Annotated in this window: 53 protein-coding genes and 2 pseudogenes (2 of these 55 only partly in view); 36 read left to right on the top strand and 19 right to left on the bottom strand. The window is 70.2% G+C overall.

Annotated features, from left to right (window positions below):
- The 16 genes and pseudogenes from AMY39116_RS0318005 to AMY39116_RS43125 form a co-directional block, all read left to right on the top strand.
- Positions 1–848, top strand: the 3' portion of a protein-coding gene (locus AMY39116_RS0318005; RefSeq protein WP_235716162.1) for a cytochrome P450. The gene continues 358 nt to the left of window position 1, outside the view; only the last 848 of its 1206 coding nucleotides appear in the window; its start codon lies beyond the left edge, outside the window; its stop codon occupies positions 846–848.
- The gene (locus AMY39116_RS0318010) at positions 848–1792 is read left to right on the top strand and encodes an MBL fold metallo-hydrolase (RefSeq protein WP_020419030.1); all 945 of its coding nucleotides are present in this window, start codon (positions 848–850) and stop codon (positions 1790–1792) included. The genes AMY39116_RS0318005 and AMY39116_RS0318010 overlap by 1 nt, the downstream gene beginning before the upstream one ends.
- A complete protein-coding gene (locus AMY39116_RS0318015; RefSeq protein ID WP_020419031.1) occupies positions 1789–2772 on the top strand; it encodes a fumarylacetoacetate hydrolase family protein in 984 nt (327 codons plus the stop codon). The genes AMY39116_RS0318010 and AMY39116_RS0318015 overlap by 4 nt, the downstream gene beginning before the upstream one ends.
- Complete coding sequence (locus tag AMY39116_RS0318020) at positions 2748–4709, top strand: acetoacetate--CoA ligase (RefSeq protein ID WP_020419032.1); 1962 nt, start codon at positions 2748–2750, stop codon at positions 4707–4709. Before AMY39116_RS0318015 ends, AMY39116_RS0318020 begins: the two co-directional genes overlap by 25 nt.
- An 8-nt stretch (positions 4710–4717) precedes the next feature.
- The gene (locus AMY39116_RS0318025) at positions 4718–5674 is read left to right on the top strand and encodes a PDR/VanB family oxidoreductase (RefSeq protein ID WP_020419033.1); all 957 of its coding nucleotides are present in this window, start codon (positions 4718–4720) and stop codon (positions 5672–5674) included.
- A 333-nt stretch (positions 5675–6007) separates the two neighbouring features.
- Positions 6008–7690, top strand: a complete 1683-nt coding sequence (locus AMY39116_RS0318030) for a sigma-54-dependent Fis family transcriptional regulator (protein ID WP_020419034.1) — start codon at positions 6008–6010, stop codon at positions 7688–7690.
- A gap of 117 nt (positions 7691–7807) precedes the next feature.
- The gene (locus AMY39116_RS0318035) at positions 7808–9307 is read left to right on the top strand and encodes an aldehyde dehydrogenase family protein (RefSeq protein ID WP_027936029.1); all 1500 of its coding nucleotides are present in this window, start codon (positions 7808–7810) and stop codon (positions 9305–9307) included.
- A 44-nt stretch (positions 9308–9351) separates the two neighbouring features.
- Positions 9352–10464: pseudogene (locus tag AMY39116_RS43120) on the top strand (NDMA-dependent alcohol dehydrogenase).
- Positions 10465–10601: 137 nt separating this feature from the next.
- A complete protein-coding gene (locus AMY39116_RS0318045) occupies positions 10602–12215 on the top strand; it encodes a thiamine pyrophosphate-binding protein (protein WP_020419037.1) in 1614 nt (537 codons plus the stop codon).
- A 12-nt stretch (positions 12216–12227) separates the two neighbouring features.
- Positions 12228–13022, top strand: a complete 795-nt coding sequence (locus tag AMY39116_RS0318050) for a crotonase/enoyl-CoA hydratase family protein (RefSeq protein ID WP_020419038.1) — start codon at positions 12228–12230, stop codon at positions 13020–13022.
- Positions 13023–13051: 29 nt separating this feature from the next.
- Complete coding sequence (locus AMY39116_RS0318055; RefSeq protein ID WP_020419039.1) at positions 13052–14263, top strand: CaiB/BaiF CoA-transferase family protein; 1212 nt, start codon at positions 13052–13054, stop codon at positions 14261–14263.
- Positions 14260–15393: an acyl-CoA dehydrogenase family protein gene (locus AMY39116_RS0318060; RefSeq protein WP_020419040.1), complete on the top strand. Its 1134-nt coding sequence runs from the start codon at positions 14260–14262 to the stop codon at positions 15391–15393. The genes AMY39116_RS0318055 and AMY39116_RS0318060 overlap by 4 nt, the downstream gene beginning before the upstream one ends.
- Positions 15390–16355 (top strand): acyl-CoA dehydrogenase family protein, encoded by a 966-nt coding sequence (locus AMY39116_RS0318065; protein WP_020419041.1) that lies wholly within the window; start codon positions 15390–15392, stop codon positions 16353–16355. The genes AMY39116_RS0318060 and AMY39116_RS0318065 overlap by 4 nt, the downstream gene beginning before the upstream one ends.
- Entirely contained in the window at positions 16352–16765 is a 414-nt protein-coding gene (locus AMY39116_RS0318070) for a cupin domain-containing protein (RefSeq protein ID WP_020419042.1), read from the top strand. The genes AMY39116_RS0318065 and AMY39116_RS0318070 overlap by 4 nt, the downstream gene beginning before the upstream one ends.
- A gap of 84 nt (positions 16766–16849) precedes the next feature.
- Positions 16850–17629 (top strand): short-chain dehydrogenase/reductase, encoded by a 780-nt coding sequence (locus AMY39116_RS0318075; RefSeq protein WP_020419043.1) that lies wholly within the window; start codon positions 16850–16852, stop codon positions 17627–17629.
- Positions 17608–19647 carry an FAD-dependent oxidoreductase gene (locus AMY39116_RS43125; protein WP_020419044.1) on the top strand — a complete coding sequence of 680 codons (2040 nt, stop codon included), beginning with the start codon at positions 17608–17610 and terminating at the stop codon, positions 19645–19647. The genes AMY39116_RS0318075 and AMY39116_RS43125 overlap by 22 nt, the downstream gene beginning before the upstream one ends.
- Here AMY39116_RS43125 and AMY39116_RS0318085 read toward each other — a convergent pair.
- Positions 19598–20356: an IclR family transcriptional regulator gene (locus AMY39116_RS0318085; protein ID WP_027936030.1), complete on the bottom strand. Its 759-nt coding sequence runs from the start codon at positions 20354–20356 to the stop codon at positions 19598–19600. The two genes, AMY39116_RS43125 and AMY39116_RS0318085, sit on opposite strands and share 50 nt — an antisense overlap.
- Positions 20357–20550: 194 nt before the next feature.
- Here AMY39116_RS0318085 and AMY39116_RS0318090 point away from each other — a divergent pair, with 194 nt between their 5' ends.
- The 3 genes and pseudogenes from AMY39116_RS0318090 to AMY39116_RS47855 all read left to right on the top strand — a co-directional run bounded on the left by AMY39116_RS0318090 (position 20551) and on the right by AMY39116_RS47855 (position 23320).
- The gene (locus AMY39116_RS0318090; RefSeq protein ID WP_020419047.1) at positions 20551–21882 is read left to right on the top strand and encodes an MFS transporter; all 1332 of its coding nucleotides are present in this window, start codon (positions 20551–20553) and stop codon (positions 21880–21882) included.
- A gap of 145 nt (positions 21883–22027) precedes the next feature.
- Positions 22028–22560, top strand: a pseudogene (locus AMY39116_RS47850) (aldehyde dehydrogenase family protein).
- 19 nt (positions 22561–22579) lie between these two features.
- Positions 22580–23320, top strand: coding sequence for an aldehyde dehydrogenase family protein (locus tag AMY39116_RS47855; RefSeq protein WP_255346853.1), 741 nt, complete (start codon positions 22580–22582; stop codon positions 23318–23320).
- A gap of 392 nt (positions 23321–23712) precedes the next feature.
- On the opposite strand, the gene AMY39116_RS0318100 is transcribed toward AMY39116_RS47855, so the two are convergent.
- The 10 genes from AMY39116_RS0318100 to AMY39116_RS0318145 form a co-directional block, all read right to left on the bottom strand.
- Entirely contained in the window at positions 23713–24672 is a 960-nt protein-coding gene (locus tag AMY39116_RS0318100; RefSeq protein ID WP_020419049.1) for a hypothetical protein, read from the bottom strand.
- Entirely contained in the window at positions 24591–24890 is a 300-nt protein-coding gene (locus AMY39116_RS48155) for an NUDIX domain-containing protein (protein WP_157358598.1), read from the bottom strand. Before AMY39116_RS48155 ends, AMY39116_RS0318100 begins: the two co-directional genes overlap by 82 nt.
- 43 nt (positions 24891–24933) lie before the next feature.
- Positions 24934–25884: a hypothetical protein gene (locus tag AMY39116_RS0318105; protein WP_020419050.1), complete on the bottom strand. Its 951-nt coding sequence runs from the start codon at positions 25882–25884 to the stop codon at positions 24934–24936.
- On the bottom strand, positions 25868–26446 hold the full coding sequence (locus AMY39116_RS0318110) for a hypothetical protein (protein ID WP_020419051.1): 579 nt from the start codon (positions 26444–26446) through the stop codon (positions 25868–25870). The genes AMY39116_RS0318105 and AMY39116_RS0318110 overlap by 17 nt, the downstream gene beginning before the upstream one ends.
- 228 nt (positions 26447–26674) lie before the next feature.
- The gene (locus AMY39116_RS0318115; protein ID WP_020419052.1) at positions 26675–27688 is read right to left on the bottom strand and encodes a site-specific integrase; all 1014 of its coding nucleotides are present in this window, start codon (positions 27686–27688) and stop codon (positions 26675–26677) included.
- On the bottom strand, positions 27685–28155 hold the full coding sequence (locus AMY39116_RS0318120; RefSeq protein WP_235716163.1) for an AbrB/MazE/SpoVT family DNA-binding domain-containing protein: 471 nt from the start codon (positions 28153–28155) through the stop codon (positions 27685–27687). The genes AMY39116_RS0318115 and AMY39116_RS0318120 overlap by 4 nt, the downstream gene beginning before the upstream one ends.
- Before the next feature lie 1237 nt (positions 28156–29392).
- Entirely contained in the window at positions 29393–30100 is a 708-nt protein-coding gene (locus AMY39116_RS0318130) for an alpha/beta fold hydrolase (RefSeq protein ID WP_027936031.1), read from the bottom strand.
- Between the two features lie 128 nt (positions 30101–30228).
- Positions 30229–31071: an alpha/beta fold hydrolase gene (locus AMY39116_RS0318135; RefSeq protein WP_020419056.1), complete on the bottom strand. Its 843-nt coding sequence runs from the start codon at positions 31069–31071 to the stop codon at positions 30229–30231.
- 125 nt (positions 31072–31196) lie between these two features.
- Positions 31197–31649, bottom strand: coding sequence for an SRPBCC family protein (locus AMY39116_RS0318140; RefSeq protein ID WP_020419057.1), 453 nt, complete (start codon positions 31647–31649; stop codon positions 31197–31199).
- Between the two features lie 40 nt (positions 31650–31689).
- Positions 31690–34452, bottom strand: a complete 2763-nt coding sequence (locus AMY39116_RS0318145) for an AAA family ATPase (protein WP_020419058.1) — start codon at positions 34450–34452, stop codon at positions 31690–31692.
- Between the two features lie 125 nt (positions 34453–34577).
- Here AMY39116_RS0318145 and AMY39116_RS0318150 point away from each other — a divergent pair, with 125 nt between their 5' ends.
- On the top strand, positions 34578–35063 hold the full coding sequence (locus AMY39116_RS0318150) for a MarR family winged helix-turn-helix transcriptional regulator (protein ID WP_020419059.1): 486 nt from the start codon (positions 34578–34580) through the stop codon (positions 35061–35063).
- 222 nt (positions 35064–35285) lie between these two features.
- On the opposite strand, the gene AMY39116_RS0318155 is transcribed toward AMY39116_RS0318150, so the two are convergent.
- Positions 35286–36209, bottom strand: coding sequence for an NADPH:quinone reductase (locus tag AMY39116_RS0318155; protein ID WP_235716164.1), 924 nt, complete (start codon positions 36207–36209; stop codon positions 35286–35288).
- A gap of 215 nt (positions 36210–36424) precedes the next feature.
- Here AMY39116_RS0318155 and AMY39116_RS0318160 point away from each other — a divergent pair, with 215 nt between their 5' ends.
- The 5 genes from AMY39116_RS0318160 (at position 36425) to AMY39116_RS0318180 (ending at position 41452) form a co-directional block, all read left to right on the top strand.
- The gene (locus AMY39116_RS0318160) at positions 36425–37636 is read left to right on the top strand and encodes a bifunctional 3,4-dihydroxy-2-butanone-4-phosphate synthase/GTP cyclohydrolase II (RefSeq protein WP_020419061.1); all 1212 of its coding nucleotides are present in this window, start codon (positions 36425–36427) and stop codon (positions 37634–37636) included.
- A gap of 19 nt (positions 37637–37655) precedes the next feature.
- Positions 37656–38504: an alpha/beta fold hydrolase gene (locus AMY39116_RS43135; protein ID WP_020419062.1), complete on the top strand. Its 849-nt coding sequence runs from the start codon at positions 37656–37658 to the stop codon at positions 38502–38504.
- Positions 38505–38625: 121 nt separating this feature from the next.
- Positions 38626–39441, top strand: a complete 816-nt coding sequence (locus AMY39116_RS0318170; RefSeq protein WP_162146045.1) for an alpha/beta fold hydrolase — start codon at positions 38626–38628, stop codon at positions 39439–39441.
- Entirely contained in the window at positions 39441–40586 is a 1146-nt protein-coding gene (locus AMY39116_RS0318175) for an LLM class flavin-dependent oxidoreductase (protein ID WP_020419064.1), read from the top strand. The genes AMY39116_RS0318170 and AMY39116_RS0318175 overlap by 1 nt, the downstream gene beginning before the upstream one ends.
- Before the next feature lie 140 nt (positions 40587–40726).
- Entirely contained in the window at positions 40727–41452 is a 726-nt protein-coding gene (locus AMY39116_RS0318180) for a Crp/Fnr family transcriptional regulator (protein WP_202961437.1), read from the top strand.
- 40 nt (positions 41453–41492) lie between these two features.
- Here AMY39116_RS0318180 and AMY39116_RS0318185 read toward each other — a convergent pair whose 3' ends face one another.
- From AMY39116_RS0318185 to AMY39116_RS0318195, 3 genes are read right to left on the bottom strand one after another with little or no spacing between them, the layout of a single operon-like run.
- Positions 41493–42854, bottom strand: a complete 1362-nt coding sequence (locus AMY39116_RS0318185) for an MFS transporter (RefSeq protein WP_235716165.1) — start codon at positions 42852–42854, stop codon at positions 41493–41495.
- Positions 42855–42905: 51 nt separating this feature from the next.
- Positions 42906–43670 carry an IclR family transcriptional regulator C-terminal domain-containing protein gene (locus AMY39116_RS0318190; RefSeq protein WP_020419067.1) on the bottom strand — a complete coding sequence of 255 codons (765 nt, stop codon included), beginning with the start codon at positions 43668–43670 and terminating at the stop codon, positions 42906–42908.
- Between the two features lie 37 nt (positions 43671–43707).
- Positions 43708–44871, bottom strand: a complete 1164-nt coding sequence (locus AMY39116_RS0318195) for an FAD-dependent monooxygenase (RefSeq protein ID WP_020419068.1) — start codon at positions 44869–44871, stop codon at positions 43708–43710.
- A 221-nt stretch (positions 44872–45092) separates the two neighbouring features.
- On the opposite strand from AMY39116_RS0318195, the gene AMY39116_RS0318200 reads away from it, so the two are divergent.
- Together AMY39116_RS0318200 and AMY39116_RS0318205 are read left to right on the top strand one after the other, a co-directional pair.
- On the top strand, positions 45093–45641 hold the full coding sequence (locus AMY39116_RS0318200; RefSeq protein WP_157358591.1) for a flavin reductase family protein: 549 nt from the start codon (positions 45093–45095) through the stop codon (positions 45639–45641).
- A complete protein-coding gene (locus AMY39116_RS0318205) occupies positions 45641–45988 on the top strand; it encodes a VOC family protein (RefSeq protein ID WP_020419070.1) in 348 nt (115 codons plus the stop codon). The genes AMY39116_RS0318200 and AMY39116_RS0318205 overlap by 1 nt, the downstream gene beginning before the upstream one ends.
- Before the next feature lie 16 nt (positions 45989–46004).
- Here the strand turns inward: AMY39116_RS0318205 and AMY39116_RS0318210 are convergent, their stop codons facing one another.
- Positions 46005–46598: an NADPH-dependent F420 reductase gene (locus tag AMY39116_RS0318210; RefSeq protein ID WP_020419071.1), complete on the bottom strand. Its 594-nt coding sequence runs from the start codon at positions 46596–46598 to the stop codon at positions 46005–46007.
- Positions 46599–46713: 115 nt separating this feature from the next.
- Complete coding sequence (locus AMY39116_RS0318215) at positions 46714–47334, bottom strand: hypothetical protein (RefSeq protein WP_020419072.1); 621 nt, start codon at positions 47332–47334, stop codon at positions 46714–46716.
- A 450-nt stretch (positions 47335–47784) separates the two neighbouring features.
- On the opposite strand from AMY39116_RS0318215, the gene AMY39116_RS0318220 reads away from it, so the two are divergent.
- A complete protein-coding gene (locus tag AMY39116_RS0318220; RefSeq protein ID WP_063710168.1) occupies positions 47785–48759 on the top strand; it encodes a transporter in 975 nt (324 codons plus the stop codon).
- A gap of 314 nt (positions 48760–49073) precedes the next feature.
- Positions 49074–49406 (top strand): hypothetical protein, encoded by a 333-nt coding sequence (locus AMY39116_RS47170; protein WP_020419074.1) that lies wholly within the window; start codon positions 49074–49076, stop codon positions 49404–49406.
- A gap of 2 nt (positions 49407–49408) precedes the next feature.
- On the opposite strand, the gene AMY39116_RS0318230 is transcribed toward AMY39116_RS47170, so the two are convergent.
- Both AMY39116_RS0318230 and AMY39116_RS0318235 read right to left on the bottom strand, forming a co-directional pair.
- Positions 49409–49786, bottom strand: coding sequence for a helix-turn-helix domain-containing protein (locus tag AMY39116_RS0318230; protein ID WP_020419075.1), 378 nt, complete (start codon positions 49784–49786; stop codon positions 49409–49411).
- Positions 49787–49833: 47 nt separating this feature from the next.
- Positions 49834–50568, bottom strand: coding sequence for a GntR family transcriptional regulator (locus AMY39116_RS0318235; RefSeq protein ID WP_020419076.1), 735 nt, complete (start codon positions 50566–50568; stop codon positions 49834–49836).
- Between the two features lie 235 nt (positions 50569–50803).
- Between AMY39116_RS0318235 and AMY39116_RS43145 the strand changes: the two genes are divergently transcribed.
- The 7 genes in view from AMY39116_RS43145 to AMY39116_RS0318270 are tightly spaced (at most 32 nt apart) and all read left to right on the top strand, a layout consistent with a single transcriptional unit that may run on beyond the window.
- Positions 50804–51961 (top strand): alcohol dehydrogenase catalytic domain-containing protein, encoded by a 1158-nt coding sequence (locus AMY39116_RS43145; protein ID WP_202961438.1) that lies wholly within the window; start codon positions 50804–50806, stop codon positions 51959–51961.
- Positions 51958–52875 carry a fumarylacetoacetate hydrolase family protein gene (locus tag AMY39116_RS0318245; RefSeq protein WP_020419078.1) on the top strand — a complete coding sequence of 306 codons (918 nt, stop codon included), beginning with the start codon at positions 51958–51960 and terminating at the stop codon, positions 52873–52875. Before AMY39116_RS43145 ends, AMY39116_RS0318245 begins: the two co-directional genes overlap by 4 nt.
- A complete protein-coding gene (locus AMY39116_RS0318250; RefSeq protein ID WP_020419079.1) occupies positions 52872–53612 on the top strand; it encodes an SDR family NAD(P)-dependent oxidoreductase in 741 nt (246 codons plus the stop codon). Before AMY39116_RS0318245 ends, AMY39116_RS0318250 begins: the two co-directional genes overlap by 4 nt.
- 15 nt (positions 53613–53627) lie before the next feature.
- A complete protein-coding gene (locus tag AMY39116_RS0318255; RefSeq protein ID WP_020419080.1) occupies positions 53628–54536 on the top strand; it encodes a VOC family protein in 909 nt (302 codons plus the stop codon).
- A gap of 32 nt (positions 54537–54568) precedes the next feature.
- Positions 54569–55030, top strand: coding sequence for an SRPBCC family protein (locus tag AMY39116_RS0318260; RefSeq protein WP_020419081.1), 462 nt, complete (start codon positions 54569–54571; stop codon positions 55028–55030).
- Complete coding sequence (locus AMY39116_RS0318265) at positions 55027–55413, top strand: nuclear transport factor 2 family protein (protein ID WP_020419082.1); 387 nt, start codon at positions 55027–55029, stop codon at positions 55411–55413. The genes AMY39116_RS0318260 and AMY39116_RS0318265 overlap by 4 nt, the downstream gene beginning before the upstream one ends.
- A gap of 3 nt (positions 55414–55416) precedes the next feature.
- On the top strand, positions 55417–56291 hold the 5' portion of the coding sequence (locus AMY39116_RS0318270) for an NAD(P)/FAD-dependent oxidoreductase (RefSeq protein ID WP_027936034.1). It continues 292 nt past the right edge of the window; 875 of the gene's 1167 nt are visible here — the first part of the coding sequence; its start codon is at positions 55417–55419; its stop codon lies beyond the right edge, outside the window.

Consider the following 56291-nt stretch of genomic DNA (forward strand, 5'->3'; position numbering starts at 1 on the left):
AGTCGATCGCCGAGAAAGCCGTCGCGCTCGGCGAGATCGACGCCGTCCAGGCGGTGGCCCAGCCGATGCCCGACAAGGCCATGGAACTGCTGACCGGGCTCACCCCGCCGAGCGCCCAGACGCTGGCCGACTGGAGCGACGCGGTCGTCCGCGCGCAGGAACCGGCGGCGAGCCCGCGCCACTCCGAGCTGCTGATCGAAGCACTGAACTGGCTGACCGAGGTGGGCGTTCCCGGCCTGCCGGCGCACTGCTTCGGCCGGCTGATCACCGAGTCCGGAGGCGCGAACGGGGGGCTCGAAGCCGACGGCTCGGAACGGCTGATGACCCTCGCCTCCATCTGGCTGGCGGGCATCGACTCGACCGGCGCGATGCTGGGCAACGCGATCGACGCGTTCATCGAGCACCCCGACCAGTGGGAGCTGCTGCGCGCCCGGCCCGACCTGATCCCGAACGCGGTCGAGGAGCTGCTGCGCTTCGAGGCTCCCTTCCGCGTCTTCTACCGCCGCACGCGCGCCGAGACCGAGATCGGCGGAACCACGATCCCGGCCGGTGCCGCGGTGTGCGCCGTACTTGCCTCGGCGAACCGCGATCCTCGGCAGTTCCCCGACCCCGACCGGCTGGACGTGACCCGGGAGAACGCCCGCACACACCTGTCGTTCGGGACGTCGATCCACCTGTGCCTCGGTTCGCCGCTGGCGCGGCTGGAGGCCACGTCGATGCTGACCGAGCTCACTCGCCGGGTGCTTCGGTTCGAGCGCACCGGCGAGCCGGTGCGCTCCCCCAGCCAGACCATGCGCAAGTTCGACTCGTTGCCGGTGCGGCTGGTCCCGGCCCCGGGAGTGGCGTGATGAGCGGCTACTCGAAGGGACCCCACGACCTGGGCGGCGGCTGCCACGCCTGGCTGCTGCCCGACGGCGGCTGGGGGGAGAGCAACACCGGGCTGGTGCGCGGCGCGGGGGTGTCACTCCTGGTGGACACGCTCTACGACCTCCCGCACACCGCGGAGATGCTCGACGCTTACCGCCCGCTGACCGTTGGCCATCCGATCCGGACCCTGGTCAACACCCACTCCGACGGCGACCACTGGTTCGGCAACCAGCTGGTCGCCGAGCCCGACGTGGAGATCGTCGCGTCGGAGGCCGCGGCGGAGCTGATGACTCCGCGCGCGGTGTCCGAAATGGCCTCCCTGCACAACCGCCGGGACCGCGTCGGCCGGTTCATCCACTCGGTCGGCGGCCGCTTCGACCTGTCCGGGATCACCGCGACCCCGCCCACCCGCACCTTCGCCGGCGAGCTCGACCTCGACGTCGGCGGGCGCCAGGTGCGGCTCATCCAGGTCGGTCCGGCGCACACGCCCGGCGATGTGCTGGTGCACGTGCCGGACGCGAAGGTCGTCTACACCGGGGACATCCTCTTCATCGGGGGTGCCCCGCTCGTGTGGGCGGGACCGGTCTCGCGGTGCATCGCCGCCTGCGACCGGATCCTCGACCTCGACCTCACCGCGATCGTGCCCGGGCACGGCCCGCTCACCGACAAGGACGGCGTCCGGCTGGTCCGGGACTACCTCGCGTTCGTTGAGGTCGAAGCGACCAAGCGGTTCGAGGAAGGGCTCAGCGTCGAGCAGGCCGTCGCGTCGATGGACCTCGGCCGGTTCGCGGCGATGTCCGAGCAGGGACGGATCGCGGCCAATGTGCTCAACGTCTACGAGGAGCTCGATCCGGACAGGCCGCGCGCGGACCGGCTGGAGCAGTTCAGCCGGATCGCCGCATTCGAACTCGGAGAGCAGGCATGAAGATCGCGCGAATCCAGATCGAGGGAACGACCAGGGTGGGCATCGTCGACGGCGACCAGGTGCAGCCGCTCGCCGCGGACACCGACATGTGCGAGCTGCTCGCCGCGACCCCGGCACAGCGCACGGAGCTCGTCCAGCGCGCCACGGAGGGCGAGCCACGCCCACTGTGCGAGGTGCGGCTGCTCGCGCCCGTGCAGCCCAGGACGCTGCGGGACTTCCTCACCTTCGAGGAGCACCTGGAAGGCAGCCTGAAGCTGCTCGGCGCGCCGGCGCCCCACCCCGCCTGGTACGACCAGCCCCTGTTCTACTTCTCCAACACCAACGCGGTGATGGGACCCGACGACCCGGTCGCGGTGCCACCGGGGTGCCGGCTGCTGGACTTCGAGCTGGAGCTGGCCGCCGTCATCGGTAAGCCCGGCAAGGACTTGAGCCCGGAGCAGGCGGCCGAGCACATAGCCGGGTACACCCTGTTCAACGACTGGTCCGCGCGGGACCTGATGTCGCCGGTGGTCCCGGTCGGCATGGGGCCGGTGAAGGGAAAGGACTTCGCCAACACCCTCGGGCCGTGGATCGTCACCGCCGACGAGCTCGCGCCCTACCGCCGCGACGGCAGGCTGGCGCTGGAGATGCACGCGGAGCTCAACGGTGCCGCGCTGCCCGCGGGCGGGGACAACTCGGCCAACATGTCCTGGTCGTTCGAGGAGATGGTCGCGTTCGCCTCGCGCGGCGCGGAGCTGGTGCCCGGTGACGTGCTCGCCTCGGGGACCTGCGGAGCCGGCTGCCTGCTCGAATACTGGGCACACACGGACAGCGAGGAGCCCCCGCCGCTGCGGCCGGGCGACGTCGTGACGCTGGTCGCCGAGGGCATCGGTTCGGTGTCGAACCGGATCGTCGCCGGGGCCGAGCCGGTGGCCGTGCCGAGGGCCCGGGTGGGGCAGCGGCGACGTGCGCGCCCGTGGAACACCGCGGGGTCGTCGTGAGCGCCGAGGTCTGGACACCGACAGCCCAGGCGGCCGCCGAGGCGACGATCACCGCGTTCGCCCGCTTCGCCGGGAGGCGGGGTGGTCCGCCACCCGGCGCGTCCTACGAGGAGCTGTGGCGGTGGTCGGTCGACGACACGGCCGAGTTCTGGAACGCCGTGGCCGAGTTCTGCGAAGTGGCTTGGGACACCCCGCCTGACGCGGTCACCGATGGTGCCCCCATGCCGGAAACCCGCTGGTTCCCTGGCGGGCGCCTCAACTACGCCGCCCAGGTGTTCCGGACCCCGCGCACCGGCGCGGCGGTCGTGGGTCACGACGAAACCGGGATCAGCCAGACCCTGACCTGGGCGGAGCTGGAGGCGCAGGTGAGCGGCCTCGCCGCCACCCTCGCCGGGCTGGGGGTCAGGGCGGGCGACCGGGTGGCCGGGTACTTGCCCGACCGCCCGGAGGCGATCGTGGCCTTCCTCGCCACGGCGAGCGTGGGGGCGGTCTGGGCCGGCTGCGGCACAGACCTGGCCGGGGACGCCGCCCGAGCCCGCCTCGCCCAGCTGGACCCGGCTGTCCTCATCGCCGCCTCGGGCCACCACCATCGGGGGCAGTGGATCGACTGCACCACCGACGTGCGGAAGCTGCGGGAGGGATTGCCGACTCTGCGTGCGACCGTGCTCGTCGGCGACGGTCACCCGACGGACGGGACCACCCTCACGTGGGCGCAGGCCGTCTCTCCGCCCGCACAACGCGTGGAGCCGGTGCCGGTACCCGCGGAGCATCCGCTGTGGGTGCTGTTCACCTCGGGAACGACCGGCCCCCCGAAGGGCATCGTGCACAGCCACGCCGGCGTTGTCGTCGAGCACCTCAAGACCCTGAGCCTGCATCTGGAAGTCCGGCCAGGGGACCAGTTCTTCTGGTACACGACGCTGAACTGGATGATGTGGAACCTCCGGGTGGGCGGGCTGCTCCGGGGAGCGACCGTCCACTGTTTCGACGGCGCGCCGACCGTGCGCGCGCTCTGGCAGGTCGCCGAGCGTGGCGGGGTCACGCACCTCGGGCTGAGCCCCGGCTATCTGAGCGCCTCTCGCGACGCGGGGCTGCACCCCGCCGCGGACTTCGATCTCCCGGCCCTTCGGGTGGTCGGGTGCACCGGATCCGTGCTCACCGCCCCGTTGCACCAGTGGGCGGCCGAGGAACTCGGCCCGGAGGTCCTGGTCGGGTCCACCACCGGCGGGACGGACGTGGTCAGCGGGTTCGCCGGCTTCGCGCTCACGGTGCCCATCCGGGCCGGGGAGATCGCCGTCCGCTGTCTGGGGGTCGATCTCCAGGCCTGGTCTGCTGACCGGAAGCCGCTGACCGACGCGGTGGGGGAGCTGGTCGTCACCTCACCGATGCCGTCGATGCCGCTCCGCTTCTGGAACGACCCGGACGGCAGCCGCTACCGCGGCGCCTACTTCGAGGAATTCCCCGGGGTGTGGCGGCATGGCGACTGGGTGACCGTGACCGGCCGCGGATCGGTGATCGTGCACGGCCGCTCGGACGCCACGCTCAACCGGCACGGCATCCGCATGGGCAGCGCCGACATCTGCCAGGCGGCCGAGGACCTTCCCGAGGTCGGTGAGGCGCTGGTGGTCGGCATCGAGGAACCCGACGGGGGCTACTGGATGCCGATGTTCGTCACTCTCTCCGGCGGACGGCACCTCGACGAGGAACTCGCTGCCGCGGTGCGGGCCGCGGTGCGCGACCGGGTGTCACCGCGGCACGTCCCCGACGAGGTGATCGAGGCACCGGGGATTCCGCACACCCGCACAGGCAAGAAGCTGGAAGTCCCGGTCAAGAACATCCTGCGGGGCTTCACCGGAACGGTCCAGAAGGACGCCGTCGACCGGCCCGAACTCCTGGAGTTCTACCGGCAGACCGGCGAGAACCGCCGCCGCACCAGATGAGGAAAGCCATGCCCGTTCCCGAGACCTTCGAAGCGGTCGTGCTCGGCAAGGAGACCGTGGCCGACGGAGTCGTCCTGCTCACGCTGGGTCGGCCGGACCGTGGCGAGCTCCCGGCGTGGCAGCCCGGGGCGCACATCGACCTGCACCTGGGCGAACCGCCGGTGATCAGGCAGTACTCACTGTGCTCTTCACCCACCGAGCGCGACCGTTACCAGGTCGCGGTCCTTCGTGAGCCGGACAGCCGCGGTGGATCAGCGTATGTCCACGACGGACTGACGTTGGGGGATACCATCCTGGTGAGCCTGCCGCGCAACAACTTCGCGCAGATCGAGGCGAAGCGCTACGTCTTCGTGGCCGGGGGCATCGGCATCACGCCGATGCTCCCGATGATCGAGGCCGCGCGGCGCGCGGGTGCGGACTGGACGCTGCTCTACGGCGGGCGCACCGCCGCATCGATGGCGTTCACCGAAGAACTCGTGGCAACCGGGGGAGAGCGGGTGTCCCTGCGTCCGCAGGACGAGTACGGGCTGCTCGATTTGGCGAGCCTGCTCGCCGAGCCCACCCCGGACACGGCTGTCTACTGCTGCGGCCCTGAGCCACTGCTGAAGGCCGTGGAAGCGCACTGCGCCTCCTGGCCGAAGGGGTCACTGCACGTGGAGAGGTTCTCCCCGGCGGAGGGAGCGCTCGACGGCCCGACGACCGAGTTCGACGTGGAATTCGCGCAGTCCGGCGTGACGCTCACGATCCCGCCGGGCCGCTCGATCATCGCGGTCGCCGAGGAGGCCGGGATTCCGGTCGTCTACAACTGCGAAGAAGGCACCTGCGGGGTCTGCGAGACACCGGTCCTCGACGGCGCCCCCGACCACCGCGACTCGGTGTTGACCGACCACGAACGCCAGGCGGGCTCATGCATGATGATCTGCGTGTCCCGCGCCCGCTCGCCCCGCCTGATCCTCGATCTGTAGGGAGTTTCGTGTGCGTGCTGGTCATTTCGGGTGAGCTGGGAGAGGTCTGCCCGCTGGGCCGAGGAGGTGACGTCAGCGCGACGGACAACGCTGCTGGTGCGGCGACCTGCCGGACGCCGGGATCACCTGCTCGACAGTGGACACTTCGCACTGGAGAGCCACCTCGACCTGATCACCGGCCACATGCGCGACTCTCTCGCCCGCGTTCACCCGGGCTGGTACCGGAAACTCCGGCTGGCCGCCGGAGGAGGCAACCCGGAGGCGGCATCGGCTATCGCCGGTGCGACCACGCCCATATCGTAGGTGTGCCAGCTTCAGCGGAAGGGGGTCGACATGGGCGTCGACGGGTTCGAGGCGACCGCCGTGGCCGGCGAGCTGCCGAGCGCGGCGGAAGCCGAGATCCGGGATTCGTGGCGCCGCTCCTGGCGGTCCGGGGTACGGCCCGACCTGCCACTCGAGCGGCTCGACGCGGTGGACGTCGACCAGCGAAGCCGCCTGTTGCGGGCCGCGTTGCCCGTGCTCGACCAGGTTGCCGCCGAACTCGGCGAGACGGCCTACTTCACCGTCCTGGCCGACAGCGCCGCCCGGATCGTCCACCGGGGACGCATCAGTTCGCGCACGGCCGACATCCTCGACGACACCGGGGTCGTCCTGGGCAGGCGGTTCACCGAGGACACGACCGGCACCAACGCCATCGCCACACCGTTTGAGCTTCGCCGGGGCGTGGCGGTGCGTGGCGGCGAGCACTTCGCCCGGTCGCTGCGTGGCTACAGCTGCTACGGCTACCCGATAGTGCACCCCGCGACGCGGCGGCTCGAAGGCGTCCTCGACCTCGCCGGGCCGGCAGGTGGGGAGAACCCGCTGTTCGGCCCGTTCTTGCGGCAGGCCGTCCGGCAGATCGAAAGCGCCTTGCTGGCCGACTCCCGTGATTCCGAACGACGTCTCCTCGACGCGTTCAACCGGGCCGTGGCCAGGCGTGGCGAACGGGCGGTTCTGGCGCTCGGCGACGACGGCGTGGTGCTCGCCAACCAGCAGGCGCTGGACCACTTCGACGCCCTCGACCACGAGCGACTCCGGGAGCTGGCACATGGGCCGCGGTGGGACGGGAAGTCCCGCGAGGTGGTCTTCGAGACGGCGCACGGGATGCGGTTGCGACTGACGCTCGAACCCGTGGGCGGGCACGGAAACGTGCTGATCCGGTTCACCCCCGCCTACCGGTCGCATCCCGTGGTTCCCCGGAGGCAGGCCACCGCCCGCGACGTCCTCGACCGGGAACTGGCGAGATACCGCGCGGCGCGCCTGGCGACCTTCATCGCGGGAGAAGCCGGAACCGGGCGCACCCGGACGGCGCACAGCCTGGCATCCGGTACCGGCGCCGAGGTGGTGACCGTCGGCGGCCATGAACCGGTCGAGGGGTCCACCTGGCTCCACCGGGTCCGCAGCGCCGCCGCCTCCGGCGCGCTGGTCGTCGTCGAGGGTGTCGAACTGCTCGACGACACGGTGGTGCGGGCGCTCGGGGAGTGCGTCGCGCAGGGGATCTGGACGGCGATCACGGGGCCGCCGGTGGATCGGCTCGGTCCACGGCACCGGCACCTCGCCTTCCGGTGCCCCGGACGTCTGGAACTGCCGCCCCTGCGCGAGCGGCGCGCGGACATCCCGGCGCTGGCCCGGGCGATGCTCGCCGAGGCGACGAGCGGGTCCGCCCGGTTCACGCCCGCCGCCCTGGCGTGCCTCGCGGAGCTGGACTGGCCCGGCAACCTGCGGGAGCTCGATCACGTCGTACGCCGGGTCGCCGCCAAACGCAGCACGGGCGACATCGTCGCCGGTGACCTGCCGCGGGAATACCGCGGCGCCCCCGCCAAGGCTCGCCTTACTCCCTGGGAACGGTCCGAGCACGACGCGATCCTGGCCGCTCTCGAACGCAACCAGGGGAACAAGACCCGCGCGGCCGAGGACCTCGGCATCAGCCGCGGAACGCTGTACAACCGGATCAGGGTGCTGCGGATCCGCGTGTGAGCGTCCCGCCGGTGTGCAAAGTTTGAACGGTTCCACCGGCGCCGCCTCGGACAGCATCGTGCCTGTCCGGATGAGCACGGAACACCGTGCTCTGGCTCCAACGGCGGAGGTGGAACGATGACTGTTGTCTCCCAGCCGGTTCTCCATCCACGGGTGGACAGCTTTCTACGGGAACCGAAGAGGCTGCTGATCGGCGGTGAGTGGGTCGCGGCGGTGTCGGGCAGGACGTTCACGACGCACGATCCGGCGACCGGGCGGGTGCTCGCGGAGGTGGCCCACGGGGAGGACGCCGACGTCACGCGCGCGGTGACCGCGGCCCGGCGCGCGTTCGACGACGGGCCCTGGCGGCGCTTCACGCCCCTGGAACGGCAGCGGCTCCTGTGGCGCGTTGCTCAGGCACTGGCCGCGCGGGCCGACGAGTTCGCCCAGATCGAGGCGCTGGACAACGGAAAGTCGGTGTCGGTCGCCGAGCACGTCGACATCGCCTGGGCGGTCGAGATCCTCGAGTACTACGCGGGGTGGGCGACCAAGATCGAGGGCAGCACGCCCCAGGTGTCGATGCCGTTCGCGCCGGGCGGGGTTTTCCACGCCTACACGCTGCGTGAGCCGGTCGGCGTGGTCGGGCAGATCGTGCCCTGGAACTTTCCCCTCCTGATGGCAGTCTTCAAGATCGCGCCGGCGCTGGCCACGGGTAACACTGTCGTGCTCAAGCCCGCCGAGCAGACCCCGCTGTCGGCGCTGCTGCTCGGTGAGCTGCTTGCCGACGCGGGGCTTCCGGACGGCGTGGTGAACATCGTGACCGGGTTCGGCGACGCCGGCGCCGCGCTGGTGCGCGAGGAGCGGGTCGACAAGATCGCGTTCACCGGCTCCACCGAGGTGGGCAAGGAGATCGTCCGGGCGGCGGCGGGCAACCTCAAGCGTGTCTCGCTCGAACTCGGTGGCAAGAGCCCCAACGTGGTCTTCGCCGACGCCGACCTCGACCTGGCGGTGCCCGGCGCCGCGAACGCGATCTTCTTCAACCACGGCCAAGCCTGCACCGCGGGCTCACGCCTCTACGTCGAGGACACGATCTTCGAGGAGTTCACCGCGAAGGTCGCCGACATCGCTGCGGGTCTGCGCGTGGGGTCCGGGCTCGATCCGGCCACCGAGATCGGCCCCCTGATCTCCGCCGACCAGCGCGACAAGGTGATGGGCTACGTCGACGAGGGGCTCGCCGAGGGGGCTCGTGCCCTCTCCGGCGGCACCCGGCTCGACCGGGACGGGTTCTTCGTGGCGCCCACCGTCCTGGTCGGCGTCGGGCCGGAGTCCCGCGTGGTGCGGGAGGAGATCTTCGGTCCGGTCGTCGCGGCTCAGCCCTTCACCGCGGCCGACGGCGTCACGGCGGCCGCCAACGACACCGTCTACGGACTCGCGGCCGGGATCTGGACGCGCGATTTGTCCAAGGCGCACCGCACCGCGCGCGAGATCCGCGCGGGGTCGGTGTGGGTCAACCATTACAACGGCTTCGACACCACACTGCCGTTCGGCGGTTACAAGCAGTCCGGCTGGGGCCGCGAGCTCGGAGCCGGCGTCCTCGACCTCTACCTCGAGACCAAGGCCATCAACATCGCCCTTTGACCGGGCACACACTACTTCCGCAACGTCGCGAAAGGACATTTGAGATGAAGACGAAAGCAGCGGTGAGCCTGGGGGTGCACCGTCCGTTCGAGATCATGGAACTCGATCTGGACGGCCCCGGCTAGGGCGAGGTCCTGATCAAGAACGTGGCTGCCGGGTTGTGCCACTCGGATCTGCACCTCACCGACGGCGACATGCCGCCGCGGTACCCGATCGTCGGTGGCCACGAGGGCTCCGGCATCGTCGAGGAGGTCGGCCCCGGCGTCACCAAGGTCAAGCCCGGCGATCACGTGGTGTGCAGCTACATCCCCAACTGCGGGATCTGCCGGTACTGCGCCTCGGGCCGGTCCAACCTCTGCGACCTCGGCGCCACGATCCTCGAAGGCCGGTTCCCCGACGGATCGTTCAAGTTCCACAAGGACGGGGTGGATTACGGCAGCCTGTGCCTGCTCGGCAGCTTCGCGGAACGGTCGACCGTCTCTCAGCACTCGGTGGTGAAGATCGACGACTGGCTCCCGCTCGAGACGGCCGTGCTGGTCGGCTGTGGCGTGCCCGCCGGATGGGGGAGCGCGGTGTACAACAACGGCCTTCGTGCCGGTGACACGGTGGTGATCTTCGGCATCGGCGGGCTGGGCATCAACGCCGTGCAGGGCGCGGTCATGGCCGGGGCTCGGCACATCGTCGCCATCGACCCGGTGTCGTTCAAACGCGACACCGCACTGAAGTTCGGCGCCACGCACGCGTTCGCCACCGCGGCGGAGGCGCACGACGCGGTCCGGGAGATGACGTGGGGCCAGATGGCCGACGGCGCGCTGATCTTCGTCGGCACCCCGGACGAGAAGATCATCGCCGACGCGTTTGCCATCATCGGCAAGGGCGGCACGGTCAGCCTGGCCAGCCTCGCCGATCCGGCGAAGCTCACGGTCCACGTCTCGGGCATGGAGCTGACCCTGATGGAGAAGACCATCAAGGGGTCGCTGTTCGGCTCGTCCAACCCGCAGTACGACATCGTCCGCCTGCTGCGCCTCTACGACGAGGGCAAGCTCAAGCTGGACGAGCTCGTCACGCAGCGGTACCGCCTGGAGGAGGTCAACCAGGGGTATGAGGACCTGCGTGCGGGCAAGAACATCCGCGGCGTGATCATCCACGATTCCTGATTCGCCTGGGCAGGGGTAGGCCGGACGCCAGGGCCTACCCCTGCCCTAGTTGATACCTATATACGTAACTATCTATGCCATTGCGTATTCGCTCGGAATTTGCCAGAGTGGTGGAGCAGTGCGGCGAAAGGGACTCGATGAAGGTCTACGAGCAGGTGTCCTCGTTGCTCCGCGCGTCTGGAGTGGACACCGTCTTCGGTCTCATGGGCGACGCGAACATGTACGTCAGCAGCGCCTTCGAAAACCAGGGCGGCCAGTTCGTCCGGGTGGCGCACGAAGCAGGTGCGGTCGCGATGGCCGACGTGCACGCACGCATGAGTGGCCGTCCCGCGGTCGCCACCGTCACCCACGGGCCCGGGTTCACCAACACGCTGACCGCTCTCGTCGAAGCGGCCCGGTTCCCGTCGCCGGTACTGCTGGTCACCGGTGATCCTCCCGCGGAGGCCACGCACCTGCAGCGGCTCGACATCGGCGCTGTCTGCTCGGCGCTGGGGGTCGTCCACGAGCGGATCCACCGCCCGGACACGGTCGTCCGTGATTTCGGGCGCGTGATGCGCCGGCTGAGCACCTCGGCGGCTCCGGTGGTGCTCAACATCCCGCTGCCGGTGTCTGTGTCGGAGGCGGTGTCAGCGGGGCAGCCGCTGAAGCCGGTGTGGCTGCCCGCCGGCACGACGGTGCCGGAGAGCGCGCTCGACGGTGCGCTCGGTCTCGTGGCGTCCGCCACCCGGCCGATCGTCGTGGCCGGCCGGGGCGTCGTGGCCGCTTCGGCCGAATCCGCGGTCGCGGAACTGGCCGACCTGCTGGGGGCGCCGCTGTTCACCACGGCGCTCGGACGTGGGCTGTTCCGGGGGCATCCGCGGCACTTGGGCATCCTGGGCACGTTGGCCCATGAATGCGCCAGCGAGGTGTTGATGGACAGCGACTGCGTGCTCGCGGTCGGCGCGAGCATGAACAAGTACACGACCATGGGCGGGGAACTGGTCCAGGGCAAGCGCCTGGTTCAGATCGATCTCGATCCGGCCAAACTGGGCTGGCTCGTGCAGCCCGACGAAGGTGTCGCCGGTGACGCCGCCGCGGTCGCGGCCGCGATGACCGCCGAACTCCGCGCCGCGGGAGTATCCGGAAGCGGCTCGTGGCGAGACCGCGGCGCCGCCGCCGCGAGCGCTATGGCCGAGTGGACCCCGCAGGACCGGCGACCGGCGGACGGAACGATCGACATCCGCACGGCGAGCCTGCTCCTCAATCGCGCACTGCCCGCGGACTGCGCGATCGTCAGCGATGTCGGACGTTTTGTCGCCGGTGCCTGGCCCTACCTGGATCGCTGCGCTCCTGGCCGGTTCACCGCCATGACCGGGTTCGGCTCGATCGGTCTGGGGCTCGCCGGAGCGATCGGTGCGGCGGTGTCCGGGGTATCCGGGCTGACGGTGGCTCTCGTGGGTGACGGCGGCTTCATGATGCACGCCTCCGAACTTGCGACGGCGGTGCGGCATCGTCTGCCCCTGCTCGTGCTGGTCTTCGACGACGGCGCCTACGGGGCGGAGTACCACAAGCTCGAGACCCAGGGGTTCGATCCCCGCCACTCCTACAACGACTGGCCCGACGTGGCAGCGATCGCCGCGGGAGCAGGCGCGGACACCCACGTGGTGGAAACGCCGGAGGACATCGATGTCCTGGCCAAGCGCGTGCCCGGGCTGGAGCGCCCGCTCGTCGTGGACATCCGCCTCGACCCCACCCACCACATTCCCTTCTGAGAGGCGGTAACCGTGACCGAAGCGTTGGCGATCGGCCGCGACGGGCCGGTGCAGATCTGGACCATCAACGTTCCCGGCGCCGGCAACGCAGTCTCCGGGCAGGACTTCATCGCCGCGCTGGAGCGCGCGGTCGACGACGTCAACCAGAACACCGAAGCGTGCGCGGTGATCCTCACCGGCGCTGGGCACATCTTCTCCGCAGGCGGGAACGTGCGCGAGATGGCCGACGGCACCGGCGTGTTCGGCCTCGACCCCCTCGCGCAGCGCCACGGGTACGTCTCGGGGATCCAGCGGATCCCGCGTGCCATGGTGCGCTGCGAAGTGCCAGTGATCGCCGCAGTGAACGGCGCGGCCGTCGGGGCCGGCTGCGATCTGGCGATGATGTGCGACGTCCGGATCGCCGCCAGGTCGGCCTCGTTCGCGGAGAGCTTCGTCCAACTGGGACTGATTCCCGGGGACGGGGGAGCCTGGTTCCTTCCCCGGGTGGCCGGCGCCGGGCGAGCGGCCGAGATGACCTTCACCGGTGACCGGGTCGACGCCGCCACCGCGTTGGACTGGGGTTTGGTGAGCCGCGTCGTGGACGACGCCGAGCTGCTCCCCGCGGCCCGGGAGCTGGCGCGCCGGATCGCCCGCAACCCACCCCACGCGCTGCGGATGGCCAAGCGGCTGCTGACCGAGTCCCGCTCCGGAACCCTCGAATCGGTTCTCAACCTGGCAGCCGCGATGCAGCCGCTCGCGCACCAGGACCCGGAGCACCGTGCGCGCGTGGCGCGGTGGGGGCATCGGCGCGGCCCGGTTACGGCGTGACGACAGAACACACGAAGGGAACGGAACGCGTGACGACAGCGGAGCCGGCCGGAGCGCTGGCCGGAGTGACCATCCTGGACCTGACCACCGTCGTGATGGGGCCCTACGCGACCGCCATCCTCGGTGACCTGGGTGCCGACGTCATCAAGGTGGAGTCGCTCGACGGGGACATGACGCGGCGGATCGGTGCCCGGCGCAACCCGGGCATGAGCGCCATGACGCTGACGCTGCAACGCAACAAACGGAGCATCGCCCTGGACCTCAAGAAGCCGGAGGGCCGGGCGATCCTGGAGCAGCTCGTGCCGCTGGCCGACGTGGTGGTGACCAACCTGCGGCCCCGGTCCCGGAAACCGCTCGGGCTGACCTACGAGGCGCTGCGGGCCTTGCGGCAGGACGTGATCCTGTGTACGGCACAGGCCTACGCGGAGGACAGTCCGTGGCGGGACCACCCGGCCTACGACGACATGGTGCAGGCCGCGTCCGGTGCGGCGTCGCTGGCCGAACGAGTCGACGGAGAGCCGCGGTACGCACCGTACGTGATCGCCGACAAGGTCAGCGGACTCCACATGGTGATCGGCATCCTCGCCGCCCTGGCCCACCGCGCGGCCACCGGGAGCGGGCAGCACGTGCAAGTCCCCATGGTGGACACGATGATCCACTTCAATCTGGTGGAACACCTCGGCGGGCACGCGTTCGACCCCGCCGAGGGCGACTTCGGGTGGGGCCGGGTCCTCGTCCCGGAGCGGACTCCCTACCGCACCGCCGACGGGTACGTCTGCCTGATGCCCTATTCGGACGCCAACTGGGCCGACTTCTTCGAGGTGGCCGAACTCGGCCACCTGCGTGACGACCCGCGCTTCGCCGACGTGAACTCGCGCCACGGCAACATGAGCGAACTCCACGCCGAGATCCACGAAGTGACACCGAAGCGCACCACGCAGGAATGGCTCGACCTCTGCCGGGAACGCAACATCCCGGCCGCGGCGCTGCTCGACCTGAGCCGGGTGAACGACGATCCCTATGTCCGGGAGCAGGCGCTGCTCACGCCCGAGCAGCACCCGACCGAAGGCGCCTACTTCAGCCCCGCCCACCCGGTGCGCATGAGCGGATCGCCGGCCGTTCTCCGCCGGCACGCCCCGCGGCTGGGGGAGGACACCGCGGAGCTGCTGTCCGCCATCGGGTACAGCCGCGACGACATCGACGATCTGGTGCGGCAGGGCGTCACGGTGGTGGCGGCATGAGCCTGTCGATGCCCTCGGTCGTCGAGCCGGATCCGGCACTGGCCGGACTGCGTGCCGAGGTCCGGAACTTCCTCGCCGAGCGGCGCGAGTCCGGCGCCTTCACGCCGAGGGTCGACGCGTGGCTGACCGGGTGGTCCCGCGACTTCAGCCGCTCGCTCGCGGAGCGCGGCTGGGTCGGGATGACGATTCCGCGGACTTACGGTGGCCGCGGCCGCGGGTTCCTGGAGCGTTTCGTGGTCACCGAGGAGTTGCTGGTGGCAGGTGCGCCGGTCGCGGCGCACTGGGTCGCCGACCGGCAAGCGGCGCCGTCGCTGTTGCGCTTCGGCAGCGAGGATCAGAAGAAGTCGCTGTTGCCCGCGATCGCCGCGGCCGAATGCTCCTTCGCCATCGGCATGAGCGAACCCGACACCGGGTCCGACCTCGCCGGGGTGCGGAGCCGGGCGGTGCCGATCGACGGCGGGTGGCTGCTCAACGGCACCAAGGTGTGGACCTCGGGGGCCCACCAGGCGGATCTGATCGTGGTCCTCGCGCGGACCAGCGGATCCCACGGAGACCGGCACCGGGGGCTGTCCCAGCTGATCGTCGATCTGCGTGCGCCCGGGGTCGTGGTGCGGCCGATCGTCTCGATGAGCGGCGAGCACCACTTCAACGAGGTCGTGTTCACCGACGTGGAAGTCCCGGAGGAGAACCTGCTGGGGCAGGAGGGTGACGGCTGGCTCCAGGTGACCTCGGAACTGGGGTTCGAACGCAGCGGCCCGGAGCGGTTCCTGTCGACGGTGCCGCTGGCCGGTCTGCTCCGGCGCGCGGTGCGCGCCGGGGACGCCGACGCCGACCCCGGACTGGGGCGGATCATCGCCCGCCTGCACGGGCTGCACCACATGTCGCTGGCGGTGGCCGCGGCCCTGGAACGAGGAGAGGACGCGGATGTGCCGGCCGCGATGGTGAAGGTCCTGGGCACGACGCTGGAAGGAGATCTGGTGGAACTGGCGGACCTGTTGGCCGCGCGACGGGACGGCGAACTGGCCGCGGCCATCGCCGCCGCGGTGGTTCAGCGTCCCGGCTTCACCCTGCGCGGAGGCACGAACGAGATCCTGCGGGGCGTGATCGCGCGCGGTCTGGGGTTGCGATGAGCACGCTCCGGGACCAGGTCGACGCAGACCTCCGCTCGTTGATCGAAGCCGTTCTGCAGGCACACGACTGCGGCGACGACGCAGGCCTGTGGCGCAGGCTCGCCGAACTCGGTCTGGGGGAGCTGACCGGACGGGAGGAGCGGGGCGGCAGTGGCGCGACCTGGCGGGAAGGCGCGGAGCTGGTCAGGGCGCTCGCCCGCCGCGGCTGCGACCTGCCGGTCGGGGAGAGTGACCTGGTCGCCGGCCGGCTCCTCGACGAGGCCGGCGTTGCGGCCGCGACTCCGGCGTTGCGCGGGTGGGCGGTGGAAGACGGCGAGGAGGTGCCGGCTGCCTCGCACCCGCTGGTGGAACGGATGGTCGTTCTGCGGCGGACGACCAGCGGCTGGCGCCTGGCCGACGTTCCGGCCGGCGCAGCGCCACCGGGCGCGGCGAGATGGCACGAGGTGAGCGCGGAGACCGTCGACCGTGCTCACGCTTTGGCGGCGCTCGTGCGGGCCGTGCAGATCACCGGCGCGATGGAAGCCGTCCTGGACCTCGCCGTCGAGCACGCCCGCACGCGTGAGCAGTTCGGACGACCGGTCGGCAAGTTCCAGGCGGTACAGGGGCTGCTGGCCACGCTGGCCGCCGAGGTCGCGCTCGCCCGCTCGGCTGTGGACGCGGCCGTACTCGTAGCCGCCGCCCCCGCCACCCCGCTGGAGCAGCTGCTCGCCTCGGTGGCCGTGGCACGTTCCTGCGCTGGGCACGCGGCCGAACCGGTCGTCCGCAACGCCCATCAGGTCGTCGGTGCCATCGGTACCACACAAGAACACCCGTTGCCCGGCCTCACCAGGCGCATCCTCGGCTGGCGTTCCGCGGACGGGGGCACCCGCGCCTGGGACCGGGCGGTGTTGCAGCACAGCCTCGACGGCGTTTCGTCCAGTGCACTGGACCTGTTCCCCGAAGAAGTGGAGGAAAGATCATGACCGAAAACCGGACCCGGCAGATCCCGGAGGGCATGACCGCGCACGCGATCGCCCTCGAGGACGGCGCGGAGATCCCCGGCCGGCGCTCGTTCGCCCGGTACTTCGACCTCGGTGTCGCCGAGGCGAGTCAGGGGCTCGTCAGCACGCAGGTCACCAAGATGCGCAGCGGCATGGTCAAGGAGACCGGCTGGCACTACCACGACTGCGATTTCCAGTGGCTGTACGTCACCAAGGGCTGGCTCGAGCTGCAGTTCGAGGACGGCGAGACCCGGCGCATCGGCGAGAACGGCGTGTGCTTCATCCCCGGCGGTTACCGGCACAACGAGACGGCCACCTCCGATGACCTCGAGTTCATCGAGATCTTCATGCCGCCGAAGCCGCGGACGGTCGCGGTCGACTCGCCGCTGTGAGTTCGGCGGTCCCCGCCTCCCCGCCTCCCCGGGGCGGCGGGGACCGCCGTCTGGATCCATCCACGTGCAAGGAGGCTCGTCTTCATGGATCTCGGATACCAAGCCGGACAGTCGGTTCTCGTCACCGGCGGTTCGCGCGGCATCGGCGCGGCGACCGTGCGCGCCTTCGCCCGCGAGGGCGTCAAGCGCGTGCACGTCGCCGCCCGCGACGCCGGTTCGATCGACCGGCTCGCGGCGGAGGTGCCTGCCGCGGAGATCGTCGGTCACGTCCTGGACCTGTCGCGCTCGGCGGACCGCATCCGGTTGCGTGATGTCGCCGGCGAGGCGGACGTTCTCGTCAACAACGCGGGAGCGATCCCGCAGGGAGCGCTCGCCGGTGCGCGCTTGCCGGACTGGCAGCGGGCGTGGGACCTCAAGGTGTGGGGCTACGTCGAGCTCACGCAGCTCGCGCTGGCCGCCATGACCGAACGCGGATCGGGGGTGATCGTCAACGTCGTCGGTGTCTCCGGTGAGCGGCCGGACGCCGGGTACCTCGCCGGGTCGATGGCGAACTCGGCGCTGATGACGATGACCCGCACCGTCGGCGCCTACTCCCTGGACCACGGCGTCCGCGTCCTGGGCGTGAACCCGGGCCCTGTGGAGACCCAGCGCCTCGCGGACGCCCTCCGGGTCCGCGCCGCCACCGAGCTGGGTGACCCGGAACGGTGGCCGGAGTTCGTGGCGGGCTACCCGGCCAGGCGCATCGCGACGGCCGAGGAGGTCGCGGACACCGTGGTGTTCCTCGCGTCCCCACGGTCGTCCTACACCAGCGGGTGCATCGTCACGATCGACGGCGGGATGGCATGGCGCGGCCGGGCCCTGTAGCGGCGTCCCGGCTGTTTTCGCCGTTGCGGCTGCGCGAGCACGAGCTGCCGAACCGCATCGTCAACACACCGCACGGCACCCACCTCGCCCGCGACGGCGTCCCGACACCTGAGCAGATCGCCTACTACGAGGCGCGTGCGGCTGGCGGCGCCGGGATGATCGTGGCGGGGAACTGGGCCGTGTGGCGGCGGACCTGGACTTCGCCACTGGTCAACCTCGCCACTCATCCCAACGCGCACGACGGGCACGCCGCGCTCGCGGCTGCGGTGCACCGGCACGGTGCGGTCCTGGTCGGACAGCTGCACGACAGCGGCAGGCAGGGAAACTCGGCCTGGCACCGTGGCCCGCTGCTGGCGCCGAGCGCCATTGCGGACCCGGTGGTCGGGGAAGTGCCGAAGGAGCTCGAAACGCACGAGATCGCCGAGATGGTCCGCTCGTACGCCGAGTCCGCGGCGGCGCTGTGCAGCGCCGGCTGGGACGGCGTCGAAATCTTCGCGGCGCAGGGCTACGCGTTGTCGCAGTTCCTGTCGCCGCAGAACAACCTCCGTGACGACCGCTACGGCGGACCGGTTCGCGACCGCCTGCGGGTCGTGCTCGACGTCCTTGACGCCGTGCGGGACGCGATCGGGCCCGGGCCGCTCGTCGGCGTGCGGATCAACGCGACCGACCTGGTGGCGGGCGGGCTCGATCCCAGCGCGGCCGCGGAAGTGGCGACCGCTCTGGACGGGACCGGGTCGGTGGACTACCTCAGTGTGTCCGCGGGCAGCAACGAGAACTACCCGGCCTGGATCGCGGACATGGGACATCCGGTGGCCCCGTTCGCGGAGTACGCGGCCGCTCTGCGCGCACGGATCTCGATGCCCGTTCTGGTCGCCACCCGCATCAAGACCTTCGCGGCCGCCGAAGGGGTCCTGGCGTCGGGACAAGCGGATCTGGTCGGCATGACCCGTGCTCTCATCGCCGATCCCGATCTGCCCCGCAAGCTGCGGACCGGGCGGGAGGCCGAGGTGCGGCCGTGTATCGGCTGCAACCAGGGGTGTCTGGGCCGGATCGCTGCCGGGGGAGCCTTGTCGTGCACCGTCAACCCGCGCGCCGGCAAGGAGACCCTGCCGGTCCCGGCTGTCCGGCACCGGCGCGACGTTCTCGTCGTCGGCGGCGGTCCGGCGGGACTCCAGGCGGCGGTCACGCTCGCCGAGCGGGGGCACGCGGTCAGCCTGTGGGAGAGGGAGCCGCGGTTCGGGGGTCAACTCGCCTTGGCCGCATCGGTGCCGTCCCGGCGGGAACTGGGGTCGATCCTGGTCTGGCTCGAAGAGCGGGCGACGGCGCTCGGGGTCCGGCTGCACCGCGGACGCGAGGCCACCGCGCGGGAGATCCGCGAGCACGAGGCGGAGGTGATCGTGCTGGCGGTCGGGTCGGAGCCGGTGCGCACCGGCTACACGAGCGCGTTTCCGGCTCGGCGTGCGCTGCCCGGTCACGACCTGCCGCAGGTCTGGACCGTGCCCGAGGTCTTGTCGGGTGCGGCCGGGGTGGAGTCTCGCGTCCTCGTGCTCGACGACGATCCGCACGGCCAGGCGACGACCGCCGCCGAGTACCTGGGTGCCCGAGGTCACCAGGTCGATCTCGTGACGCGCCGCTTCGCGGCGGGAACCTGGGCGGGTCCGGTCAACGCGCACCCGTTGCACACCCGGCTGGCCGACGCCGGAGTGGAGATCACGACGCTGGCCTGGGCCGAGAGAATCGGGGACGGCTTCGTCGACCTCGCCGCCGTGTACGGTGACAGGCGATGGCGGCTCGAGGGTGTCGGCTCGGTGGTCCTCGCGACCGGCAACCGCGCCCGGACGGAGGTGTACGAGGAACTGGTCGCGTCCGGCGAACCACGGCCGTTGATCCGCATCGGCGACTGCCTGGCCCCGCGCAGGCTGGACCACGCCTTCTGGGATGCCACGACGCTCGACGTGCCCGGCGCCGTCAGCCGGCCGGGCTGTCCCACCGTGCCTGATGATCAAGCAGAACCTTGACCAGGTCGTCTCGCCGGTCGCGGATCTCGTCGGGAGGGCCGACGACGCTCACCGCCGCAACCGTCCGCCCGCCTTCCCGTACCGCCACCGCCACGCCGTCAGCCACGTCGGAGATGCCGGGCGCCGCGCACACGCCGGTCTCCTGGATCTCGTCGAGCCGGGCGAGGAAACGTTCGACTTTGGGCTCGTCCTCGGACGGCAGCGCGGACAGATACGCCCACAGGTCCCGCCGGCTGAGCCCGGCGAGGAGGACCCAGCCACTGGACGTGCGGATCAGGGCCCGCCGGATGTAGTTCTTCGCGAGGTAGTCGTAGCGCGGCTCGGAGGCGCAGCTGTCGATGTAGAAGACGTCCCGTCCGACCACAACGGACAGCAGCGTGGTCAGGCCGGTCTCCGCGTGGACCGCTTCGAGCTGGTGGTGGCCGACCCGCGTGACCATGTGCCGCCCCGCGATGAGGTTCAGCAGGTACGGGGCAGTGCCGAGGTGGTAGCGGCGCTCCCGCTCGTCGAGGTACCCGGTGGCGACCAGGCCGTTGACCAGACCTTGGATGGAGCTCACGGGTGCTTCGAGATTGCGTGCCAGCTCCGTCAACGTGAGGCCGTCGGGGTTGCGTGCGGCGAGTTCGAGTATCGCGGCGACGCGGTCGACCATGCGGTGGCGCTTCCGCCCGTTGTCCGATCGGCTGCTGGTCGAGCTTTCGCTGGCCACCGTCGAAGACCTCCTCGTGTTGATGGTCGCAGTATCGCAGCGCTACCGAGTTACGTAATTAAGTATAATCATCGCCTATTGCGTAAACAACGTGTAGGCGTGCATAGTTGGCGCGAACCCGCCCGGCGACCGTTGACTGCGCCGCGGTCCTGCCGCCCCGCTCACCGATCACCTGAATCCGGAGGTCTCCAGCGATGTCAGAGTTGTCATCCGCCAAGCCCCGAACCGCGCCCGGAACGGAGAACCGGCCACGGCCGGACCGCAGGCGCGTCGCCACCGTCGCCTTCGCGTCGTGGATCGGCGCGAGCATCGAGTGGTACGACTTCTTCATCTACGGCATGGCCGCGGCGCTGGTCTTTCCCAAGCTGTTCTTTCCCGTTCAGGACCCGCTGACGAGCACCCTGCTGTCCTTCGCGACTTTCGGAGTCGCCTTCGTCGCACGCCCGTTCGGTGGTGCTCTCTTCGGCCACATCGGCGACAAGGTGGGCCGCAAGAAGGCCCTCGTCACGGCCCTGGTGACCATGGGAGTGACGACAACGGCGATCGGCGTGCTGCCGACCTACGGTTCTGTCGGGTTCATCGCTCCGGTCCTGCTGGTACTGCTGCGTTTCATCCAGGGCATCACGGTTGGCGGGCAGCAAGGCGGAGTCATCCTGCTCGCCACGGAGAACGTGCCGCAACGCCGGCGCGGCTTCTACGGCAGCTTCGCCTCGGCCGGCGCTCCGGGTGGGGTGCTGCTCGCCAACGGCGCGTTCCTCCTGGTCACCGCGCTCTTCGCCGGCGATGCCTTCCTGACCTGGGGATGGCGGCTGCCGTTCCTGGCGAGCGTCGTGCTCGTCGCCTTCGCCGTGGTGATCCAGCTCCGCGTCGGGGAGACTGCCGAGTTCTCTTCCACTGAGGACCGTCCCGCCGGGCGTTCGCCGGTGCTGGAGGCGATCCGCCGTCACCCCCGGCAGATTCTGGTGGCGGCCGGGTGCTACCTCGCCATCAACCTCACCTACTACGTGTTCATCACCTTCGTGGTCGCCTACGCCACCAACAAGGCGATCCTGGGGCTACCGTCGAGCACCGTGCTCACCGCGGTGCTGATCGCCTCGGCTGTCGAGCTCTTCGCGCTGCCGGCGGCCGGATTGCTGTCGGACCGCTTCGGCCGGCGTGCCGTCTTCGCGGCCGGGGCTCTGCTGCTCGGGCTGTGGTCGTTCGTGTTCTGGCCCCTGGTGGACACCGGGTCCTTCGTGCTCATCACGCTCGCGCTGGTCGTCGGGCTCGGCATCCTGCACAGCCTCATGTACGGCCCGCAGGGTGCCCTGTTCTCGGAGGCCTTCTCGACGAGCGTCCGCTATTCCTCGCTGTCGCTGGGAATCCAGCTCGGATCGATGGTCGGCGGCGCGTTCGCCCCCTTCATCGCCACGGCCTTGCTGTCCGGCTTCGGGACTTCCACGGCGATCGCGATCTACATGGCACTGGGTTGCGTCATCAGCGCCGCGAGCACGGCGTTGCTGCGCACCGCCGAATCCCGGCACTGACCGGTCTCAGCCAATCTCAGGTGTTCGTGCGATGCTGCCGCCTCGCCGCTTCGTGTTGCCTGTCCTCGTAACGATTCAAGCCCGCCGATGAGAAGCCCCGATGTCCGAGACAACCCCTCCCGCCGTGTACCAGGGATTCGACCGCATGTTCCTCGGCGGGGAGTGGCGTGCCGGAAGCGGCGGTCCGCTCACCGACTCGGATCCCTACACCGGCGACGTACTCACCGAGATCACGCCGACTGGCCACGGCGACGTCGACTTCGCCTACCGCGCGGCGCTGGAGGCGCAGCGCGGGTGGTCCGCGACGCCGCCGGGGGAGCGGGCGGCGGTTTTCGAGCGGGCGACGCGGATCATCGGTGAGCGGCAGGCGGAGATCGTCGACTGGCTGGTCCGGGAGGCCGGCGCGACCCTGGCCCGGGCGGCTGTCGAGGTCGGCATCGTCCAGGCGGTCACGGCCGCCGCGGTGCGGCACACCGAGGAGGTGGTCGTCACCACCGATTCCGACGTGCCGGACAAGGAGAACCGCGTCTACCGCCGGCCCGCCGGGGTAGTCACCGTGATCAGCCCGTGGTGGCGCCCGCGCTGGCACTGGGCAACGCCGTCGTGATCAAGCCGGCCGAAGACACCCCGGTGACGGGAGGGCTGTTCCTGGCCAAGATCTTCGAAGAGGCCGGGTAGCCGGCCGGGGCGGGGGATCATCGCGAAGGCCGGGATCAAGCGGCTGTCTCTGGAGCTGGGCGGCAACGGCCCGCTGGTGATCCTCGACGACGCCGACCTCGAGCGCGCCGTGGAATGCGCGGTGTTCGGCAGCTACTACCACCAGGGTCAGATCTGCATGGCCACCAACCGGGTCATCGTCGACGCATCGGTGCACGACGAGTTCGTCGACCGCTTCGTGGAGCAGGCCCGTGCACTGCGGGTGGGCGATCCCCGGGACCCGGCCACGCAGATCGGCCCGGTGATCAGTGACAGGCAGCTCGGCACCGTGCGGGACAAGATCGAGCGTGCGGTGGCCGGCGGCGCGCGGCTGCTGCTGTCCGGCGAGCCGACCGGACCGACCGGCCGCGTGCTTCCGCCCCACGTCCTGCTGGGCGACAACCACGTCGCCACGGCGGCCGAAGAGGTGTTCGGCCCGGTGGCGACGATCATCCGGGCGCAGGACGAGGAGGACGCCCTCCGCATCGCCAACGACACCGACGCAGGCTTGTCCAGCGGCGTGTTCACCGAAGACGTGGAGCGCGGCCTGCGCTTCGCCCTTCGCGTCGAAGCGGGCATGACGCACATCAACGACACCACCGTGCACGACGACGTACACATCGCCTTCGGCGGCGAGAAGGCATCCGGCCTCGGCCGTTTCGGCGGGCACTGGGTGGCGGAGGAGTTCACGACCCAGCACTGGATCAGCATCCAGCACAAGCCGCGCGACCTGATCTACTGATCGTCCGAGGACGCCCTCCGCGGCGGCTGCCCATGATGATCAGCTGTCCGCGGCGGGGAGTCCTGGTCGTGAGGGAACCGCGGATCGCGGAGAGGCCGTGCGTCAGTGGGTGCGGAGGCGAGTGCCTGGGTAGCCAGTCAGAGGCCCATTGGCGTCGTCGACGGGAGGCCTGTCGACTGCTCACCAATTGCCGGCTTAACAGTTGACCTGTGTCCCGACCGTCTCGATGGGGCAGGCGCCCTCGGTAACCAGCCTCACCAGCCGATGAGCACGAGGTGCCTGCCCTTGGCTGGGTCACGCTCACGCGAGAGCGTCCTTCGAGCAGGGTCCGCACGCGGCGGCCGATTTCGTCGCGGATGGGACGTACCGCCGGTTTGGGTCGGATTCACAGGTTACGAGGTCGGGTCAGCCTGTTCGATCTCGTGTTCGGCCGAAAGGTGGTCGAGGTTGACGCGGTGGGTTGTGCCGTCCAGCTCGCGGATGACGGCGATGGCGCCGCCGAACTCCGGCGCGAACTGGTCATGGTTCTCGCCGAGCTCGAGCGCCCCCGGCTTAGGATAGGGTTCACCTAACAGATCGGTGAAGCTGGCGAGAACGCCCAGGACATGCTCCCGCATGACGTCCATGACCGAGTGCAGGCTGCGCACTTCTCCGGGGTCGTCGCTGATCTGGAGACACGCCGTATGAGCGAAGGTAGGCACCAGGTCCACAGTCGTCCCGCCGGGCGGACGGCGCAGCTTCACGCGAGCGATAACGTCGCCGTCGCCTGTTGGGCCTTCGCGCCGCCACTCCTGCACCACCTCCATTGGAGGTGCCGAGCGCACGAGCAGCGGCCCGAAGTCGAACGCGGTACGGCCGAGGACATGAACCGCGCGGTGCTTATCTACATTGGACATCCAGCGCAGGATCTCTAGTGGCTGGGTGTGGGCTTCGCTGCCACCATGAAACGGTTGCACCGACTCGACGAAATCCCACAATGGTGGCGCCACCAGCGGTTGCAGGTCCTTCGCGGCTCTCGTGAATTTCTTGCGCTCGGTGTGGATCGGGAAAGTCACGCGGTGCGGTTCGGCAGGTGTTCCGCTGTGTGCTTCCACGGCCGCCCAGAAGCTGTGGTCAAGTGCGGCACGCAGGTTGGTGAGTACGTCGCCGATCAGCACGCTCCACCGCTCCGGGTACGGATGGATGATTCGCAGGCGCCAGTGCACGGCCAACACTGGGTTGGTGGCGTCGCTGGCGTTGTCGGTCCGGTCGTAGACGTAGGAGTCGTTCGCTATCCACTCCCGTCCCTCGCGTGCGAGTAGGCGTTGGTGTTCGGCCGCCCGAGCCCATTTGATCCACGAAGAACGCAACATCCACTCAACCTAACCAGTGCTGTGGAGAGGTGTCGCGCCAGGTTGATGAGGACGCCGACTTTTTCGTGGGCTTCTCGTGCTTCTGCGTGGAGAACGGATTCGCCGGCGTCGAGTTTGCCGGAGTTCAGGTGCCAGGGGCGGTCGAAGGCGGGGTTGGTGTCGCGGCGGCGGGTAAGCGGGAGGTTGCCGTTGTCGACGAGGAGGATGTGTACGCCGATGCGGTGTCGGTCTGCCGCGCGGTGAGGCCACGCGGTGGCCCCGCTAGTCTTCTTCTTCGAGCGAGCGCACCGAGATCAGCTGGTACCGCGCGCGGTCCTGACCAGTTCCGGACGTTCGTACGCGAACCTCGGCAAGCACCTCAACGCGGTGGTTGTACATGGGGCCAAGATCGGCACGTACGTCGTCACTCGCTTCCAGGGTAATCCTGTCGCCGTTGTCCAGTAGTAGGTCGAGCGCTCGCACCTGACTTACGGTCTGTAACACACCAACGAGGGTCGTACGGTCGACGTCCACCCTTGCTTCGGTGATTGCATCTCGCAACGCGACTGCGGTTGAGCGGCGTACGGCGGCGCGATCGGTTGCCCGGCCGGCCTCTTGCCACGAGAGATCGAGTAGGACCTCGTCGTCAATCACGGCCTCCGCAAGTTTCACCAGTTGGCGTGCGACCCGCGGGCCTAGCGGGCGCAGTTCACTCAACAATTGCTCGCGATCGAGCGGGTCGGCTTCGCGGATCAGGTCGATGAGCCGATGCATACTGCGGTCGGCCAGCGTCACCTCGTGCCACAACGCCGGACGGGGGTCGCTCGCCGTGTCGGTTGGCCCGGCCGCGAACTTCAACACGAGTGAACCGGGGAGTGGTTCCGCAACCAACCTCAGTTCGGTGGCTGCACGGGCGACTTCCGGTATCCGGCCGCGCAACCCGGCTGGCTCACCGCGAAGCGCGGTCGCCACCGCAGCAACAAGGTCTTGCAGCGCGCCGAGCACTCGAATGGTGGTCCGCACCGGTATGGAGTGGTTCTCGACCGCGTCGCCGTGAAGCCGGATGACCCCTCGGGACTGTTGGTCGCCATCTTGATCAGCCGCAAACGCGGCAATGCTCAAGGCGGCCAGCTCGTTCGCGGTTTCCCAGGCGGGAACTGAGCTGAGGTCGACGCCCGAGAAGAAGTCTGCGGGGGAGCTGAAGCTCTCGAACGAGCTATCGGGGGTAGTCATCGAGCTTCACCTCCAGGTAACCACGCTGCGGGATGGTATCCGCAACGACGATGGGGCTGTCCTTCGCTCCAGCTCGGCAACGCTGCCAGAAGTCGTCCCAGTGGCCGCGAGACTGGTAGTAGCTGACTTCATCATCGGTCATGGTCGGCCCCGGCTTTAGGATCGGCCGCCACTGCACGAGGTAGGTGTCCAGGCGCCGTCCGGCGGGTTGGTGGAACCTCTTCCCTTGAGCAAACGCGGTGAGGTATCGCGCCCTGGTGGGTTCATCGGCGACGAGGCGTTCTGCGGCGAGTCCATCGATGACGAAGACGATGTCCATATCGTCGGGTTCGGGCTTCGAGCTGACGTAGCTGCCGCTGATCCAAGCAGCATAGACCGGCACCAGACGACCTAGCACGACCTTGGCCCGTTCCCAGTGTGTCCAAATCTCTTTCCTGCGCTGAGTTCCAGTGAACTGCTCGGCGTCCACGAACGCGCTCCGGAATTCTTCGATGGTGCAGTGATGACGACCGACAGGTAAGTAGCCTGTCGCATCATCCAGCGCAGGGACGGGCAAAGCCATTTCCGATCGTTCGTTCCGTGCCCCACGTAACGAACACCACGGCGGTGTCAGCTGCACGGAGCGTGGTCAACTAGGACTATCCGAGAGTCGCACCTCAGGCACAGTCTGTTACAGAGCGGCTCAAGCCTGTACGCGATTGTGGCGCGGCGACACTGGGGAGCCATATCTCCCCAGGTCAGCGCGACAGCGCGACATAGTTCATATCTGAAGGTCACTGCACTCGTAGCTCTAGGCGAGCGGATGTGGCTCTCCGGTGAGGGCGGCGAGTGCGGCGGCTACCTCGTGGATGCTGGCTCGGACGTAGGTGGTTGTGGTGCCCTGGTCGCTGTGTTGGTTGGTGTGTCCGGCGTAGGCGCGGGCGATGGCGTAGCCGAAGTTGCGTTCGACCCAGGTGAGGGTGGTGTGGCGGAGCCAGTGGGTGGAGATCTGCTGGGTGGCGACCCAGGGGAGATGTTTGCCGAGTCGTGTCCAGAGGTGGTCGTAGCGACGGGTGGTGATCGGACGGCCGTCGGTGTAGCGGAGGAGTTGTCCGTGGCGTGGGGCGTGGCGGTGGGTGGCGTGGTGTTGGAGGTGGGTCATGAGGGTTGGTGAGACCGGTTGCCAGCGGACGGTTTCGCCTTTCTCGCGGAGGAAGATGAGGCATTGGTCGGGGTCGAGGTCTTGGGGGCGGAGGGCGAGTGCGCCCCCGCGGCGGCAGGCGGTTTCGGTGTGCAGGCGCAGGATCAGGGTGTCGAGGGCGGGGTCGTTGCCGGTGGTGGCGGCGACGTGGTTGATCTCGGCGAGGCGGGTGTCGGCGACGGCGCGGCGGGTGGAGGGCAGGCGGCGGGGTTTGGCGACCTTGCTGGCGGGGTTGTCGGCCGGATCGATCAGTCGGTCGTCTTCGGCGTGCCGGTAGAGGCAGCGCAGGGCGGCGATGAGGTGTTCGCCGGCGCTGCGTCCGCCGCGGGCGTTGCGCCGCGGGACGACGTTGATCTTCACGTGTTCGACCAGCTGCTTGATTTCCGATGGGGTGGGTTCGTCGAGACGGCGGTGTCCCCAGTGGGCGTCGATGCGGTTCCAGTAGGAGCTGTAGACGCGGCGGGTGCCGTCGGTGACCGCGGCTGAGACGATCGGGATGTACTCGGCGAAGGTGGGCACGGGTGGCCGTGCGGCGGGCGCTGCGAGGAGGTCCTCGGGGGACAGGCCCAGGCGGGTTAGCAGCAGGCGCGCGGCGTCCAGGTCGGCTGACGACGGCGTCGTCATGCGGGATCACCGCCCAGAGCTTCGGTGTGGCGCTGGGCGAGGAGGTCGTCGAGTGTTGCGGGCGGGTGGACGATGACCAGGTCCAACTGCGGGTGAGTGACCAGGAGGACGCGGTCGCCGGGGACCAGGCCGCAGCGGTGCCGGACGGCGGCGGGCAGGCGGAGGTGCCCCTGCCTGGTCACGCTGAGCACACCATGGTCGTCACGGCGGATGAGGAGGAGGCCATGCGCTTCGCGGATGTCCACGCGGGTGCCTGGCGTCCAGGAGAGTGCGGTCAGCGCGGCCCGGTCGGCGACGCGGCCCCGACAGTCCACGGCCGCCATCCCGTAGACGACGCTGTTCGTTCGGGGCGCCGGCATGGCGGGGAGTGGCAGCGTTCGACGGGTCGTCCCGATGCCGACAGCGGTACAGCCATCGTGGGGGGAAGGAGTAGCCGGGATGACCGGCTTGATCACGGTGCCGGTCACGAGGACCACCGCCAGAAGACACACCGACGCGGCCTACATGCCGCAGTCAGGTGGTGGAGTGCACTCAGGCACTGGTACGTCAGAGGTGGCAGATCTGCCACGAAAGTGTGTCCGAGGGGGGTATCGACCATTACGCCCACGCGCTCTACCGGCGGAATCATTTTGAGCTGCCGTAGGGGAAGGGGCTTCATCGCCGGGCGGATGTGCATCCTGTGTGAACCCCGGGGCGCAGGTGCCGGACATCTTAGCCGGGACGGGCGGGTGCCAGGCCGAGGAATGCACTGACCAGGCAGCCGCTGTCTTTCGTCCGCGGATCGACACCGAGCGGTCGGTCGAGCAGGTTCTCGGAGGTGCCGCGCGCGGCGGCCGCGAGGCCGCTCCCGAGCTAAGCGTCGAGTTTGGCGCCGTTCGTGTCGGCGCGCTCGAACAGCTGGTGTCCAACTCGACGTGGATGACACCGTGAGCCTGCTTGCTGTTGCGCCTTGAGCGTCGCTCACGCGCGGAGCTTCATCGGGCGACGCGGCGGAGCTGCTGTTCGATTTCCGCGCGGACGGCCAACGAACGGAAGGTATCGCTCAGGTACCGAGCTGTGATGCGCTCCTGGTCGACCGTCTCGCGGAGTACGCGGCCGACCTACCGGTACCACGGCGGTCCCCGCAGAGGCCCTTGGCTCACCGGCGAAAGTCGGCCACGGATGGTTTTACGCCCCGAGCCGGATCGGGATGTCGCGGGCCGGCTCGGGTGGGCCAGCCGGAGATGGCCCGGACAGGCCGGCTCCGGCGGCAACGACATCTGTCATTGGTCCTCTTCGATCGCCAGGTGATGCCGGAACCGCCCGGCACGCTGGACACCGTCGTCCTGGTCGACGCCTCCGCGCCACGCGTTGATCGAGGATTTGCCACCGGTGCGGACCGGGAGGCCGGGCCAGCCGTTCTCCGACGCCCGGGCGATGGTGGAGGGGCCGTCTACCGCGACCGGTGCGGGATCGCATGCGGGGATGTGCCGGCGGTGTCGGTCCCTGGCGGACAATCTGGACCTGGCACCGCCGGTCTACCGAGGCGGGCCCTGGGATGTGGTGTCCCAGCGGCTGCCGGCCACCGCGGACGCAGCCGGTGAGATCGACTGGGCGATCTCGGTGGATTCCACACGAAACCCAACGGCCGCCCCCAGGGGCACCGCGGTCCGGACGGACTGCACCGCGGGCGGCCGTGCCGTTGAGGGGAACGAGGAACGGTGGTCAGGCGCCGGCCGCACGCAGGACGAGATCGGCGACCTCGGCCGGGTGCGAGGCGAACACCGCGTGCGACGCGCCCTCGATGCTGACGACCTCGCCCTTGGCCCGCTCGGCCATGAAGTGGTGCGCGGCGGCCGGGATGTTCTTGTCCGCCTCGGCGATCAGGAAGTAGCTCGGGACGCCGGCCCAGGCCTGCGGACCTTCGGCGGCCTCGTTCAGCGCCGCGGCGGTGATCGGCCGCTGGGTAGCCGCCATCACCCGGGTCGTCTCCTCGGGCACGTCTGCCGCGAACTGCTGCCGGTACAGCTCCTGGGCCACGTACATGTCCTGATTGCCGTCGGGAAGCGGGACCGGGCGGAGGGTCTCGGCGAGCGTGCTGCCGGGGAACCGCCCGGACAGGTCCGCGGCGCTCTCGCCGGTTTCGGGGGCGAAGGCCGCGATGTAGACCAGGGCCGTGACGTTGCCGGCGCCCGCGGCGGCCTTGCTGATGACCATCCCGCCGTAGGAGTGGCCGACCACGACGACCGGGCCGTCGATGGTGTCGACCAGCGCGCGCAGCTGGGCCGCGTCGAACGCCACCGAGCGCAGCGGGTTCGCCGCCGCGACGACGCGGTGCCCCGCGGCCTGCAGGCGCTCCACGACGGGACCCCAGCCGCCGGACTCGGCGAACGCGCCGTGCGACAGGACGATGGTCGGCTTGGTGGTGGCCATGGTTTCCTCCGTGTGGATCGGGTTTTCGTTCGTGCTGACGGAAACCATGGTCGCCCGGACAGCCGCGGAACAGCGTCCGTCAGATGACCGTGGCCGTGACGGTCGCTGACCGGTCACCGGGGTCGCCGTCAGGGGAGGTCGGCGAGGAGTTCGGCGACGCGGCCGGGGACGGACAGGAACGCCGAGTGCGACGCGGGTAGCTCGACGACCCTCGTGAGGTTCGCGGGGAAGGCCGCGTCGGCCTGTCTGATGAACAGCCGCTGCAGCGGAGCCGGGATGGTGCGGTCCTCGGTGCACACCACGTAGCTGCGGGGGAGCGAACCCCAGCCGTGCGCGGTGAGTTCCGTGCTGTCGGTGACCATCGCCAGTGGTGCGTCGCAGCTCAGCAGTGCGGCCGCGGCCGCGGCGGTCGAGGGATCGACGTCGCCGTAGAAGGCTTCGCGGATGGCGTCCTGGACCGCGGGGTCGGGGCTGCGGGGGTCGATCCGCAGCGCGCCCGTGGCCGCCGGGTCCCCGACCAGCAGCGGCATGAACCGGTTGCTGCTGCCCTCGGGCAGCGACGGGTAGGCCAGGCAGGGCGTGCCGGTGGCGGGCATGTAGGCGGCGAGATACACCATGTGGGAGACGAGGGCCGGTTCCCGCTCGGCCGCCCTCGTCAGCACCGCCCCGCCCATGCTGTGGGTCACCACCGAGACGGGGTTTCCCCCGCCGGCTCGCGACAGCTGGGCGATCAGCAGGTCGGCGGCGGCGTCGAGCCCGATCCCGGCGACCGGCGACGGTTCGGTGGCGTAGGCCGCCGGGTCGAACGGGCGGCGGTGCGCCGCGAGCGGGGATTTCGCCAGCAGTCCGTGCGCCGCCATGTCGACCGCGACCCCCGCGCGGCCGCGCGCCGCGAGCTCAGCGATGACTTCCGTCCACGCCCACGAGCCGTGGTAGAAGCCGTGCAGCAGGACGATCGGCGCATCCGCCATGGGCCCACACCTCCGAAACGGTTCAGCACCCGGACGATACGGGAGCCGGAACGCCGACAGGCGGGTCGCTCACCGTGGTGAGTGACCCGCCTGTGTGGACCGTCGTGCGGAGAACCCGGTGCCCGTCACGGCTCGGGCGGCAGCGTGTCGAGCCAGCCGCGCGTCAGCTCGGCCCGCCCGGTGGGCGGCAGGGCCGCCAACCCGCGGGACGCCTCCTCGAAGATCACCAGTGTGCCACCGCCGGGGTCGTCCAGGAGCAGCCACGACTGGTAGAAGCTCAGCTGGTCGCCGACCGCGGCCCAGCCGAACCGGGTCGGCGGGACGAATTCGCCGACGATCCCGTCGAAGGTGTGCGGCGGGGACACGACCACGAACCGGCTGCCGACGGCCAGGTCCTCGACGATTTCGGTGCGGTCCACCGCGCGCTGCCACTTCGGCCACTCTTCGACGGCGGCCAGCTTCGCGAAGACCGTGTCGGCGGGCGCGGAGGTGCGGCGCCGGTGGTTGACGAAGCTGTCGCAGCGGTCCGGTCCCCAGCCGGGGGGCCAGTGGATCCCGGGGTGCGGGTCTGGGTTCATACCGTTCAGGGTCGCCGCGCCCGGTGGGGGACAGCACCCGTCACATGACTGTGGTGTCCACCTGCTCGTCCTGCTCGTAGGTGGTCAGCGCGTCCCGCAGCGCGGCGCGCGAGGTGATGCCGAGCTTGGGGAAGATCTTGTACAGGTGGTCGCCGACGGTCCGGTGCGAGATAAACAGCCTCTGCCCGATCTGCTTGTTGGTCAGGCCGGCACCCGCGAGTTCGGCGATTTCGCGCTCCTGCGGCGTCAGTGAAGCCCGGCCCTCCGGCGCCGACCGGCGAGTCAGCCCGGTCGCTCGCAGTTCATTGGCAGCGCGGTCGCGCCAAGGCGTCGCTCCGAGCGCCGAAAGGGTGTCGTGCGCGAGCGTCAGCTGTTCGCGCGCCGCGCCGGTGTCGCGCAGGCGGCGCAGCCGCACGCCGTAGGCGAGGCGCACCCTGGCCACGTCGAACGGCCACTGGTCCGGGTTCGGGACCGACAACGCGGTTTCGAACCAGTCGCGGGCGGCGTCGTCCTCGGCTGCCAACGCGCTGGCAGCGGCGCTCAGCAGGCCCAGCCGTGGCGACACCGTGTCCAGGTGAGCTTCGCGGAGGGTGGCGGCGTGCGCGGCCGCCTCGGCCCGGCGCCCCGTGTGCAAGCCGGCTTCGACGAGGTCGAAACCGGCCCACAAGGCCGTGGGCCGGTACGGCGCGAGCTGCCCGGCCGGGCTGAGCCGGGTCGCGTGGTGGTAGGCGGACTCGTAGTCACCGGCGGCGATGTCGGCGAGGGTGCGCGCCTGCAGGGCGAAGAAGGTCACGCCCGCGGCCTGGTGTGCGCCGGCCCAGCGGATCGTGTCGTCGGTCAGCTGCCGGGCGGCCTCGACGCGGCCTCGCGCGGCCGCGACGAGCGCGTGCACCCAGGCGAAGTACCAGCGGAAGAACCGAAACCCGTGTTCGGCGCAGACGACGAGTCCCTCGTCGGCCCACTCCCCGGCCTCGGTCCAGCGGCCACCGTGGAAGGCATCGAGCGCCAGGTGGATCAGCGCGCCGAGGTGGCGCCGCGCCGGGCCTTTGCCCTGTCGGCGGGTTTCGGCCAGGCGTCTTTCGGGGGCCCGCAGGCGGTGCAGCCGGTCGGCGAACAGGGCGGCGGTGCCGATCCGGACGAGCTGGGTCGGCTCGGGGTCGGTGCCCACGGAGTCGATCAGAGTGTCGAGGGTGGCGATGTCCTCGGCGGAGGCGCGGGCGGGGTCGGTGAAGATGATCGCGTTCACCCGGGTCACCGGCGTGGGTGCCGGCTTCAGCCGGTCGACCAGGGCCCGGTACGCCTCTCCGGCTTCCTCGGTGCCCACCCACCAGCTGATGAGCATCAGGCTGTGCATGGCCTCGGTCAGGACGGGGTCGTTCGCGTCGAAGCCGTGTTCGCCGGCCTCGATCGCCCCGGCCAGCAGCTGGTGCGCTGTCGTCACGTCGCTCTCGGAGTTGATCAGCAGGTGCGCGGCGGCCGCGGCGGCGTGCAGCGAGTGGGTCTCGAGGGATCCGGTGCGCCGCGCGTCGCCCAGCAGTCTGCTCGCGGTGGCCATCTCACCGCCGGCTTCCGCGCCGATGTACGCGGCTTCGGCCAGGCGGCGGCTCCGGTCGGCGGCTGCCGGGCTGAGCTCGGCCGCGCGAGTCAGCGCGGTGACGGCACCGAGGGCGTCCCCTTGCCGGAGGATGTCCTGCGCCGTGGCTTCGAGCTGACCGGCGATGTCTTCGTCCGGACCGACCGCCGATTCGGCGAGGTGCCGGACCCGCCGTTCCGGGGCGTCGACGACCGCGGCCAGCGCGCCGTGCGCCCAGCGCCGGTCCCGTTCCGATGCCGCCTCGACGACAGCCGCGCCGATCAGCGGGTGGCGGAAGCTCAGCCGCCCGCCGCTCAGGTGCACCAGCCGGCTCTCCTCGGCAGGGGCGAGATCGTCGAGGTCGCAGGTGCTGCCACCGGCCGTGCGCAGGCGGCCCGGCTCGGTGGTGCTGCCGAGCGCGCCGAGCAGCAGCATCAGCCGGCACCGCTGCGGCAGGTCGCGCACCCGGGAGGTGAACATCGCCTGGAGCCGCTCGGACAGGGGCAGCACCGCCGGCAGCGTGGTGAAGTCGGTGCGCTGGTCGCCGTCCAAGGCGGACGGCAGTTCCAGCAGGGCCAGCGGGTTGCCGGCCGCTTCGGCGAGCAGCCGTTGCCGCACCGCGGGCGCCAAATCCGGAAACCGGCGGTCGACCAGGGTCCGGGCTGCGGCGGTGGGCAGTGGCGGCAGGACGACTTCGGTCAGCCCGCTGTTGCGGAAGTGACCACGCTCCGCGGACCGGCACGCCGCCAGGAACACGATGGGGCTGCCGACCAGGCGGCGCGCCACGAAGCCGAGCACCTCGGCACTGGCGCGGTCCACCCAGTGGAGGTCGTCGACGACGATGAGGATCGGGTTCTCGGCCGCGGCGGCGCGCAGGCACAGCAAAGCGGCGTTCGAGACGACGAGCCGGTCGGGAACCTGGCCGATTTCGAAGCCGAGCGCGCACCGCAGGGCCGTCCGCTGTCCGGAGTCGAGAGACGTCATCTCGTCGCCGAGCGGGAACATCAGCTGGTTGAGTGTGGAGTAGTTGACGTCGGCTTCGAACTGCACGCCCGCGGCTCGCAGGACGCGAACGCCGCGCCGGGCTTCGCCGTCGGCGAATTCGTCGAGCACTGCTGTCTTACCGACACCGGCGTCGCCGACGACCAGCATGGCCCCGCCCCGGACGCCCGCGCCGTCGAAGAAATCCCGCAGCGAAGTGATGTCTTGCTCTCGGCCGATCAGCTCCACCGGTCGATCCTCCAGAAGTACGGCGGTCTCGGCAAGGGACTCGTTCGTGGCGTGCGGCTGCGGAGCCGGATCCGGTGGCTAAGGTGTCGACGACAGCATCGGCGGCCGAGAGGGGAGTGCGGCGGATGGCGACGCGCGCGGACCGGAACGCGACCGACCCGGATCTGGGCGTCCTGGCCGGAAGGCTCCTCTTCGCGGTCCAGCGTGAGTTGTTCTCCAGGCTCGCCGCGCTGGGGTTCGGCGACTTGAAGCACCGTCACGGCGCGGTGCTGGCGTACCTGGACGAAGAAGGGGTGCGGGCGACCGAACTGTCGCGGCGGTCCGGCCAGTACAAGCAAAACATCGGGACGCTCGTCGACGAGCTGGAGGTCCTGGGATACGTCGAAAGGCGACCGGATCCCAGTGATCGCCGAGCGAAGCTGGTCTACCCGACGGAACGAGGTCTGGTCAGGATGCGGGCCGCGGACGAGATCATGGCCGACATCCAGCGACGGCACGCGCGTCGCCTCGGCCGGGAACACTACCGGCAGTTCAAGGCCATGCTCACCGACATCACCGAACACCAACGCGCTCACCTCCGTTCCCTGGGCGAGGACGAAGGATCAGCCTGAGCCAGGGGAGCGGTACGTCGTATCGACGGTCTCGCTCCGCGCGAAGCCGGGTCCCCCCTGTTTGTCCAAGTTCATGACTATCATGACTCTGGTCCAACCGGCAACACCGCGCGGTTGAACCTCCATGAACACCCGGGGACACGGGTCGTTGGGGCACGGTAGTCAAGAAGCATGACCAAGCCACTGAGGCTCAGCGGTCGTCAAGCGGCGGCGAGGCCGGGTTCATTCACGGAGGTCGATGATGACTTTCCCGGTCACGCCGGCTTCGACGGCCTCGTGGGCCGCGGCGATTCGCGCGAGGCTGAAGGAGTGGACCGGCAGTGGGGTGAGCGCGCCTGCCGCCGCCGCGGCGGTCACCTCCCGCGCTGCTTCGATGACCGCATCGCGCGGCGCGCTGTAGACCAGCAGGAAGCGGATCGTGACGAGCGACGTCAGGCTCGGCAGTAGTGGCAGTTCGAGCGTGGGGCGGTCGACCGAGTACGCGACGATGCGCGCGCCGGTCGCGCACACGGCCGTGTCGAGTTCCCAGTTCGCCGCGGGTGCGACCTCCACGACGCGGTTGATGCCGTCGCTGAAGGCCCGGATCCGGGTGATCGCGTCCTCCGTGCGGTAGTTGACAACGAGGTCGGCGCCGGCTTGCGAAGCGAGTTCCGCTTTGGCGGGGCTGCTCACCGTGGTCGCCACGCGGGCCCCGGCCCACTTGGCGAGTTCGATCGCGAAATGGCCCACCGCGCCCGCGCCGCCGGCCACGAGGACGTCGGTGCCCTGGAGCGGTCCATCCGGGAACAGGCACAGGTGCGCTGTCAGCGCGGGAACGCCGAGGGACGCGCCGAGCTCGTCCGGCACGTGGTCCGGGAGTGGGACCGCTTGTTCGTGTGGCACGACGCACTGTTCGGCGGCGGTGCCCCACGGGGAGGACAGGGCCGCCATCCACAGCCACACCCGCTGCCCGACCCGGTCGGGTGCCACGCCGGGGCCGACGGCGTCGATCCTCCCCACGCCGTCCATGTGGGGCACCTGGAACCCGTCGATCCGGCTCGGCGTCCGGCCGTCACGCCGTTTGACGTCGCTGGGATTGATGCCGGACAGGGAAATCCGCACGCGCACCTCGCCCCGCCCGGGCTCACGCATCTCGAGATCGCGCACTCGGAGGACCTCACGGGCCTTCCCGGTCCGGGTGTAGACAGCGGCGCGCACCAGGGGCCTGCCTCTCGTGATCGGTGGGATTCTGATCAGCACATTCTCACAAGAGAGCCCCGCGTTCCCAGTGCCTTGAGTCACTCGTGAACGAGACCCAGGTTCCCGACAAGCCTCATTCGGCCGAGCACGATCGACCGCAGTGAATCGACGAGGAGGCGCTGATGAGCCACACCACAGGGGCTTCCGATGCGGTCGGCGACGCTGTCGCCGCGCTGCGGGCGGGACGGCCGATCATGCTGCTCGACGACCGGACGCGCGAGGACGAGGGCGACCTCGTCATCGCGGCGGAGCGGGCGGACCCCGAGCTGGTCAACCTGCTGATCAGCGAGGGGCGCGGTCTGCTGTGCGTCGCCGCCGCCCCGTCGGTGATCGACCGGCTCGACCTGCCCCAGATGGTGCGTGACAACTCCGACCGGCACGGCACGGCGTTCACCGTGTCGGTCGACGCGACGGGCACCGGCACCGGAATCTCCGCCGCTGACCGGGCGGCCACGATCCGGGCGCTGGCAGACCCTGAGACTCGCCCCGGCGACCTCCGTCGGCCGGGGCACGTGTTTCCGCTGCGGGCCGTCGCGGGCGGGGTTCTCGAGCGCCGGGGCCACACCGAGGCATCGGTCGAGCTGGTCGCCATGGCCGGTTTGGTACCCGCTGCCGCGATCTGCGAGGTGCTTGACGGCGAAGGGGCGGCGGCTGACCGAGCCCACCTCACGGCGTTGGCGCACCGCCTGGACATTCCGATCCTCGACGTGGGTGCCGTCGCCGCCGCGGTTGCCCGCCGTTCGGATGCGGCGGAGGCGCTGCTCCCGAACCGGTACGGGATCTGGCGTACCGTCGGTCACCGAGCGGCGGACGGGACCGAGCACCTCGCCCTGGTCCTCGGTGATCCGTCCACTGTGGAAGCCCCGCCGGTCCGGGTGCACTCCGAGTGCCTCACCGGCGATGTGCTCGGCTCGTGGCGCTGCGACTGCGGTGAACAGCTCGACCTCGCGATGGCGACGATCGCCCGCGCCGGCGCGGGCGCCGTCATCTACCTGCGCGGGCAGGAAGGTCGCGGGATCGGCCTGGTCGACAAGATCCGCGCTTACGCCTTGCAGGACGGCGGCTGCGACACCGTCGAGGCCAACGTGCGGCTGGGGCTGCCCGTCGACGCCAGGGACTTCGCGCCGGCCGCGGAACTACTGCGCCGGCTGGGGATCCCAACCGTGCGGCTGCTCACCAACAACCCCAGCAAGGCACTCGCGTTGCAGCGCAACGGCATCACGGTGCACGAGTTGGTCGCGGTGCAGGCCCGGCCGCGGCCGGAGAACCGCCGGTACCTCGAAACCAAACGACGTCGGCTGGGACACCGACTCGTCGCGGGTGACCTGACCTGACGACCCGAAAGGAAGAACGATGGGCTTCATCACCGTCGACGGAATGCGCACCCACGTGCTGGACGAGGGCTCGGGACCACCCGTGGTTCTGCTGCACTCGGGCGAGTACGGCGCGTCCGCGGAGACGTCGTGGTACGACGTCGTCCCGGCCCTTGCCGAGGCCGGCTACCGCGCCGTCGCCCCCGACTGGCTCGGTTTCGGACGCACGGACAAGATCGTCGACTTCTCGGACCCCACCGGGCGGCGGTTGCGGCACCTGGCGGCGACGATCGAGGCGCTGGACGTCGGATCCGCCGCGTTCGTCGGGAACTCGATGGGCGGCACCTACCTGGCCCGGGATCTCGCCGCGGGCGGGCGGTACTTCCGCGCGGAGGCCGCGGTCGTGGTCAGCGGCGGGGGCTTCGTCCCCGACAACGACGCCCGGAAGGCCATTGTGGACTACGATCTGACGGAGGCGGGAATGGCCCGCATCCTCCGGACGGTCATGCATTCGCCGCGCCTCGCCGACGATCCCGGCTACGTCCGCTGGCGGTACCGGCTCAGCCTCGAACCGGGCGCGTGGCAGTGCGCGGCCTCGGCGCGCCTGCGCCCGCCCGGCGCGGAGACCGGCACGTCCGGCGGCGAGTTCGGCAAGCCCGACCGCACGGTCTACGAGAACATCGCGGTCCCGACGCTCCTCGTCGCGGGAGCGGACGACCCGTTGCGACGGCCCGGATACGCAGAGGACATCGCCGCGCGCATCCCCGACGTCGAACTGCTCGTCTACCCCGAGTGCGGGCACCTGCCGCACATCGAGCACCCGGAGCGGTTCCGCGCGGACCTGCTGTCCTTCCTCGCCCGTCGGTACCGGAAGGGGGCCGTTCGGTGACTCCGCTCACTGTGGCCGGTGACGGCGGTCGTAGCAGGTCGGGGCCCGCGGACACGAGCATGACCCCAGGCCGCCACCGAGCGGCCGCCGAAACCATCGAGAGCGTGTGAAAGGGGTCAGCGTGGACAGCGAACGCCGCAAGCTCCGGGCCTGGGCCGCCGAAGTGCTCGTCGCGGACAGCGGGTCCGCCGGGCACCCGGACAGCCCACCCGACCTGCCGATCGTGGTGCTGCACGGAGAGGAAGGGCCGGAGAGCGTCCGGGCTCTCGTCGAGGGCCTCGGAGGGACCCACCGGGTGCTCGCGATCACCCACCCGGGCTTCGACCGACGGCCCCGGGTTCCGGGCGTCGACCGGCCGCAGCACCTGGCCTACCTCTACCTGGACCTCCTCGACAGTGCCGGTATCACGCGGTGCGCGATCATCGGATCGTCCCTCGGGGCGTGGATCGCCATGGAGATGGCGGTGATGGAGCCGCGGCGGTTCGCCTCGGTGACGCTGCTCGGGCCACTCGGCGCCAAGTTCAACGGCCGCGAAGAACGCGGTTTCGCCGAGGTCGTGGTCGAGTCCGCGGACCGGATCCGCGAGATTCTCTACGCCGACGGCGCACGGGATCCGTGGTGCAGCCGGACCGAGCCGGAGCAGATCGTGGAGCGCGCCGAGTACCGCGAGACGTTCATGCACTACGGCTGGGAGCCCTACCTGCACAACCCGGTCCTGCCCGCGCTGCTGCCGCGGATCGGGGCGCCGACGCTTGTGATCGCCGGCGACGAGGACCGGCTCACCCCGCCCGGCTACTACGAAGCCCTCACGGGGCGCGTCGCCCGCGGCCGCCTGGAACGCGTCGCGGGTGCCGGGCACTACCCCGAGATCGAACGTCCGGACGAGACGGTCGAGCTGATCCGGAAGTTCGCCCTCACCGGGAAGGAAAACCGCTGATGCAAACCTGGTACTTCACCGAATGCCCCTATCCGGACCTGCCGGACCCCGACACCTACGACTCCATCCGGGTGACGCTGCCCAACAAGCACTTCGATCCGGTCGTCGGGGCCGGGCTCTACGACCGCTACCTCGACCTGTGGCAGCAGGCAGACGAGCTCGGGCTCAACGTGATGACCAACGAGCACCACGCGACCCCCACCTGCATCGTGCCGGCGACCCCGCTGATGGCGACGGCCCTGGCGCGGACCACGAAGAACGCTCGGATCCTCATCCTCGGCAACCCGGTCGCCAACCGCCGCGACCCGGTCCGGCTGGCCGAGGAGATGGCGATGATCGACGTCCTGTCCCACGGCAGGCTGGAGGTCGGGTTCGTCCGCGGCGTCCCGTTCGAGATCCTCCCCGCCAACAGCAGGCCCACCGGCATGCATGAGCGCATGTGGGAGGCCCAGGATCTGATCAAGAAAGCCTGGACAGAGCATGACGGCCCGTTCTCGTGGGAAGGCACGTGGCAGTACCGGTCGGTCAACATCTGGCCGCGGCCCTATCAGCAGCCCCACCCGCCGATGTGGGTCACCGGCACCAGCCCCAGCAGCATCCCGCCGATCGCTGAGCGCGGGCACACGATGGCGTGCTTCGTGACCGGACCCGATGTGGCCAAGCGGCTTTATGAGGACTACCGCAGGACGTACACGGCCACGCACGGGACGGAATGCCCTTCGGACCGGCTCGCCTACGGCGTCGGTGTCTACGTGGCGGATTCCGAGGCGGAAGCGCGTTCCGGCGCCGAGAAACTGCGCTGGTACTTCGACGCCAACAAGGTGCCGCCGTACCTGACCCACCCGCCCGGCTACAGCGCGCCGAAGCTGCACGCCGCCCTTGGCTCGTCCTCGGCCCCGGTCCCGCACGCGCTGAAGGCGCGGGGGCAGACCATGGAGTGGATGACCGAGAACGGCGTCCTCTTCGCCGGGACTCCCGACCAGGTGGTGACCCAGATCCGCCGCTTCCACGACCACGTCGGCGGCTTCGGGAACATCCTGATGATGGGGCATGCCGGGCACATGACCCACCGGGAAACCGCGCGCAGCCTCGAGCTGTACGCGACCGAGGTCGCGCCCCAGCTGCGCGAACTCACGGCGGTGTGATCAGCGGGGCGCCGCCGGCTGTCGTCCGGCGGCGCCCCGGTACGAGGGAGGTTAGGCTCACCATGACTTCTGCCCGAGGACAGGACCGCTGGAGCGTCGCGACGGCACGGACGCATTTCGCCGGTGGGGAAAGGGGCGTCATGGCGGGTGCCTCCCTCCATGCTCAGGACGCCGGGGTCCGGGCCGCGTGGAACGACAGCTTCCTTGGCCGGTTGCCGGGTGAGGACTACCGGAACGAGCTGCTCACCGAAGCCGTCGTGTCCACGTTCGCGGCCGGGCACCTCGTGCAGGAGACCGACTACGCGTGGCTTACCGAGCCGTACCCGATCACCCTGGTGGTCGACGGCGTGTTCCGCGGATTCCTGCGGAGCCCGCAGGGCCGGCAGGCCACGCTGCAGTACATGCGGCGGGGCGACAGCTGGGGACTTGCGCGCTCGATCAGCGACCAGCCCGCGTTCGAGCAGCACCTGCACTTCCAGGCTCTGGTCCCGTCCCGGCTGCTCATGATCCGCGGCCCGCGGTTCCGGGCTGCCGTCGAACGCGACCCGGCGGTCGGTTTGGCCCTCTCGCGCGAGCTGGCCCGGCTGATGATGCTGCGGACCAGTGCGCTCGAGGCGAGCGTCTTCGCCGACACGGCCACCCGGATCGCGCAGCACATCTCCCAGCTCGCGATGTCCGACCCGGACGGCGGACTGCCGACGGTGTGGCTGTCGCAGCAGGAGCTCGCCGATTCGGTCGGGACCGTGCGGGAAGTCGTCAGCCGCATCATCGGCCGCTTCCGGTCGCAGGGGATCGTCCGTTACAACGGCCGTAAACTGGAAATCCTCGACGTCGAGGCCCTCGAGCAGGAAGCCGTCATCGAATAGGGCCCGGCCCCGGGAATCGCAGGCGGGGCCGGGCACCGTCCTAAGAGGAGCGTTCGGAAGCCGCCTGCGGCAGCGGCTCCGCTGCGGTGGCTCGCCGGGCGCTGCGCGGGAGGGCGAGTACGAGCACCGCCCCGATCAGCAGCGGCACCGCCACCGCCATGAATAGTGAGCGGTCCGACCACCCCGCGGACACCGCCACGCCGACCGCGATCGGGCCGAAGATACCGCCGACGCGGCCCACGCCGAGTCCCCAGCCGACACCAGTCGAGCGCATCTCGGTCGGGTAGAACATCGACGTGTACGCGCTGACGCTCTTCTGGCCGCCACTGACGCAGCACCCCGCGACGAAGTTCACGACCAGCACCACCCACAACGGCAGATCCAGGGCGAAACCCAGGAAACCCACACTGACGAACCCGATGAGGTAGAGCGCGCCGAGGGTCTGAGCCGCGCCGATCCGGTCCATGGCCGGACCGATGACCACCGCGGCCGCGATCCCGCCGACCGTGGTCAGCGTCGTGGCGGCGACGACCGCGCTCGGCGAGTAGCCGGCCTTCCCCAGCAGGGTGGGCAGCCAGCTCTGCAGGGCGTAGAACACGGCGAGGTTGATCGTGAACGCCGCCCACAGCAGGAGTGTGCCCATCACCCAGCGGTGAGAGAACAGCCGCGCCAAGGGAACGCGGTGTGTCGCTTCAGCCGGCTCGCCGAGCACTTGGACGTCCTGGGGGAGCGACGGGTCGAGCCGTCGCAGGAGGTGGGCCACCGGGCGGCCACGGCGCAGGCAGACGGTCGGTGATTCCGGCAGCCGACGCCACAGCAGCGGGACCAGGAGGACCGGAGCGATGCCGCCGACGAGGAAGACCGAATGCCAGCCGTAGACCGGGATCAGAGCCCCCGAGACAGCGCCGGCCACGACGAAGCCCAGCGAGTATCCGCAGTAGATGACGAGGACGAACGTCGCCCGGAGCCGCTTGGGGGCGTACTCGCTCGTCAACGCGATCGCGCTGGGCGTCGCCGCGCCGAGCGGGATCCCGGTGAGCAGCCTGATCACGAAAAGAGCCTCGACGGACTGCGCGAACACCGTCAGCAGCGTCAGCACGCTGAACGCCGTCGTCGCGGCCACGATCATGGTGCGGCGTCCGACGCGGTCCGCCAGCGGCGAGATCACCAGGTAGCCGATCATGAGCCCGATCAGGGCGGCCGAGAAGACCGGTCCGAAGGCTGCCGACGGCAGGTGCCAGTCGCGGGCGATGGCGGGCGCGGCATAGCTGATCGCCTGGGTGTCGAACCCGTCGAGGAACATGACGAGACCGCACAGGGTGAGCACGCCGTACTGCAGCCGGCCGAGCGGGCGGTCGTCGAGGAACTGGGGGAGCCGGACGGTAGGGGGTGAAGAGGGCACGATCAATACCTCGCTGTATCTGTTCGTGGGGGTTTTCGTACGCCGGAGCGGCTAAAGGCTGCGGCCGAGCGCCGCGGCGTGCTTCCGCAGCACCGGCAGGAATTCGCGGTGCATCTCGTCGATCGACGCGCGGGCGGCGAAGGAGCTGGTCGTCATGGCCGCCCGGACGCGGCCCGCAGAGTCGGTGACGGGAACGGCCATGGAGCGCATGCCGAGTTCGAGCTCTTCGTTGGTGTAGGCGACGCCGTCGATGCGGGCCAGCTCGATCCGGTCGCGGATCTCGGACCTGGTGACGAGCGTGTGAGGTGTGGTCCGGACCGGGGTGCTCGCCTCGAGGAGGGTTTCGACGGAGTCGTCGGGGAGCCCGGCCAGCAGGACCCGCCCGGAGGCCGATGCGTGCACGGGCAGCCGCGCGCCCAGGCGTACCCCGGTGTTGACGATGCGCTGGACCTCCGCGCGGGCGACGATGAGCGCCTCGGCGCCCTCCAGAACCGCGACGGACACTGCTTCGCCGATCTCGTCCCGGGCCACGGTGACGATCGGCTGGGCGAGCCGGGGCACGTCGGCGACCTCGAAGTAGACCGAACCCAGCCGGATCATGCGCGGGGTGGGCTTGAACCGGTTCCCGTCGCGGTAGAGGTAGCCGAGGTCGGCGAGGGTCAGCAGGCACCGGCGGGCCGCGGCCGGGCTGAGCCCGGTCGCCCGGGCCGCCTCGCTGACGGTGAGCTGCGGCTGTCCGGCGGTGAAGGACTCGATGACCGCCAGCCCTTTCGCCAGCCCCGCCATGCCCTCGGGGCCGCGTTCCGGGCCGCTCATGACGCCCGCGCGACACGGGCAGGATGGATTCGTCCGTTCACCGCGCCAGTACCTCCCGCGCGTCCTGCTCGACGTCGTGATCGTAAAGCCAGGCGCGGAACACGGCCGCGTCGGCGATTTCGGCGTCGCGCTGGGCGAGATCGGTGTAGGCAGAGTCGTAGCGCCGCCCGTTCGCGCGGGCGCCGTTCTGGACGATCGTGGTGCGGGGCTTGCGCAGCGCCTCGTAGGCCGCCAGCGCGTCCGGGATCCGGTCTGGCGCGGCTTCCCGTAGCACGGACGCGAGCGCGACTCCGTCCTCCATGGTCTGGTTCGCGCCTTGGCCGAGGTGGGGCAGCATCGGGTGCGCGGCGTCGCCGAGCAGAGCGAGGCGCCCCCTGGTCCAGGACGCCAGCGGTTCGCGGTCGTAGAGTCCCCACCAGTAGGTCGTGTCGACGTGGACGAGGAGCTTGCCGATCAGCGGGTCCCACGATTCGAAAGCCGCCCGCAACTCGTCGGGGTCGCCCTGGCCGGACCACGACTCATCGACGCCGGCGGGGTGCGGGAGGAACCCGACGTAGTTGAGCAACCGTCCTCCGCGCACGGGGTAGACCATGAAGTGCTGCCGGTCGCCCATCCACACCAGTTGGACGTCGGTCGGCCACTCCGGAACGGCTTCCGACGGGACCAGCCCGCGGTAGGCGACGTGGCCGGAGTAGACGGGGGCCGCCGGTTGCACGACGTGGTGCTGGAGGCCGGAACGGATACCGTCGGCCGCGACGACCGCGTCGGCGTCGATGGAGGTGCCGTCGGCGAACAGCACCCGCGCGCCACCGGCGTCCTGGCTGAAGCCGACGCAGCGCCGCCCCGTGGCGACTGTTCCGTCCGGAAGGGACGCGGCCAACGTCTCCAGCAGGTCGGCCCGGTGCATGCCGTAGACCCCGAACTCCCCGGCCGAGTCCGAAGTTGGGATGTCGCCGACCGGCGTGCCGTCGGCGTGGCAGTACCGGGAACCCGCGCCGATCCGCGCGCCCAGGGTTTCGACGGCGTCGGCCAATCCCATGCGGTGCAGGTGCCGGATGCTGTTCGGGGTCACCAGGACGCCGGCCCCCACTTCGCGCAGGGTGGCCGCCTGCTCGTGGACGGTCACGTCGAACCCGCTCCGGAGCAGGGCGTTCGCGGCGCACAGCCCGCCGATCCCGCCCCCGACGATCGCGATGTGCACAGTTCCTCCGTGATTGTTTTCGCTATTCGAAAAGTATTCGGTTCTCTTTTCAGAGTGACCATCGGGTGCTTCCGGCGTCAAGAGTCAGGGCGCAAATGTTGTCGTCGAGGATTTTCGGATATCGAAATCGCGCGGCTGGAATAAAAGTCACAGACAACCCCTCCGCCGCCGAGCACGATCTCCCGCGACGACGACGTTGGGAGGCGATGATGGTCGATCGGATGTCGCATGTGGACTCCGGCGAAACGGTGCGTGGGGTGGAGAACCTCGTCGAGGCGGCCCAGTTGCGGCAGACCTGCGCCACGTGGCCGACGGGGGTCGCGGCCGTCACCAGTGCGGGCACCGATGGGGTGCCGGTCGGTCTCGCGGTCAACTCGTTCACGTCGCTGTCCCTCGAACCGCCGTTGGTGCTGTTCTGTGCCGCGCTTTCCTCGACGACGTGGCCGCGGATCCGTGCCGCGGGGCGGTTCCTGGTGCAGGTTCTCGCCGCGGACCAGCACGACGTCGCCGAGGTGTTCGCCCGCTCGGGTGGCGACAAGTTCGCCGGCCTGGCTTGGCACCGGCGCGACGGGCTGCCCGAGCTGGCCGGGATCTCGGCGGTGCTGAAATGCTCGTTGGTGGAGGTGCACACCGGCGGGGACCACGAGATCGCCGTGGGACGGGTCGAAGCCGTCGAGACGTTCGGAAAGCGTCCGTTGGTCTTCCACGACGGCGCCATGCACACGCTGCCGCTCCCGCGGGTGGCCGGTTCGGGTGCGGAGGAGCGGTGATGAGCGGGAAATCGGTCAGGTTCTGCGTGCTGCCGGTGTCCGACGTGGCCGCCTCGGCCGCGTTCTACGCCGCGCTCGGCTGCACGGAGCGCGGAGTGGACGGTAACCGGTGGGCCGGGCTCGCATCCGAGTACGTCGCGCTCTCGCTCTGCGGCCCGGCCGATCCGAAACGTCCTTCGCGGCCTGCGTTCGCCGTGGTGGTCGACGACGTCCCGGCCGCGCTCGCGGAGGCACTCGAGGCCGGTGGGCGGGTCCTGTCCGGGACTGAAGGGGCCGACGTCCAGCTGACCGACCCGGACGGGAACCACGTCATGCTGATCGAACGGCGGGCTGACGGGAGCGGGTGATCCGGCCGGCCCGCGTTCAGGCGGATGCCAGCCGGACCAGGTCGTGACCGACCAACGGGCCGCCGTTGGCCTGGTGCAGCCGGCCGCCCGCGGCCAGGCCACCGAGGTCGATCGGGGCGTACCCGAGGTCGGTCAGGACGGCGGAGAACTGCTTCTTGGCCTCGTGGTCGTCGCCGGAGACGAACAGCACCCGGTTACCGGCCGCCGCGTGGGGCGCCGCCGCCAGGCTCGCCGCGAACAGGTGGTTGAGCGCCTTCAGCACACGCGCGCCGGGAGCCAGCGCGGCGACCTGTTCGCTGGTCGTCGGCTCATCCGGGCGCGGGCGCACCGAGAAGTCATTGGTGGCGTCGACCAGAATCCGGCCGTCCCAGGCGGGCAGGCCGTCGAGGACCGCTGTCACCTGGGGCCGTGGCACGGCGAGTACCACGATCTCCGCACGCGCGGCCTCCAGGCGAGTGCCGGCCGACGCTCCGGGACCGAGTTCGGCCACCAGTCCGGCGAGCGTGTCCGGCCCGCGGCTGTTGCTCAGCAGTGCTTCGTGGCCGCCCGCCACCAGTCGCCGCGCAAAGGCCGCGCCGATCGCGCCTGCGCCCAGGATCCCGATTCGCATGGTCTTCCTCCTGTCACTTCCGGACACCGGCGATGATGCCCGGCTCGACGCCTTTCCCGCACCAGTCATTCGACCGGAGTGCGACGGGTACGCCGGGGCCGGCACACCGGCCACTTCAGCGACGCTCCAGTTCGCGCCCCAGATCCTTGCGCAGGTGGATCTCGATGAAGTCCCTGAGGTAGCGGTCGTGAGCCAGCTCGTCGAAGGCCGCGGACAGGGTGTCGTCCGGGGTCTCGGTGAGGAGGACGATGCGCCACAGGTTGAGCGGATCGTCCTCCGCGCCGGCCACGGAGTGCTCCACGTGGAAGATCGGCTGGCCGGTGCCCGCGGTGAGGACCCGGCCGTCCGGTGTCGTGAACCGCTCGGCGCCGATGAAGAAGGCCCGCCGGTACTCGTGATCGAGGCGTACGTGCTCGACGACCGTCCCGTAGTGGTCGCGGTCGGCCCACAACCGTTGCTCCGACACCCGCGTGAAGTCCTCGATCCGGCCCCTGAGCACACTCGGGAACTTTTCCACGCTGCCCGGCTTCACGCCGTGCAGATACACATCGGGTGCCACCGCCTTGCGTACCTCCATGTCCCACAGGTGAGTGCCGGTGTAGGCGAAGGGAGGCCGCACGTCATAGCGTTCGCGCAGCACCTCGTTCACCTGCACCGCCGGCAGCTCCACCGACGTGGTGCCCGGCGCCTGCCACGCCTGCTCGAAGATCTCTTGGTGATCGAGCGTCCTGGTCATGTTGTCCCCTGTCCGAAGTGGTACGAGTTCAAGCTAGTCCAGATTTATGACTAAATCCACCCGGCCTCGCAGACTGACCGCGGGCCTCTTGCAGTGGTTCGCCGCCAAGCCGACGCCGCCTTCCCCGCTTCGCACGCGGCTTCCTGTCCGCACCCGATCGTGTCGCCGACCGGGGGCCTTCCGTCATGACCGGCCGCCGATGATCGTCGCCACGACGGTCATCTGACGGGCGCAGTCCCGGAGCGTTCCGCCGACCATGGTCTTCGTCAGCAGGAAACAAGCAGCTCACGACGTCCGCCCACGTGACCGGGGAGGCGCCACCGCCGGGGCTCTCAACGAGGCCGGGGGCCTGGTGCCGTGCGCCGCGAACGCCTGAACGCCCCACCGGTTACCCACCCGGCACCGCTTCCTGCGGCGGTGCCGCCGTCGCCACCGTCCACGGAGGACACCATGACCAGAACCCTCGGCCATCGCCCAGCAGCCCCGCCTGCCGCCGTCCCCCGGACGGGACGGCTTCCGTTGACCACCCTCGCCATCGGCTTCGGCTTGGCCGGGCTCGCCGAGGCGTGGACCAAGGCGGCTCCCGCCCTCCGCCTTCCCCATGTGGTCCCGCAGGCATTCTGGATCCTCGCGGTGATCGCGTGGGTCTGGCTGCTGGCCGCACACGTCGTCCGAGGAAAACGGAGCGGGCAACCACTGCGGGACCAACTACGGCATCCGGCGCAGGGGCCGATGGCGGCGCTGGCGCCGGTCACCGGGATGCTCCTCGGCGGTACTCTGTCCGGCTTCTCGCCCGCCGTCGGCCGGAGTCTGTTCTTCCTCGCGTTGGCGGCATCGGCGCTGCTCGCGGCCTGGCTGTTCGCCTCGTGGTTCGAGGGACGGCTCGACCTGGCGGCGATGCACCCCGGCTATCTTTTGCCGACCGTCGCCCCGGGGCTCGTCGGGGCGGACGTCGCGGCGGCGCTCGGCTACCCCGGGCTCGGCTGGGCGCTGTTCGGCGTCGGGACGTTCTTCGCGTTCGTGATGACGGCGATCGTCGTGCTCCGCTTGGTGTTCCACACTCCGCTGCCCGACGCCCTGCTGCCGACCACCGCGATCCTGCTGGCCCCGCCCGGCGTCGCCGGGCTGGCGTGGTTCTCCCTGCACGGGCACACCGCCGACCCGGTCGCCCAAGCCGTGGTGGGTGTCGGCGTCGTGCTCCTGCTGGTGCAGGCCGCGATGCTGCCGCGGTACCGCAGGCTGTCCTTCTCGCTCGGCTTCTGGTCGTTCACCTTCCCGCTCGCCGCGGCGGTGGCGCTGGCCGAGGAGTGGCTGGAGATCACCGAACCCGCCGGATGGCGCGTGCTCACCGGCGTTCTCCTCACCGCCGTGACCGCGTTCATCGCGGTGATCGGCCTGCGTTCGGCCCGGTTGGGGAGGGCGTGACATGCCACGCCGCTACCTCGCCGCGCTCACCACGCCGTCCGTCCAAGAGGTGCAAGATCAGTACTGCAGCCGCGGCAGCGTCCGGCGCATGGTGGCAGGCTGGGACACCGGCGCCGTGCTCGGCGCGGACGAGATCGAGTTCGTCGGGTCCCGGGACGGTTCTACCTCGGCACCGTCGGCGAGACCGGCTGGCCCTACGTCCAATACCGCGGCGGCCCGCCCGGCTTCCTGAAGGTGCTTGGCACCGAGGGCTCCGCGACCTCGATCGGCTGGGCGGATCTCCGCGGCACCGTCAGTACATCTCGATGAGAAACGTGACGGCTTCGAACCGGGTGTCGTTGTTCCTGATGGACTACGGGAACCGTCAGCGGCTGAAGATCCTGGGGGAGGCCCGCGTCGTCGACGCGCGTACGGACGAGGCGTCAGGCCTGCTCGCGCGGGTCGCAGTGCCGGGCTACCGGGCGCACGTCGAACGGGTCGTCGTGGTGCGGGTGCACGGCTACGACTGGGACTGCCCGCAGCACATCACGCCGCGCTGGACGCGGGCCGAACTCGAGCGCGCACTGGGTCGGCTCAGCACGGAGGTCGAGGACCTGCGCGAGGAGAACCGTCGGCTGCGGGAACGACTCGCCATCGAAAAGTCCTGACATCAGGCAGTTTCGACGTCGTGTTCCGCAGCGGTGAGCGGAAGGGCGCGTCCTTCCGCGTCCGTCGGAGCACCCGCCCAGACGCGCAGCGCATCCATCGCCGGACCCAGAGCTTCGCCACGTTCGGTGAGGCGGTAAGAGACGGCGACGGGTGGACCGGGTTCCACCTCACGCAGGACCAGCCCGGCTTCCTGGAGCTCGGTCAGCCGTTCGGTGAGCACTCGCCGCGACAGCTGCGGAACCGCGGCGGCCAGCTCGCTGAACCGGGCCGGCCGCTGCAACAACAGGTCGATGAGCAACCCGGTCCAGCGCTTGCCGAGCAAGCCGAAGACCTGCTCGGTGTAGTGGCACGCGTGCAGCGGTCGCCAGGTCTCGGCCATGGCGCCAGAATACAACCAAGTTCTGATAAGTAACTGCTGGGTCGGTTTCACCGGTCGGTCAGGACGAGGTTGAGTGCGGCGCGGGTCGCCACGGCGTCGAGCCGGGGGGCGATGTCCGCCATGGCCGTGAACGCGGTGCGTGCGAGGTGCTGGGCGATCGTGGTGACCGCGAGGTCGTGGTCCCGGGCGCGAAAGGCCTCGACGAGCACCTCGTGGTCGGCGTCCCAGCGGCCGGTGGCCTGGGGGTGGCCCAGTTTCGCCAGCCGGAGGAAGCGCTCGGCGCGATCGCTCAAACCGGCGAGCGCGTCCAGGAGCATGGGTGCTCCCTCGGTGGTGAGCACGTGGAACTCGCGGTGTGCCTGCTGCCAGCGGTCGATGTCCTCCTCCGCCGAGTACTGGCGCATCTGCGCGAGTGACTTGGCCAGGCGTTCCACGAGCTCCGGGGTCGCGCTGCGGACGGAGATGCTCACCGCGACCGATTCCAGCATCACCCGCGAGGTGTAGACGGCGTCGACCTCGCCGGGGTCGATCGCCCGGACGACGGCCCGCTGGTCCGGCTTGTTTTCGATCAGGCCTTCCTCCTGGAGGAGGCGGAAGGCCTCGCGCATCGGCGTGCGGCTCACCTTGAGCTTGCGTGCGAGCGCGGCCTGCAGGAGCGGCGCGCCGGGAGGCAGCTCCCCGCTCAGGATCATCGCCCGGACGGCGGCGTGGACATCGAGGGCGAGGCGGCGTCCCGGCCTGCCCTCCCCTGGCTCGGAGTCTTCGGCGGCGTTCTCGCTCATGTGCACAGTGTATCCAGGTCGAGACTTTCTCGGGTGGGGTGACAGTGATCTTTTGGCAGATCGCGTGCTGGTCTCGCTCGAAAGATCCAGTGGCAACGTCTTCCACAGGTCGACCGAAGTGTGTACAGTTTGGTGCAGTGCGAGACCGGACTGCGGACGGAAGTCCGCTAAAGGCCCTGCTCGGCAGGGTGGCAGGAAGAGGAATCCTCGCCGACTGGAAGCAAGGAGGACACAGATGTCCCGATCGCTAGCCGCGGCGCAAGCGCCCTGGCCCGTCGTCGGCGACGGTGAAGCCGGTTTGCCGGAGCGGATGCGGGTGATGTCGTTCGACCACTTCGGCGATCCGGATGTCCTGCAGATGCACGAGGTGGATACACCTCAGCCCGGGCCGGGGGAGGTGGCCGTCCGCGTGGCAGCCGTGAGCGTCGGCCGGCTCCTGGATCTCAGCGCCCGTGCCGGGACGCACCCGTACGCCCGGATCACGCTGCCGCACATCCTGGGCGCCGAGCACGCGGGCACGGTCGCCGCGGTCGGGGCGGGGGTCGACTCGGTCCGTCCCGGTGACCTCGTGGCCGTCGTCCCGATTCTGACCTGCGGGACCTGCGCGGCGTGCGCGGACGGCGCTCTCGAAGCCTGCGCCTCCACCCGGATCATGGGGGTGCACACCCGCGGTGCCTATGCGGAATACACGGTCGTCCCGGCGGCCAACGCGCTGGTGGTCCCAGCCGGGGTGGGGCCCGTGGAGGCGACGGCGCTGGTCTGGTCCGGGGCGGTCGCGGAGAACCAGTTCGAGCACGCCGGGTTGAAGCCCGGTGAGTGGGTTCTGGTGCACGGGGCTTCGTCCGCGCTGGGGTCGCTGACCGCGGCGCTGGCCGTGCACCACGGTGCCCGGGTGATCGCGGGGTCGCGGTCGGCGGCCAAGCGGGAACGCCTGGCCGGGGAGCTGAAGGCCGAGGCGGTGGTCGATCCCACCGACCCCACCTTCGGGGAACAGGTGCGGGCGCTGACCGGCAGCGCCGGTGTCGACCTGGTCATCGACAACCTCGGCGATCCCGCGATCTGGAGCGCGACGATGGACGTGCTCGCGATGCGCGGCCGCGTGGTCACCTCAGGAGCCTTCCTCGGCGGGAAGGTCGAGCTGGACCTGCTGCGGCTGTACTCCCGGTCGCAGCGCGTCATCGGCGTGCGCAGCGGGAACCTGCGCAGCGCGCGCCGGGTCTGGTCGGCCGTGGAAGCCGGATTCCGCCCGGTGATCGACCGGACCTTCCCGATCGCGGAAGCCGCCTCGGCCCACCGCTACCTCGAAGCCTCCGCCAACACCGGCCGCGTCGTGCTGACGACGGCCGACGACGACTGGGCCGCGGCCCCGGAAACCCGAAGGAACTCCTCATGACGTGGTCACTGGTCACTTACCGCGGCGGCGGATCCGGGGACGGCACTGCCGTCGGCCTCCGGGAAGCCGACGGAACGGTGCGTGCCCTGCCGCACTATGCGGGACGGACCCTGCTGGACCTGCTCGAGGACTGGCCGGCCGCGGCGAAGGAGCTGCGCACGATCGAGGTCTCCCGTCTTCCGCTGGCCGGGCAGGTGCGGCTCGACGCGCCGATCCGCTTCCCGCGCAAGGTCGTCTGCGCCGGCGCGAACTACTTCGCGCACCTCGCGGAGATGAAGGTCGACCGGCCCGATCCGGTGGGAGCGCCGTACTTCTTCCTCAAGCCGCCGTCCACTGCGGTCATCGGCCCGGACGACCCGATCGTCCTGCCGGACCGTCCCGGACGGCGGATCGACTGGGAAGCCGAGCTGGGCGTCGTCATCGGCCGGCAGGCTCGCGACCTCGACGAGGCGGACGTCGCCGACCACATCGCCGGCTACACCATCGTCAACGACGTGTCCGCCCGCGACCGGCTGAGCCGCCCCGACGCCGTGGCACCGCCCTTCGGATTCGACTGGACCTCGGCCAAGGGCGAGGACACGTTCTGCCCAACCGGCCCCGGCGTGACGCCGGCCTGGTTCGTGGACGACCCGCAGGACCTTCGAATCAGGCTGACCGTGAACGGCATCGTGAAGCAGGACTCCAGCACCGACGACATGATGAATAGCGCGTTCGCCGTGGTCGCGGCGGCGAGCCAAATCATGACGCTGGAACCGGGGGACATCGTCGCGACCGGCAGTCCCGCCGGCGTCGGGGCGCCTCGCGGAGAGTTCCTGCAGCCTGGCGACGAAGTCGTGATCGAGATCGACGGACTCGGGACGCTCCGCAACCCGGTGGCCGACGGCGCCGTCGAGAGCCCGCGGAGGATCGCGTGAACCACGAGTTCGCCGGCAAGGTCGCGTTCGTCACCGGAGCGGCCGGGGGCATTGGGCGCTCGAGTGCCCTCGCGTTCGCGGCACGCGGTGCTTCGGTCGTCGTCTGCGACTTGGCAGACCCGAGCGGCACCGCGGCCGAAGCTGCCGAGCACGGCGTCGAAGTCCGGTCGCTTCAAGTGGATGTGGGTGATGCCGCCGCGGTGCGCGACGCGGTCGCCGCCGCCGTCGAGACGTTCGGCCGGCTGGACTTCGCGCACAACAACGCCGGGACCTTCTCGCCGGCGCCCTTGGCGGACCTCGGCGAGGACGACTGGCACCGAGTCATCTCGGTCAATCTGAGTGGCGTCTTCGCCGGGATGAAGTACCAGATCCCGCACCTGCTGGAGACCCGCGGCGCCATCGTCAACACCGCTTCGATCTGGTGCGAACAGGGTTCGGCGGCCCAGGCCGCCTACGTCGCGAGCAAGCACGGCGTGGCCGGCCTGACCAGAACCGCGGCCATCGACTACGGCGGCCGGGGAATCCGGATCAACGCCGTTGCCCCGGGCCCGATCCGGACCGCCATGACTGCCGCCGTCCCCACGGAAGCGATGGCCCCCGTCATCGGCCGGACCACCCTCGGGCGCTACGGCGAAGCGCCCGAAGTCGCCGAAGCCGTCGTCTGGCTCTGCTCGTCCGCCGCCGCGTACGTCAACGGCGTCGTGCTGCCCGTCGACGGCGGCTACCTCGCCGCCTGATCCCAAGGAGTTCCCATGATCACCGACAACGCGGCCGCCCGCGTTTCCAAGCTCGGCTACGTCGAATTCACCACGCCGGACGTCGACCGTTTGACCGAGTACTACCGCACCTGCCTCGGTCTGCACATCGAGGACCGCTCGCCTGACGTCGTCTACCTGAACACCGGACTGGACCACCACAGCGTCGTGATCCGCAAGGGCGAGGCAGGCGCCCGCACGTCGGTGGGCTACGAGGTCGTCCGCGACCTCGACGACGCGCACAAGCGCCTGGCCGCCGCGGGGTACGAGGTGTCGCGACGCAGCGACATCGCGCCGAGCACGCCGGACGTCCTCGTCCTGGCCGAGCCCGGGACGGACGTTCCACTGCACCTGTACGAATCGCAGGCACCGGCGGAGGGCGGAGCCGAACCCAGCCCGGCGTACCGGCCGACCAAGCTCGGCCACGTCGCGGCGTTCAGCCCGAGCCTGAAGCAGATCCAGGGTTTCTACCAGGACCTCCTGGGCTTCCGCTGGTCGGACACCATCGGCGACTTCTTCGTCTTCCTCCGGTGCAACGCCGACCACCACGCGGCGAACTTCCTGGAGAGCACGAAGTTCTCCGGCATGCACCACGTCGCCTACGAGATGCGCGACCTCAACCACCTGCAGACGACGCTGGACCACCTGGCGCGCAACGACTTCCGGCTGCACTGGGGTCCGGGCCGGCATGGTCCCGGGCACAACGTGTTCACCTACCACCGCGACCCCGACGGCAACACCATCGAGCTGTTCACCCAGCTCGACCAGATGATCGACGAGGCCAACGGCTACTTCGAGCCCCGGCCCTGGCACGAAGACCGGCCCCAGGTCCCCAAGACGTGGGAGGTCGACATCGCCACCGCCAACGCGTGGGGCCCCGTCCTTCCGGAAATCCTCGATCACTGATCCAGCAACTCGCACAACGACGTGGAGGAACCATGATCTTCAGTGAACTGACCCTGCCCGCCAACCCGCCGGGCGCCCAGCCGCTCGACCGCGAGCAAATCTGGCAGGGGCTGGAGCAGAAAGCGGTGAACGCCGTCCCCTACGTGGAGGCGATCACCTCCTGCCGCGAGATCGCGCGGCAGAGCCCGACCGTGTTCGACCGGGAAATCGAACTGCGGGGCGCCCGGTACGTGGAGCGGGTGTGGCTAGACCAGCCGAACCGCGTGGTGTTCACCCGGCTCGAAGGGCCGGTGCTGGGCACCATCACCAACGAGATCCTCGAGCAGAACGGCGAGCTGTCCCTGCGGTTCCAGTTCGCGCTGGCCGCCCGGCCGGGCGACGAGCTGCCCGTCACGGACCAGGAGCTGGCCCACGACATGGCCACCGCGTACCAGGCGGCCGTCGAGACGACCCTGGCCGCGGTGCGGTCGCGGATCTCGGAGCCGGTCCGATGACGGGGGGCGCGGCGACAGCCGTCGAGGTCCCGGCCTGGGTGAGCGACTTCTACGCCAAGGTCGACGCCTGCGACACCGAGGCCGTGCTCGCGGGTTTCGCCCCGGACGCACGCATGACCTACGGCGCGAACGCCCCGATGCCCGGCCACGACGCCATCCGCGCGGGCCTGGACTGGTTGTTCACCAGCTACCGCAGGATCGAACACGAGTTCCTCAACGTCTGGGCTGCCGGACCGGTCATGCTGCTGGAAGCCAACGTCACCTACGGGTGCCCCGACGGCCGCGACGTCACCGTGCCGGCGCTGACTGTGATCGAACACCGCGACGGGCTCATCGACGACCTGCGCGTCTTCATCGACCCGACCCCGACCCAGGCCGCGTGAACCATGGACCGTCCAGACATCGCTGTGATCGGCGCCGGAATCGGCGGGCTGACCCTGGGCCTGGCGCTGCGCCGGCACGGGATCCGCGTACGGATCTACGAACAGGCACCCGAGCTCGCCGAGGTCGGCGCCGCGGTGGCACTGGCCGCCAACGGCACGCGCATCCTGCGTGAACTCGGCCTCAGGGCCGCGTTGGAACCGCCGTCGGCGGTCCCGACGGAGCTGATCTATCGCCACTGGGCCCAGGGTGGCCGGGTCGCTGCCCACCCGGTGGGCAGGTGGTACGAGGAACGCTTCGGAGCCCCGTTCTGGGGCGTGCACCGGGCTCACCTCCAGCGGGCCCTCGCCGAGGCCTGGGGGACCGATGACCTCCACCTCGGCAAGGAGCTGACCGGCCTCCACCGGGAGGGCGATCGGAGCGAGTTGGTGTTCGCCGACGGTTCCACCGCCACGGCCGGACTCGTGGTCGGAGCCGACGGCATCCGATCGCGGGTGCGCGCGTCGATCACCGACGTGGTTCCCGTCTATTCGGGAACGAGCGGGTTTCGGGGTTTGGTCACGCGGGACGCCGTGCCCAACCTGCCGGACCCGGACGCCGTCCAGTTCTGGATGGGGCCCGGTGCGCACCTGCTGCACTACGCGACGGGCCAGTTCATCAACTTCCTCGCTGTCGTCGAGGGGCCCGAACGGTGGGACGCGCAGGGCGGGACGGCGGAAGCCGCCGACGGCACCCTGGCCGAGGCGTTCCGGGACTGGCACCCCGCCATCCGAACCATGGTCGAGGCGGTACCCCAAAGTCCCCGGTGGGGCCTCTTCGCGCTGCCACCGCTGGCGCGGTGGAGCGCGGACGGAGTGGTGCTGCTCGGCGACGCCGCCCA

Origin of the sequence: Amycolatopsis sp. ATCC 39116, from assembly GCF_000231075.2 — a bacterium.
In the GTDB taxonomy this organism is placed as follows: Bacteria; Actinomycetota; Actinomycetes; order Mycobacteriales; family Pseudonocardiaceae; genus Amycolatopsis_E; species Amycolatopsis_E tucumanensis.

Bases quoted from the DNA above. Each gene is read 5' to 3' on its own strand.
- AMY39116_RS0318150 (WP_020419059.1), top strand. From the start codon at position 34,578: ATGGCGACGCGCGCGGACCGGAACGCGACCGACCCGGATCTGGGCGTC.
- AMY39116_RS0318115 (WP_020419052.1), bottom strand. From the start codon at position 27,688: ATGACGACGCCGTCGTCAGCCGACCTGGACGCCGCGCGCCTGCTGCTA.
- AMY39116_RS0318205 (WP_020419070.1), top strand. From the start codon at position 45,641: ATGAGCGGGAAATCGGTCAGGTTCTGCGTGCTGCCGGTGTCCGACGTG.
- AMY39116_RS0318135 (WP_020419056.1), bottom strand. From the start codon at position 31,071: ATGGCGGATGCGCCGATCGTCCTGCTGCACGGCTTCTACCACGGCTCG.
- AMY39116_RS0318210 (WP_020419071.1), bottom strand. From the start codon at position 46,598: ATGCGAATCGGGATCCTGGGCGCAGGCGCGATCGGCGCGGCCTTTGCG.
- AMY39116_RS0318075 (WP_020419043.1), top strand. From the start codon at position 16,850: ATGGATCTCGGATACCAAGCCGGACAGTCGGTTCTCGTCACCGGCGGT.
- AMY39116_RS0318245 (WP_020419078.1), top strand. From the start codon at position 51,958: ATGACGTGGTCACTGGTCACTTACCGCGGCGGCGGATCCGGGGACGGC.
- AMY39116_RS0318160 (WP_020419061.1), top strand. From the start codon at position 36,425: ATGAGCCACACCACAGGGGCTTCCGATGCGGTCGGCGACGCTGTCGCC.
- AMY39116_RS0318260 (WP_020419081.1), top strand. From the start codon at position 54,569: ATGATCTTCAGTGAACTGACCCTGCCCGCCAACCCGCCGGGCGCCCAG.
- AMY39116_RS0318045 (WP_020419037.1), top strand. From the start codon at position 10,602: ATGAAGGTCTACGAGCAGGTGTCCTCGTTGCTCCGCGCGTCTGGAGTG.
- AMY39116_RS0318255 (WP_020419080.1), top strand. From the start codon at position 53,628: ATGATCACCGACAACGCGGCCGCCCGCGTTTCCAAGCTCGGCTACGTC.
- AMY39116_RS0318265 (WP_020419082.1), top strand. From the start codon at position 55,027: ATGACGGGGGGCGCGGCGACAGCCGTCGAGGTCCCGGCCTGGGTGAGC.
- AMY39116_RS0318105 (WP_020419050.1), bottom strand. From the start codon at position 25,884: ATGACTACCCCCGATAGCTCGTTCGAGAGCTTCAGCTCCCCCGCAGAC.
- AMY39116_RS0318235 (WP_020419076.1), bottom strand. From the start codon at position 50,568: ATGAGCGAGAACGCCGCCGAAGACTCCGAGCCAGGGGAGGGCAGGCCG.
- AMY39116_RS0318230 (WP_020419075.1), bottom strand. From the start codon at position 49,786: ATGGCCGAGACCTGGCGACCGCTGCACGCGTGCCACTACACCGAGCAG.
- AMY39116_RS0318215 (WP_020419072.1), bottom strand. From the start codon at position 47,334: ATGACCAGGACGCTCGATCACCAAGAGATCTTCGAGCAGGCGTGGCAG.
- AMY39116_RS0318035 (WP_027936029.1), top strand. From the start codon at position 7,808: ATGACTGTTGTCTCCCAGCCGGTTCTCCATCCACGGGTGGACAGCTTT.
- AMY39116_RS0318180 (WP_202961437.1), top strand. From the start codon at position 40,727: ATGGCGGGTGCCTCCCTCCATGCTCAGGACGCCGGGGTCCGGGCCGCG.
- AMY39116_RS0318140 (WP_020419057.1), bottom strand. From the start codon at position 31,649: ATGAACCCAGACCCGCACCCCGGGATCCACTGGCCCCCCGGCTGGGGA.
- AMY39116_RS0318030 (WP_020419034.1), top strand. From the start codon at position 6,008: ATGGGCGTCGACGGGTTCGAGGCGACCGCCGTGGCCGGCGAGCTGCCG.
- AMY39116_RS0318025 (WP_020419033.1), top strand. From the start codon at position 4,718: ATGCCCGTTCCCGAGACCTTCGAAGCGGTCGTGCTCGGCAAGGAGACC.
- AMY39116_RS0318100 (WP_020419049.1), bottom strand. From the start codon at position 24,672: ATGTTGCGTTCTTCGTGGATCAAATGGGCTCGGGCGGCCGAACACCAA.
- AMY39116_RS0318110 (WP_020419051.1), bottom strand. From the start codon at position 26,446: ATGGCTTTGCCCGTCCCTGCGCTGGATGATGCGACAGGCTACTTACCT.
- AMY39116_RS0318190 (WP_020419067.1), bottom strand. From the start codon at position 43,670: ATGAGCGGCCCGGAACGCGGCCCCGAGGGCATGGCGGGGCTGGCGAAA.
- AMY39116_RS0318175 (WP_020419064.1), top strand. From the start codon at position 39,441: ATGCAAACCTGGTACTTCACCGAATGCCCCTATCCGGACCTGCCGGAC.
- AMY39116_RS43135 (WP_020419062.1), top strand. From the start codon at position 37,656: ATGGGCTTCATCACCGTCGACGGAATGCGCACCCACGTGCTGGACGAG.
- AMY39116_RS0318060 (WP_020419040.1), top strand. From the start codon at position 14,260: ATGAGCCTGTCGATGCCCTCGGTCGTCGAGCCGGATCCGGCACTGGCC.
- AMY39116_RS0318070 (WP_020419042.1), top strand. From the start codon at position 16,352: ATGACCGAAAACCGGACCCGGCAGATCCCGGAGGGCATGACCGCGCAC.
- AMY39116_RS0318200 (WP_157358591.1), top strand. From the start codon at position 45,093: ATGTCGCATGTGGACTCCGGCGAAACGGTGCGTGGGGTGGAGAACCTC.
- AMY39116_RS0318015 (WP_020419031.1), top strand. From the start codon at position 1,789: ATGAAGATCGCGCGAATCCAGATCGAGGGAACGACCAGGGTGGGCATC.
- AMY39116_RS0318220 (WP_063710168.1), top strand. From the start codon at position 47,785: ATGACCAGAACCCTCGGCCATCGCCCAGCAGCCCCGCCTGCCGCCGTC.
- AMY39116_RS0318065 (WP_020419041.1), top strand. From the start codon at position 15,390: ATGAGCACGCTCCGGGACCAGGTCGACGCAGACCTCCGCTCGTTGATC.
- AMY39116_RS0318010 (WP_020419030.1), top strand. From the start codon at position 848: ATGAGCGGCTACTCGAAGGGACCCCACGACCTGGGCGGCGGCTGCCAC.
- AMY39116_RS0318130 (WP_027936031.1), bottom strand. From the start codon at position 30,100: ATGGCCACCACCAAGCCGACCATCGTCCTGTCGCACGGCGCGTTCGCC.
- AMY39116_RS43145 (WP_202961438.1), top strand. From the start codon at position 50,804: ATGTCCCGATCGCTAGCCGCGGCGCAAGCGCCCTGGCCCGTCGTCGGC.
- AMY39116_RS0318090 (WP_020419047.1), top strand. From the start codon at position 20,551: ATGTCAGAGTTGTCATCCGCCAAGCCCCGAACCGCGCCCGGAACGGAG.
- AMY39116_RS43125 (WP_020419044.1), top strand. From the start codon at position 17,608: ATGGCGCGGCCGGGCCCTGTAGCGGCGTCCCGGCTGTTTTCGCCGTTG.